The following is a 57,234-nucleotide window of genomic DNA, read 5'->3' on the forward strand; positions in this document are numbered from 1 at the left end:
GGACCTACATCAGCCTCACCCGAACAACCTGATCAACAACACCTGACACATCTATCGGGACTTCCCCTTGACACATGTCTCGGGACAGCACAGTCAGCGGGGAACGGAAAGTGTCCAAGATCTACCGTGCGAACCTCTCCCACGCCACTACCGGGGGCCACAGCGCGAGGAACGGCGGCGCCGCCCGCAACACGCGGCGCGGCCCGCAACACGCGGCGCCGCCCGCAACACGCGGCGCCGCCCGCAACACGCGGCGCCGCCCGCAACACGCGGCGCGGACCGCAACACGCGGCCCGCAACACGCGGCGCGGGTGGGTGTGGTGTGCCGGGCCGGCTTTGGAGCTGATGCCGTAAACGATTCAACCACCGAGCCGGGTGCCGGGGGCCGGATGCCGGGGCCGGGGGCCGGATGCCGGGGCCGGGGGCCGGATGCCGGGGGCCGGATGCCGGATGCCGGGGGCCGGATGCCGGATGCCGGGGGCCGGATGCCGGATGCCGGGGCCGGATGCCGGGGCCGGGGGCCGGATGCCGGGGCCGGGGGCCGGATGCCGGGGCCGGATGCCGGAGGCCGGATGCCCGGGCCGGGGGCGGGCGCAGGATGCCAGGCACCTGGGCGCCGGGCGCCGGGCCAATCCGATGGCGAGGTGTGATTCGTCAACGGGTCTGATTCGTTGGCGAAGTCTGCTTCGTGGCCACAACCGATTCGTTTGTGACATCAGCTCCAAAGGCGTTCTGTGACAGATGCCGAGGCCGCACGGGCGCCACGTGACGGATCGCTAAATGCCACACGACGGATCGGCCGGACGCCACGCGACGGGTCGGCCGGATGCCCGCGGATCGGCCCGACGTCGACAGGCCGGCCGGGCGGGGACATCGCCGGCACTAGCCTGGGTGGCGACGGGTTCATCGACCACGAAGGACCAAGGGGACGAATGGCGTACGTGCTGCTGGGGATCGCCATCCTCGCCGAGGTGGTGGCGACCAGCCTGATCAAGAGCACCGCTGGGTTCAGTCGGCTCTGGCCGACCGTGGCGTGCCTCGGCGGCTACGCGCTGGCGTTCCTCCTGCTGGCCCAGGCCGTCAAGGAGATCCCCGTGGGGGTGGCGTACGCCCTCTGGTCGGGTCTGGGCACCGCGGCCATCGTGGCGATCGGGGCGGTCTTCCTGGGTGAGTCGGTGGGGCTCGCCAAGCTCACCGGCATCGCACTGATCATTGCCGGGGTGGTCATCGTGAACCTGGCCGGCGAGCACTGACCAGGGCGGTTTCCGGTGGCCGGGTCCGGCGCGGACCCGGCCACCGGTCCGACGGTCAGCTCGCCGTGCAGCTCACCACCGGCAGGCTGTTGGCGCCGGTCCAACTGCCGAGGAAGCCGAAGCTGGCACTGGCCCCGGCCGCCAGCCGTCCGTTGTAGTCCGTGTTGCGGGCGGTCACCGTGGCTCCGCTGCTGGTGAGGGCCACATTCCAGGACTGGGTGACGCGCTGGCCGTTGGCGAAGGTCCACCCGGCGGCCCAGCCGGTGATCGCCCTCGTGCCGGCGGTCACCCGTACCTCACCCTGGAAGCCGCCCTGCCACTGGTTGGTCACCGTGTACGTCGCCGTGCAGCCACCGTTCGGCGGGGGCGTCGTCGGGGGTGGCGTCGTGGGGGGTGGCGTGGTCGGCGGGGGCGTCGTCGGTGGAGGGGTGCCGCCGAAGACGCTGGCCTCGCGGGCGGTCTGCCGGATGCCGTTGACGCCGTTGAAGAGGCGCTGACCCCAGTCGGTCAGGCTCGCCGGATTGAAGTTGGTGGCCAGGTCGAGATACTCGACGCCGCCGCCGTTGCCGCTCCACGACCAGCCCAGCCAGCCGATCCCGTTGGCCTGGCTGTACGCGAGGATGGCGTCCTCGTCCGGGTTCCCGTCGGAGTGGTTGAAGCCGAACTCACCGACCACGATGGGCAGCCCGGCGGTGCGGAACCGACCCAGGTAGTCGCTGATCTCCGCAGCGGTGTCGAACACCCCGTACATGTGGATGGAGAACACGGTGTTGCGAGCCGGGTCGGCGGCGAAGACCGACGCGGCGTTGTCGCGCATCGTGAACGACCAGTCCTGCCCCCAGTTCGGCGCGTCCACCATGATCGTGTGGGTCAACCCGCCGGCCCGCAGGCGCTTGATCGCATTGGCGTTGTCGGTGGCCCACGAGGCGTAGTTCTGGTTGCCGTACGGCTCGTTGCCGATGTTGACGATGACGTACCTCTCCTGGCCGGCGAGGACGTCGGCGAGGCTGAGCCAGTAGTCGACGGCGCGGTCGAGGGTGATCGCCCCGCTCTGCTCGCCGTACCCGGTGGTGTCGTGCACCTCCAGCACGCAGATCAGTCGGTTGGCCTTGCAGAGCGAGATGACGTTGGCGACGTCGGCGTTGGTGTTGCGGGTCCACCGGTCGCCGCTGGAGAGCACCACCCGCACGGTGTTCGCGCCGAGCGCCTTGACGTTCGCGAACGAACTGGTCTGCTGCGGGTACCAGGTGTGCGCGTGGTTGACGCCGCGCATGATGAATTCGGCGCCGTTGGCGTCGTACAACTTGCCGCCAGCGACGGAGAAGCCAGCCGCGGCGTGTGCCGGCTGGCCGAACGCCAGCACGGTGACGAGCAACGCGAGCAGGGTCGCGCCGGCGGCGGAGAGTCGAGTCTTCATGGCCTTCCTCAGGGAGGACCCCCGGTGCCCGACAGGGGTGGGGACGTGACAGGGGAAGGCGGCTGCAGCCCGGCAGCCGCGCCCGGCTTCCGGCGCAGGCATCAGCGTAGGACGATGGATTGGTCCTCGCAACCGGTTCAGTTGAGGGGCCCGCAGCCCGGACAGCCGCAACGGCCCACGCGGACGCGGGCCGTCACGGGGCGGTCATCCCCACCACAGGATGTGCGCCACACCCGGCTCTTAACCGGTTAAGACCGACGGTAGGCAGGCGGCCGGGATCCGTCAAGCACTGCGGCAGCCGAACCGGACGGGAGGGTTGACCGCCGTGCACCGGGGTATCCCGGGAACGATCCGTCAGCGAGAGGGGACACCAGGATGGTCAGCGTCGGCTACACCCTGATGAGCGAGCAGACCGGGCCCAAGCAACTGGTGGACCATGCGGTACGGGCCGAGGCGGCTGGTTTCGACCAACTGGTGGTGTCCGACCACTACTACCCCTGGCTGGACTCCCAGGGCCACTCCCCGTACGCCTGGTCGGTGCTCGGCGCGGTCGCCCACGCCACCTCCCGCGCGGAGCTGATGTCCTTCGTGACCTGCCCGATCCGCCGCTACCACCCGGCCGTGGTCGCACAGAAGGCAAGCACCATCGGGGCGCTCTCCGATGGTCGTTTCACCCTCGGCCTGGGCGCCGGGGAAAACCTGAACGAGCACGTGGTCGGCGGCTGGCCGCACGTCCAGCAGCGGCACGAGATGTTCGAGGAGGCCTTGCAGATCATCCGGCCGTTGCTCAACGGGGAGACGCTGACCTTCTCCGGCAACCACTTCGACGTGCCCGACGCCTACGTCTGGGACCGCCCGGACCAGCCGGTGCCGATGGCCATCGCCGCGTCCGGTCGACAGTCCGCGACGCTGGCCGCCGAGTACGGCAACGGCCTCGTCTCCACCGAACCCGACCGGCACATCATCGAGATGTACGACGACGCCGGGGGCGCCGGCCAACCCCGCTACGGCCAGGTGGCCATCTGCTACGGCCCCGACGAGGCGGAGTGCCGCAAGATCGTGCACGACCAGTTCCGCTGGTTCGGAATGGGGTGGAAGGTCAACGCCGACCTGCCCGGCCCGGAGTCCTTCGCCGCCGCCACCCAGTTCGTCCGCGAGGAGGACGTCGCCGAGGGCATCTCCTGCGGTCCGGACGTGGACGCGCACGTCGAGGCGTTCCGCAAGTTCGTCGACGCCGGCTTCACCCACGTGGCGATCATCCAGGTGGGCGGGGAGACCCAGCCGATGTTCCTGGACTGGGCGCAGGAGCAACTGCTGCCCCGGTTGCGCGAGCTGTGAGCCAAGGCGCGGCACCCCGGCCGCCCGGGTCGACCCACCGCAGCGCCGTCGGCCGGTTCGGGCCGGCCGAGCTGCGGCTCGCCATGGCCGCGCCCCGGCCAGCCGGCGGGCTGACCAGCGAGTGGCGGGTCGTCAACGGGCTGCGCACCCACACCCGCCGCAGCGCCGACCCGGAGACCGGGGAGCCACCCGTGGTGCTCGTGCACGGCCTGGCGGTCTCGCACCGGTATCTCACCCCGCTGGCCGTCGCGCTCTCCGCAACCCATCAGGTGTACGTGCCGGACCTGCCCGGCTTCGGGCTCACCGAACACCCAAGGGGGACGTACGACGTCCGCCGGCACGCCGACCACCTGGCTGCCTGGCTGGCCGCGTACCAACTGCCGCCGGTCTGCCTGCTGGGGCACTCGTTCGGCGCGGAGGTGGCCGCCGCGGTCGCCGCGACCCACCCCGACGCGGTACGCGCACTGGTGCTGGCCGGACCGACGAGTGACCCGGCGGCCCGGTCCCGACGGGGCCAGTTCGGTCGTTGGCTGGTGGACAGCCTGCGCGAGGCGCCGCGGCAGGCCCCGATCCTGGTGCGGGACGTCTGGAACGCCCGGCCCTGGCGGGTCCTCGCGACGCTGTCGCACTCGGTGCACAACGCCATCGAGGCGAACCTCGTCCGCGTCAGTACGCCGACTGTCGTCGTGGCCGGCGATCGCGACACGGTCGTACCGCAACGGTGGCGGGACGAGGCGACACGGCTGGTGCCGGAGGCGACCCTGGTGGTCGTTCCCGGTGCCGCGCACAACGTGGTCACGACCGCCCCGACTGCCGTCGCGGACACGATCCGGCACCTGCTCGCCCCTCAACCCGCACTCTCGGACAGGTGAACATCATGCGCTTCGGCAACACGGAGATCCGCCCGCTCGGCGGCGGCCTCGGCTGCCTCCTGATGATCCTCTTCTCGATCGTGGCGTCGGTGGTGCTGACCGTCCTGTTGAATCTGGTGCTCTGAGCCCCGTACGTCTCAACGGCGCAGGCCCAGGGCGTTGAGCACCTCCCGGACGGCCAGCCGGACCGGGTCGAGCACCGAACGACGGGCCCAGCGGGCCGCGGGCGCGACGGTGGCCCGCCACACCGCCCTGAGGCCCCGCGCCACCGGCACGACCGTCACCGACCAGACCCACCGGACTCCGGACAGCAGGGGGCGCAGCAGCAGTCGGTGGAGCAGTCGCAGCACCCGGCCGGCCGTCCGCCACGCACCGACCACCGCGGCGACGACCAGCCGACCGACGGGCGTGAGCACCGTGCCCAACCATCGCAGCGGCCACAGGACCAGGTACCTGGCGAGCCAGACCAGCACGCGCCCCAGGACCACGAGGGCCGGACGCAGCCCATGACGGGTCAACCAGACCAGCGCGGGCCAGATCACCGTGCGGGTGACCCACACCAACGGGAGCCACAGCAGGTGCCGGGCGCACCAGACCAGCGGAAGCCACAGCAGGTGCCGGGCGCACCACACCAGCGGAAGCCAGACCAGCCGGTGCAGCAGCCAGGCCAGTGGGGCCAGCAGCCAGCGGGACAGGAACCGGCCGACCGGGCGGAGCAGGTACCGGTGCAGCAGTCGGCCGGCAGCCACGATCAGCTCCCAGAGCAGGCGTACCGGCAGCACCACGACCAGCGCCACACCACGCGCGACGGCCGCGACGAGCGGAGGCGCGACGGCGGCCGGCTGCGCTCTGCCCGAGACCGGCGGGTCGGCGGCCAGACGAGCCCCCGGTGGCGCGGCCCGGTGATCGTTCGGCGGACCGGGCAGCGGCGAGCGGAGGGTGCGGCGGTCGGTCACGGTGGCACGGTAATCGGCCCGCGCCACGCCCGGGGTGGCACCGGCCGCGCGAGCCGACGGCGGCGTCAGCCGGGAGACAGCTCCAGCGTGGTGAGCAGCGGATAGTGGTCGGAGGCGGTGGCCGCCGCGCCACCGCGGATCACCCGACAGTCGTGCGCGCGCTGCGCCACCGCCGGGCTGCCGAGCAGGTAGTCCAACCGCATTCCGGCGAACTCGGCCCCGCCGAGCCGGGTGGGCACGGTGTGGCCCTCGGTCTCCGGCGCGTCGATGTTGCCGGACGTCCAGAGGTCCACCAGGCCGGCCGCGAGCAGCCGGGCGATCGCGCGGGTGTCCACGGCGCCGCCGGAGCGACGCAGGTGCCGCCGCCGGTAGAGGGTGGGCATGCCGGCCAGCCGGGCCGTGTGGTCGACGGTCGGGTCGAGCGAGTTGAGGTCACCAGTGACCAGCGTCAGCGGCCCCTCGCTGCGGCGCATCGCGGCGACCAACCAGTCGACCTCCATCCGCCGCCGACCCCCGGAGTACGGGTAGAGGTGGGTGCCCAGCACGGTGAACGGGCCGGCGGACGTGGCCACCACGACGCGGGCGGCGGCGTGGTGGAACGGACGACGCACCGACCCGGCGTCGACGACCCGGTACGGCGGCCGGACCAGCACGGCCACCGGCTGCCCGCAGCAGGACCGGGCCAGGTGGGGCGTCATCCCCACCCGGCCCGCCATGGCGGCCATCAGCCCGTCCCGGTCGAAGCCGCGCAACTCCTGCAGGGCCAGCACGTCCGGTGCCTGCTCGTCGACGACCTGGACCACCTGATCCAGCCGGTCGAGGCCGCCACGATCCCGACCGCCGGTGCGGATGTTCCACGTCATCAACCGCAGCACGACGGCGGCGCCTAGTCGGCTCGGCCGGCCCGCGCCAGCTCGTCGTCGAGGGTGTCCACGTCCTCCGACTCGATGGCCGGTTGGTTGCCTTCCTTCAGGTCCTCGTTCGGTCGGATCACCAGATAGAGCAAGCCGATCCAGAGCGCGGACAGCAGGATCGCGCCCATGAAGTCGGTGGGGTGGTGCATCCCCCGGTACATCCGGGAGGTGGCCACCCCGACCGGCATGATCACGGCCAGCGCCACGAAGATCCAACGCCACCACCGGTCGGTACGCGGGAACACGATGACGGTGATTGCCAGCCAGACGCAGATCGTGGCCGCGATGTGCCCGGACGGGAACGACGAGGTGGGCATCTGCCCGTCCAGGTTCTCCACCGGCGGACGCGGCCGGTCGACCGCGCGGGCCGACGAGAGGAAGAGGGTCAACTCCCCCACCATCGCCAGCGCCACGAAGAGCACCGGGCGCCAGCGCCGCCACACCGCCAGCACCAGCGGGCAGAACACCAGCGAGATCAGCAGGATGGCATGGGTGTCGCCGAACTTGCTCCACCACCAGCTGACGTCGGTCAGCACCTCGGTGTGCCGCTCGGCGAACCACTGCGGCACCTTGGTGTCGAGGGTGTCGAAGAAGGTGCCCTTGGCGTGGTAGCTGACGTACGTGCCGAAGCCGTACAGCGCCCCGAACACGATCACCCAGCCGACCAGCAGCTCGGCCACCGCCGAGCGGGGGTGGGCCAGCACATGTTCCTCGGCCGGGGCGGGGGCGATGTCGTGCCCCGCCTCGGGCTCCAGGCCCTCGGTCAGCGGAGGCACCGGCCGCCCCCGCTCCCGCCGCCACAGTCGGAAGGCGTACGCGGTGACGCCCAGCCAGGCGGCCCCGAGCAACCAGGCGGCCAGCACGTCGGAGACGAAGTGCACACCCAGCGCAATCCGGGTCAGTCCGACCAGTGCCACCAGCACACCGACGCCGACGATGGCCGGCTTGCGCCAGCGGGGCGCCATCGCCGGCAGGAACACCAGCAGCAGCGCTCCGTACGCGACGAACGAGCCGAGCGCGTGCCCGCTCGGGAAGCTGTTGCCGGGCGCGCTGGCGATCGGCACGTCCACGACCGGGCGGAGCCGGCCGACAAGCGTCTTCAGTGACGGGTCGAGGATCAGGCCACCGACCCCCGTGATGATCAGATAGACGGCGAGTCGGGGTTGCCGCCGGATCAGCAGCCCGACCACGGCGATGGTGACCAGCCAGATGAGGATCGGCCGGCCGCCCAGGTCCGTCACCGCCTGGAGCACGGTGACCAGTGCGTGGTGCGGGGCGACGAGCCCGTTGAACCACTCGGCGAGCCCGCGGTCGACATCCTCCAACGGGCTCCACTGCACCCGGACGAGCAACAACAGCAGCCCGAAGGCCACCCCGGCGCCGGTGACGGCCACCAGGCCGGCGATGCTCCGTTCGGCAAAATGCCCGATCGGGCGCCGTGCCACCTCTTTGACCGCGGTCACCCCGCACCTCCCTTGTCTGTCTGGCGAGGCGCTTTTACCCGATCCGCGTCACACGTACACGCCGGTGCCGCTAGAGCGCCGACATGTCCCCGGTGTCGTACAGCTCGGCGCGGTCCGGGTCGGGCTCCCACAGGTCCGGTTGGGCGGGCTCCTGCACACCGATGCGCAGCGCCTCCAGTTGCGCGGCGAAGGACAGCCCGCCGAAGAGCGCCATCCCGGTCAGGTTGGCCCAGAGCAGCAGCGCCATCATGCCGGTCAGGGCGCCGTAGGTCTGCCCGAAATCGTCACTGAACCGCACGTACGCGGCGAGCAGCAGGCTGGCCAGCCACCACAGCGCCGTGGCGATGCCGGCGCCGAACAGCAGCCAGGACAGGCCTGGCTGGTTGCGGCGCGGCGCGTGTCGGAACAGCACGGCGACGGCGACGACGGTCAGCGCGAGGCTCAGCGGAAAGCGGATCACGTCCCAGATGCCGTTGGCGAGTTCGCCCCACTCGTAGTGTTCGCGGACCGAGTCACCTACCGCACCGCCGCCGACCAGGATCAGGAAGCCGGCGAGAGCCGGCACGCCGGCGGTGACAGCCAGCACGGCGGCCCGAAGGTATTTCTGCAGCGCCGGACGGTCCCGCTCGACGCCGTAGATGCGGTTGGCACCCCGCTCGATCTGGGCCATCGTGGTGGTGAGCGCGAACAGGCCGGTGAGCAGACCGAGGGTGAGCGCCAGCTCTCCCGCGTCCTCGACGCGTTCGCCCTCACCGAGCAGTTCGGAGACCATCTGCTCGCTCTGGCCGGGAGTGAGCGCCAGGACGGTGTCGGCGACCACCTGGCCGCCCTCCCGGACGCCCAGCTCGCTGATCAGGCCGGTGAGGGCGATCAGGAACGGCACCACGGCGAGGCAGAGTTGCAGCGCGAAGGCGCGGGAGTGGCTGAACCCGTCGCCGTAACGGAACCGGATGAAGGCGTCCCGCAGCAGGTGCCAGCCACCCTGCCCGCGCAGTGTGTGCCAGGCGTCGTCGGCGGACAGCTCCTCGTCGGCCATCAGCCGGGTCTCCGGCACGATCCGCGTGCTACTCACGGTGTGCTTCCTCGATCAGCTGCTCGCCCCGCTCCCCGGCACCTTGCGCGTCGACGGCCAGGTCGGGGGCGTCCTCGGGCTGGGGGACGCAGAGCCAGAGCGCCTGCGGCCGGATCTCCGCCCGCAGCTGCCGGCCCGGGGGAATCAGGTCGCCGTCCAACTCCCGAGGCTGCGCCCGGTTGCTGGTGACCACCACCCGCCGGCCCCGGAAAACCTCCAGCTGTGGCACCTGGCCGCTGCGGCGGATCACCGCCCAGCCGAGCGCGAGCCAGTGCCGCAGGTTGCGCGGGGTGAGAACGGCGACGTCGAGCCAGCCGTCGTCCGGCTCGGCCTCGGTCAGCAGGGTCACGCCGCCCTGCAGGCGGCCGACATTGGCAATCAGGACCGAACGGGCCCGGCGGCGCACCGGCGGCCGGTCGTCGATGCGGATCTGCACCCGCATCGGCCGGTCCCGTAGGTGGCGGGCGGCACCCATCACGTACGCCGGCCAGCCGATGCGGGCCTTGGTGGTCTCGTTGGTGGCTTCGAGCATCTGGGCGTCGAAGCCCATGCCGGCCATCACGGTGAAGTACTTGTCCTCGACAGCGCCGACGTCGAGCAGCCGTCGGCCGCGTTCGACGGCGACCTGCAACCCGGCGGCCAGGTCGGTGGAGAGCCCCAGGTTGGCGGCGAGCAGGTTGCCGGTGCCCTGCGGCAGCACTGCGAGGGCGACATCGGTGCCGACCAACCCGCTGACGCAGGACATCACGGTGCCGTCGCCCCCGCAGGCGAAGACCAGGTCGACGCCGGCCTTGACGGCCTGCTCGGTCTGGCCGCGACCCGGGTCGTCGGCGGTCGTCTCGTACCACTGCGGCGCGGGCCAGCCGGCCGCGGTCAGGGCGTCGTCGACGGTACGACGCAACTCGTCGAGATCGTCGACCTTGACCGGGTTGACCACCACCGCGGAGCGCAACCCGCCGTCGCCGCCCGAGGGCCGCCTGTCCTCTCCAGCATCCACGGCGTCAGTGTGCAGCACCCGGACGGCTTCAGCGACCCGGCGACCGGCGCGCGTCGGAAGTGCCACAGACAGGTTTCAACCCGGCCCCACCCGTCAGGCCGCCGCCCGCAGTGCGATCTCCACCCGCCGGCGCAGATCGTCGAGGTCCACCCCGGACTCGGTGAGCACCAACGCCCCCAGCCCGTTGCCCTCCCGGAGCACCCCGAGCAGGATGTGCTCGGTGCCGATGTGGCGGTGGCGCAGGCGCAGGGCCTCCCGCAGGGACAGCTCCAGCACCTTCTTCGAGCGGGGCGAGAACGGGCCGCCGAGGTACCGCTTACGCCCCCAGCGGCGGCGCGGCGCCGGCACCGCCTCCCGTAGCGCGTCCGGGCCGAAGGACTGCTCGATGCGGGCGACGATCGCGGCCAGGTCGATGCCGATCTCCCGCAGCGCCGCCGCGTCCGCGTCACCGAGGCCCGCGCCGCCGCTGGCGGTGTGCCGGTGGATGCGTTCGCGCAGGTCGTCGGCGCGTACCCCGGCGTCGGCGAGCACCCGGCTGGCCAGCCCGGCCTCGTCGGCGAGCAGGGCGAGCAGCAGGTGCTCGGTGCCGACCGGGCGCTGGCCCTCGACCCGCGCCTCCTCCAGCGCCCGTCGCACCACGTCGCGTGCCCGGTCGGTGAACCGTTCGAACATCACGCCTCCCAGGATGAGTTGACCGCCGGTCGCCCGGCGTGCTTCTTGTGCACTGCCTGCCGGCTGACCTCGAGCGTGTCGGCGATCTCCTGCCAGGACCAGCCCTGTCGACGGGCGTTGTCCACCTGGACCACCTCGAGCCGCTCGAGCAGCCGGCGTAGCGCGCGGACGGCGCGCAGCCCGACCCGGGGGTCGGTGCTGCCGGCTGCCGCCGCGAGTTCTGTCGCCTGACTCATGCCGTCAACATACGTTGACAACAACGCACATGTCAACCCTGGTTGACGCGATCGGTTCGCGGCGACAGCAACCGGCGTGCTCCGGCGCCCTCACGACCGAGCACATCCCGTGGATTGGTCAGATGGCAGACCCGCAACGACAGACAGCCGCAGCCGATGCACTCGCTGAGGTCGTCGCGGAGCGCCTGCAACTGCGCGATGCGCGCGTCGAGTTCGGTACGCCAGGCCGCCGACAGCCGGGCCCAGTCGTCGGGGGTCGGGGTGCGTTCGCTGGGCAGTTGGTCCAGTGCGTCGCGGATCGCCGTCAGCGAGATGCCGACGTGCTGGGAGGCCCGGATGAACGCGACCCGCCGCAAGGTGTCGCGGCTGTACCGGCGCTGGTTGCCCGCCGTCCGCGTGCTGCGGATGAGGCCCTTGCGCTCGTAGAAGTGCAGCGCGGAGATGGCGACACCGCTGCGGTCGGCGACCTGCCCGACGGTGAGTTCGTGAAACGTGGTGCGGGGCCTTGGCATTGATCGACGGTACCGCTTGACCTCAACCATGGTTGAGGCCAGAGGATCAGCGGCGTCCCCGAACCGCGAACAAGGAGCCCTCCCGTGACCACCGTTCTCGTCATCGGCGCCACCGGGCGGCAGGGCGGTGCCGTCGCCGACCTGCTGCTCCAGCACGGCCACGACGTCGTCGCCTACGTGCGCTCACCCGAGTCGCCGCCCGCCCGGGCACTGTCCGCCGCCGGAGCACGGCTCGCCGTCGGTGACCTGGGCGACCCGGTAGCGCTCGCCGACGCCGCCCACGGTGTCGACGCGGTCTTCGGGCTGTCCGTACCGTTCGGAACCGGCGGGAAGGACGAGGAGGTCGCCCAGGGCCGCCTCCTGGTCGACGCGGCGGCCGAGGCGCACCTCGTCTACTCCTCGGTCCGGGGCGCCGACCGGATGGTCGAGACCGACATCGACCACGCCGACAGCAAACAGCACGTCGAGGCGTACCTGCGCAGGCAGCAGGTACGCGCGACCGTCCTCGGACCGGTGTACTTCATGGAGAACGTCCTGAACACCGGGTTCAGCCGCCTCAACGACGGCATCCTGGCCAACCCGCTCTCCCCCGGCAAGCCGCTGGACCAGGTCACCGTCCGGGACATCGCCAGCCTCGCCGTGCACGCCATCGAGCACCCCGAGCGGTTCGTCGGCGAGCGCATTGATGTCGTCTCCGACCGGGTGACCGGCGAGGAGGCGGCCCGCATCCTCAGCGACGTGCTCGGCCGCGAGATCCCGTACCAGCAACTGCCGCTGCACCAGGTCCGGCAGTGGGCCGGCGATGAGATCGCCGACATGTTCCAGCGCTTCGAGGACAACACCGACTTCGTCGACGTCGACGCCCTGCACGCCGCGCACCCCGAGGTCGCCTGGCACCGCTACGCCGACTGGGCCCGCGCCGTCGACTGGGATCGGGTCCTCTCCAGCCGGGCGAGCGGGCGATAACGCAACGACGCCGCGCCGCCGTGCTCATCCGACTACCCTCGGGTCAGGACAGCTTGGTCGTGCCGGGCGCGACGCCCGGGAGGTGATATCGGATGGCCGCACCCGCCGACGCAGCGGTGCTGGTCGGCCTCGGGTCGGAACTCGACCTTCCGGTCGTCGAACAGGCCGCGCAGGAGGCCGCCGACCACGGCCGGCCACTGCACCTGCTGCACACCTTCGACTGGAGCGCGGCCTTCGCCGCGGACACCGTCGCCGCACCCCGCGACCAGGCCGAAAAACTGATCACCCGCGCCGCCCAGCTCGCCCACCAGACCGAGCCGGGGCTGACCGTACGCGGGGAGATCGTCGAGAGCTCCGTGCTGCCCACCCTCATCCGCCGCTCGGAGGGCACCTTCCTGCTGGCCGTCGGCGACAGCGGCATGGCGGGCAGCGGCCAGTGCGTTCCGGCCGAGACGACCGCCGTGCAGTTGGCCGCACGCGCCGGCTGCCCCCTGCTGGTGGTCCGGCGTGAGCCAGCGCCACAGGGCCCGGTGCTGGTGGGGGTGGACGGCTCGCCCAGCTCACACCTCGCCCTGCGGTGGGCCCTGGAGTGCGCGAACCGCCGCAACGCCCGACTGCTGGCCCTGCGGGTGGTGGAGTACGACGAGGACACCGACGCGGTCACCGAGCAACTCACCGAGGCACTGGCCCGGCACACCGGCCGCGAGAACACCGTGCCGACCGAGTGTCGCGTGGTACGCGGTGACCCCGCCGAGGTGCTGATCGACACCTCCCGCAACGCGCAGGTGGCGCTGGTCGCCGCCCGCGGCGACGAACCGGGCCGGGCCATGCTGGGCGCGGTCGCCCAGTCCCTGCTCTACCACTCCCCAGCCCCGGTGGTCGTCGTCCGCGGCCTGGCCGAGGCGCCGCTGACCGGGCCCGACACTCGTCCGGCACCGAACCAACGGCCCTGACCCGGGTGCCATCAGCCGCGACGGCGAACGTCCGGTTTCAACGAGGGCCGACAGGGGGCGAACCATTCGTAGTCGCGTGGCTGTGGCGCGGTCACCCGACCGCGCCACAGCACAACGGTCAGGACCGGACGGGCCTCGTGCAGGTGGTCTTGGCGCTCTCCAATGCACCGTTGACGGCGGTGACGCAGAATTCGTAGTTCATGGCGCCGGCGACCAGGAACCCGACGCCCCAGGTGGTATCCATGATGGTCCGGGGACTCACATCCTCCTCGTCGCCATTGCCGAGGTTGCGAGCCCAGACGCGATAGCCAGCCGCATCGGTGGATTTGTTCCAGTCGAGCTTGACGCTTGAGGCGTCGATGACAACGGCCTTCAGGCCGCTCGGCGCTGCGGGAGTTCCTCCGCCGACCAGGACGGGGCCGCCGGTATTCGGCACCCCTCCGCCGCCGCTGGTGTCCCAACTCGATACCCAGACGAGATAGCGGTGGCCGACTTTCAGACCGTCGATATGGGCCGCCTGACCCCCTGATTCCGACGGAGCTGAGGATTGCGCCCGGGTCGTCCTGGTCCCAGTAGATGACCCCGAAACGTTCGACCACCCCGACGGTTTCGCCCCAGGTGATGTCGAAGCCGGTGCTGCTGGCCCGCGTGACGATCGGGAACGGGCCCGGAAGGGCCGTCGGGCTCGCCACCATGGGCGCCGTCGGGGACGTCCAAGCGGATTTCTGGTCATCGGTGTCGCCGTTGTCGGTGCGGACCTGGTATTCCCACTTCACGCCATGGACAGAGAGCGTGTCGTGACGGTTGGCCGCCGCCCTGGACTCACCCCAGTTCGCGGAGCCGACAAAACGGGACCGGACGGTGTATCCGTGGGCACCGAAGACCGCATCCCACGTCGCCTTGAGGCCCTGGGGGCCGGGCTCGACGACGACGTTCCTCGGCACGGGAGTGGGCCGCGCTGGAATGGTGCTGGGGATGGCGGGCACGCTGGTCCCGATGCGGAAGTTGTTGACGAGGGTGCGTTGGAACGCCTGGGCGATCTTGAACTCGCCCCGGGCGTTGGGGTGTAGCCCGTCGTAGCCGTCCGGACAGCTGCCGGGCTCGCAGGCGTAGTTCGCGCGCCAGTTGACCAACGCCACAGGGGACTGGCTGGTGCTCCACGTCGGGATCGAGGTGGCCAGCAGTGTGTTGTAGCGATCGGTGGTGGCTGGCAGGTTCGGGTTGATACCGAGCCGGGTGCGTTGAGGGACGTTGGCCAGGGCCAACTTGATGTTGGGGTTGGCGGCACGAGCCTCGCTCACCAGCGTCCTCATGCTGGCGATGGTCCCCTCGGGGTTGTCGACGACCCAGCCCAGGTCGTTGAAACCCAGCCCCACCAGGAGCAGGTCGGGCTTGCGCTCCGCTACCTGCGCATAAATTTCATTCTTGACCTGGGCCGCTTGACGGCCCCAGACCGCGAAGTGGTGAGGGTCGAAGGCCGACGCACCCGCAGCGTACCCACCCCAGGTGCGGGGCATGCCCTCCACGGGGGCAGGAGCCCCTTGCAAACGCGGCGGGACCGGGCCGGTTGCTTCTTTAGCCTCGGTCTTTCATCAGTGATTGATCTTGGTTGTTCTGGTCGTTGCTGACGAGGTTCTTGCCGTTGGGCATGGTTGTGGCCCGGCGCGTGGCCGGGTTCCTCGATCCTGTTGCAGGGGCGGGGTTTTGGTTCAGGTCAGCGGTCGGGGTAGCGCTGCGAGCCGGTCAGGCCGGAAACACCTTTAGATCCACAGACCCGGCTGGGCCCCGGAGCCGTGGTGACGGTTCCGGGGCCCAGCTTTTGGTTGTGGTCAAGGTGTGACGGTCAACTGCCGGCTGGTCGTGTGGGGGTCACGCAGGTGGTTCGGGCTGATTCGAGGGTGCCGTTGATGGAGGTGACGCAGTATTCGTAGTTCCAGAAGCCTGAGGTTAGGTAGGCGATGCCGTGGGTGGGTTCGGTGAATGTTTGGTCGCTTGGGGTCAGGGGGCTGCCGTTGGTGAGGTCGCGGGTCCAGACGCGGTAGCCGGCGGCTGTGTCGTTTTTGGTCCAGGTGAGTTGGACGGTGTTGGCGTCGAGGGAGTTGATCTGTAGGCCGGTGGGTGCGGTGGGGGTTGTGGTGCCGACCCTGATGGGGCGTGCGGGGTTGGGGACGCCGGAGCCGGTGGTGTTCCAGCTGGCTACCGCGATGATGTAGCGGTGGTTGGGCTTGAGGCCGTCGATGCGGGCGGAGAAGCCTTTGATGCCGGTGCTGGAGAGGATGGCGTTGGGGGTGTCCTGGTCCCAGTAGAGGACTTCGTAGCGTTCGATGGCGCCCGCGTTGGTGGGTACGCCCCAGGTGATGGTAAAGCCGGTGGCGGTGGGCTGCGTGATGATTCCGGTGGGTCCGGCAGGTGCCGTCGGGTTGGCTGTCGCGGTTCTGATGGGTGACCAGGCGGATTTTTGGTCGTCGGTGTCGCCGTTGTCGGTGCGGACCTGGTATTCCCAGGTCAGGCCTTTGACGGAGAGGGTTTCGTGGCGGTTGGCCTGTACGCGGGATTCGTTCCAGGTGGTGGCGCCGACCAGTCGGGAGCGGACGGTGTATCCGTGGGCGCCGAAGACCCTGTTCCAGTTGACGGTGACGCCTTGAGGGCCTTCGCCGGCGGTGACTCCGGCGGGTGTGGGGGTGGGTCGGTTGGGGATGGTGGTGGGGATGTCGAGGGGTTTGGTGCCGTATCCGAAGTCGTTGTGCAGGGTTTCGGTGAATGCTCGGGCGATTTGGTATTCGCCTGTGGCGTTGGGGTGCAGTCCGTCGTAGCCGGCGGGGCAGCTGGTGGGTCCGCAGTCATAGTTTTCGCGCCATTTGACTAGCTTCACTGGTGACTGGTTGGTGTGCCAGGTCGGGATCGCCTGGGCCAGCCGGGAGTTGTAGTCATTGGTCTTGTCGGGTAGCTGTCTGTTGACGTTCAGCAGGGTGCGTTGTGGGACGTTGGCTATCGCGAGCTTGATGTTGGGATTGGCTTTGCGGGCTTCGTCGACCAACGTTTTCGTGCTGTCCAGGGTCCCCTGGGCGTCGGTGACGGACCAGCCCAGATCGTTGAAGCCCAGGCCGAGCAGGATCAGGTCAGGCTTCTGCTGCTGCACCTGGTACTGGATCAGGTTCTTGACAATCGCTGCCTGCTGGCCCCACATCGCGAAGTGTTCGTCATCGTCGAAGCTCATACGCTGGTCGTACTTGCCGTCGAAACGTGTCGACTTGTCCTCAGGCTCGGGTAATTGCCCTTGCAGAGTTGGCGGTTTACGTCCGGGTGCCCGGGCAGGCACGGTGCCCTTATAGGGGCCAACGAACTCGGCGTCCACGCCCTGTTCCCTGAACCACTCCGACAGCCGGTAACGCCAGGTCCAGTCGCCCTCCTCACCCTGACTCATCGAATCACCCACCACCATCACCCTGACGCTGCCAGTCGGATCAGGACCGGGGACGGGAGGGCCCGGCGGCGTACCGTGGGTGAAGTAGACGGTGGAGTCACCGTCGCGTTCGTAGTTGCCGTTGAATCCCCAGTTGATCCAGCCGCCGTCGCCGTTGTTCTTCACCACGCCGACGTCGAGCGCGAAGACGGTCATGCCATTCACGTTCGCGAGGTGTTTCAAGTTCGAGAGATAACCAAAGGAGAACTGGTCGATCGACTTGACGACGAGGATGTTCGTGTCAGGGAAGCACTTCTGGTACTCGGTGGTCAGCGACCGGACGAGCTCCCCGCGGTCGCCGGGCACCGACCCGGTGTAGCCGCATCCCGGGTACGGTCCGTTCGCGGTCGACGTGTACTGCGGAGTATCGGAATCGAAGTTGGAATCGGCGAATCCGGCCATGGGGTCGAAGGTGAGGTCGGCCGTCGCCGGATCGGTGAACGCCACCGTCATGCCGTCCGAGCTGCGGGTGAAGTTTCCGTAGAACGCCCAGTTGTTCCAGCCGCCGTCGCCCATGTTGTGGAACGTGCCTGTCTTGAACACATGAACGTCGTAGCGGCCTCGGCTCGCTACCCCGGATGGCCGTCCAACCTCGGTCGAGTCGTTCGCGTCGTAGTCCTGCATGCTGAACGCACTCGCGTACACCTGCGACGTCGGCGGGGACAACCATTCGTGCGATTGCTCGTCGTGCATCACCATGACGTTGTAGTTCGGGAAGCAGGTGCGCACATCGTTGAGCAGTGCCCGTACGTGTCTGCTCTGTGCGTCCTTGCTCAACCCGTCGTAGAGACTGTAGTAGATGGTGCGATCCACCCGGTCGCGGGTCGTCACCTCACACTGCGGACCAGAAGACCATCCCGAGCGCCGCTCGGGAAGCGGCGGCGTCGTGAAGGTCACGGTCCGTCCATCGTCGCTCTTGGTGAAGTATCCGTTGTAGCCCCAGTTCTTGTAGCCGAGGTCACCGGCCTGATAGAAGGTGCCGGATTTGAAGACGTACACCCGATACTTCGTGTCACTCAATTCGATCGTGGTGACGAAGTACGCCTCCGTCATGTGTTGCGTGCTGCCGTTGTGGGGCTGGGCGATCACAACGTTGTAGCCGGGGAAGCAGTACGCCACCCGCCGAACGGCCTCCTTGACCTTGTCCGCCTTCTCGTTCTCCGCGGTGATCGCGTAGGAAACCACCGACGCGAGACCCAGGAACATGTTGCCCATCACGAATTTCGGATTCGCCCACACGATCCTCGGGGCGTTCGCCTTCGGGTCAGCATCAAGGCAGGCCGACGGCAGCGCTCCGGGCGTCACCGCCGCTGCGCTCGCCTCGGGCATGGACGTGTTGAGCGAAGCGGTCAACCCTGCGGTGAGGATGACGGCAGTCACCAGGGACATGCCCCGGCGTGCCCGGCTCACCCGTCTTCGACCACCCTCCGATGACCTCCGAATACCAGACGTTCGAAATGCGAAACCCAACATGGCGGTGCTCCGTTTCGTCTGCGTGCTAGTACTCCAGCCGGGGATGTTGACCTCGGCTGAGCTGCGGTTCGGCGGTCTGACGCTCGCCTCGACGTACGCCGTCGATGGTCTGTCGTCAGTTGTCGGTCATCAGTTCTTTACATCGATGATCTTTGTGTAGAACATATAGATCCACAAGTCTCGAATCGATTACAGCCGCTGGTCTCCCCCGGCCCAGCCACGCCACGCAGCGCAAGCCGAGGTGGTCCTACCGGCGGGTACGCCCGGAGCGGAACACGTTCCCCGACGGCCTTCACGCACCGCCGATCCGACCCCGTCGACGCACCGACGCGACTACCCTCAGTGAGGGAAGAGGTGGCGGCGCGGGAAGGTGGGCCGGATGGACGTACCCCACGGGGGCGCTGGTCGTCGGCACCACCAGTGGGGACCAATGGCTCTGCCCCATCCTTCCGGCGGCGACGAAGCTGGACGTGGCCGGGAAAACCCGGGACACCGGATGCGACGTCCCCGATTTCGCGAGAGGCTCACGCAGCATGGATTCCGCTGTTGACCTGCACAGCCCTCTGACCGAAGACGAACTGCGTCGGCTGGACGCCTACTGGCGCGCCGCGAACTACCTCACCGTCGGGCAGATCTACCTGCTGGACAACCCGCTGCTGCGCGAGCCGCTGACCCCCGACGACATCAAACCCCGGCTGCTCGGGCACTGGGGCACCAGCCCCGGCCTCAACCTGATCTACGCCCACCTCAACCGGGTGATCGTGGCGCGCGACCTCAACGCCATGCTGGTCACCGGCCCCGGTCACGGCGGGCCGGCCATCGTGGCCAACACCTGGCTGGAGGGCACCTGGTCGGAGCGCTACCACGACGTGGCCCGCGACGAGGCCGGCATGTCCCGGCTCTTCCGCCAGTTCTCCTTCCCGGGCGGCATCCCCAGCCATGTCGCGGCGGACGTGCCGGGCTCGATCCACGAGGGTGGCGAGCTCGGGTACGCGTTGAGCCACGCCTACGGCGCCGCGTTCGACCACCCGGACCTGCTGGTGGCCTGCGTGATCGGCGACGGCGAGGCGGAGACCGGGCCGCTGGCCGGCAGTTGGCTCTCCGACGTGTTCCTCAACCCGGCGCGCGACGGCGCGGTGCTGCCCATCCTGCACCTCAACGGCTACAAGATCGCCAACCCGACCGTGCTGTCCCGGATCCCCGAGGCCGACCTGCTCGACCTCATGCGCGGATCCGGCTACCAGCCGTACGTGGTGGCCGGTGACGAGCCCGCCCGGGTGCACCGGACCCTGGCCGCGACGCTGGACCGTGTGCTGAACGAGATCGCCGAGATCCAGCGGCGGGCCCGCTCCGGAGGCGTCGTCGAACGCCCCCGATGGCCGATGATCATTCTGCGGACGCCGAAGGGCTGGACCGGCCCGAGTGAGGTCGACGGCATTCAGGTGGAGGGCACCTACCGCGCCCACCAGGTGCCACTGTCGGGCGTACGCGACAACCCGGCGCACCGGGCCGAGCTGGAGCACTGGCTGCGCAGCTACCGGCCGGAGGAGCTGTTCGACGCTACCGGGGCGCCGGTGGAGGAACTGCTGACGCTGCCGCCGCGCGGTGACCAGCGGATGAGCGCCAACCCGGTCACCAACGGCGGCATGGTGCTGCGCGACCTGACCCTGCCGGACTTCCGCGACTACGGCGTGGAGGTTCCCGAACCGGGTACGCCGATCGCCGGCGCGACCGGGGTGCTCGGCCCGTGGATCCGCGACGTCATCAGCGCCAACCCGGAGACGTTCCGGCTGTTCGGCCCGGACGAGGTCGCGTCCAACCGGCTGGGTGCCGCGTTCGAGGTGACCGACCGGGCCTGGGTGGCCGCGACCGTGCCCGGCGACGACCACCTCTCCCCCGACGGGCGGGTCATGGAGGTGCTCTCCGAGCACCTGTGCCAGGGCTGGCTGGAGGGCTACCTGCTGACCGGCCGGCACGGCGTGTTCACCAGCTACGAGGCGTTCATCCACATCGTCGACTCGATGCTCAACCAGCACGCCAAGTGGCTGAAGGTGACCCGGGCCATCCCCTGGCGGCAGCCGATCGCCTCGCTGAACTACCTGCTCTCCAGCCACGTCTGGCGGCAGGACCACAACGGCTTCTCCCACCAGGACCCGGGGTTCATCGACCACGTCGTCAACAAGAAGGCCGAGGTGGTGCGGGTCTATCTGCCGCCGGACGCCAACACGCTGCTCGCCACGATGGACCACTGCCTGCGCAGCCGGCACTACATCAACGTGGTGGTGGCCGGTAAGCAGGCCGCCCCGAACTGGTTGACGATGACCGAGGCGATCCAGCACACCCGGCGTGGCCTGGGCATCTGGGAGTGGGCCAGCAACGACGGCGGCACCGAGCCGGACGTGGTGCTCGCCTGCTGCGGAGACGTGCCCACCCTGGAGACGTTGGCCGCCGTCGAGCTGCTGCGTCAGAACCTGCCGACGTTGAAGGTACGCCTGGTCAACGTGGTCGACCTGATGCGACTCCAGCCGGACACCGAGCACCCACACGGCCTGACCGACAACGAGTTCGACACCATCTTCACCGAGGACCGGCCGATCATCTTCGCCTACCACGGATATCCGTGGCTGATCCACCGACTCACCTACCGCCGCACCAACCACGAGAACCTGCACGTGCGCGGTTACAAGGAGGAGGGCACCACCACCACTCCGTTCGACATGGTGATGCTCAACGACCTGGACCGCTTCCACCTGGTCATCGACGTGATCGACCGAGTGCCCGGGCTGGCCGCCAGCGCCGCGCACCTGCGCCAACGGATGGTCGACGCCCGGCAGGCGGCCCGCGACTACACCCGCCAGTACGGCGAGGACGACCCCCAGGTCGCCGAATGGCGCTGGGTCCGCGAAACCGATCCGACCACCCCCTGAAGGAGGACGACGTGCGCGACGCGGAGATCCTGGTCGGCTACGACGGCTCCACCGACGCCTCGGTGGCCCTGGACTGGGCACTGGAGGAGGCCCGGCACAGTGGCCAGCCGGTGCGGCTGGCGTACGTCTTCGAATGGCTGACCGTGGCCAGCTGGGTCGGCCCGGGTGTGGCCCCCGGTGTGTGGCCCGACGACACCGCCCGCCGGCAGGTCGAGGACCTGGTCCGCAGGGCCGCGGCGGACGCCACCGCCGCGCACCCCGGCCTGACGATCACCGGCCAGGTGTACGACGGGCCGCCCGCGCTGGTGTTGCAGGAGAGCTCGGCCGAGGCCGGGTTGTTGGTGCTCGGCAGCCGGGGCCACGGCGGATTCGGTGGCCTGCTGGCCGGGTCGACGGCGGTGTCGGTCGCCGCGCACGCACACTGCCCGGTCGTGGTGGTCCGTGACGGGGCCGGCCGCGCCCCGGCCGACGCGTCGGCCGGCCCGGTGGCGGTCGGCGTGGACGGCTCGGAACCGTCGCTGGTGGCGCTCGGCTTCGCGGCCGAACGGGCGGCGCAGCGGCAGGTGCCGCTGCGCGTCCTGCACGCCTGGACACCGGGCCCCAACGCCGAGGCCGGGGTGCCCGATGAACGGGCTGCGGTGGAGCAGGCGCTGGAACCGTGGCGGCGGACGTTCGCCGAGCTGGCCATCACCGTCGACCTGGTCCCGACCAGCCCGGCGGCGATGCTGATCGAAGCGAGCCGCGACGCGCGGCTGGTGGTGGTCGGCAGCCGGGGTCGGGGCGGGCTGGCCGGGATGCTGCTCGGCTCGGTCAGCCAGCAGCTGATCCAGCACGCCCACTGCCCGGTCGCAGTGGTCCGGGAACGCTGACGTCCGCTGGCCCGGGTCGCCGTACCCGCGGGTACGGCGACCCGGGCCAGGGGTCACCGCCGCGCGGGTGCCGAGTCGGACGGGTCGAGGGAGAGGAACTCCTCCTCTTCCTGAGCCAGGTGCAGGCGGAGCACGGCGTCCAACCCGTAGAGGGTGGCCAGCAGGTCGGGGATCTGGTCCGTGCGTAGCCGACCATCCTCGGTCTGCGCGAGCTGGGCACCGAGCAGGTCGACCTGGCGGCGGATCTCCACGTGCGCCCGACTCATCGTCGAGGTCGCTTCATCGCTGCCCAGCGGGGAGGCCAGCGCGGGGTAGAGCTCCCGCTCCTCGGCGGCCTCGTGCGGCAACACCTGGTCGGTCAACCGGCGGTGCGTCTCCCGTACCGCCGGCAGGCACCTCGGCGAGGCCGGATCGGTGGCGACCAGGTCGGCGGTGTCGCGCAGCCCGGCCAGAACGTCGCGTACCGCCTGGTGCTCCCCGGCGAAGCGGGCGAGCAGCTCCCGGGTGCGCGGTGGGACGTCACGGCGGCGCAACCCACCGCCGAGTGCCCGCAACGCGTTGAGGATGACCAGCACGTCGATGCCCTCCTGGAGGAACGCGCCAGCGACCGGGGGCAGCCGGCCGGCCGCCGCCGCGAACATCGCCAGCACCGCCAGCCCCATCCCGACGGTGGCGCTCTGCACGGCGATGCGCCGGGCGTACCGGGCGATCTCCACCGCGTCGGCGAGCCGGTCCAGCCGGTCCACGGTGAGCACCGCGTCGGCCACATCGGCCGACGCGCTCGCGCCGGTCGCGCCCATCGCCACGCCCACGTGCGCCTGAGCCAGTGCCGGTGCGTCGTTCACCCCGTCGCCGACCATCACGGTGACCGCCCGGTCGGCTTCGGCCCGTACCCGGTTCACCTTCTCCTCCGGCGTGCAGTGGGCGAGTACGTCGTCCACGCCGACCGCCTCGGCGACCTGAGCGGCGGTGGCCGGCCGGTCACCGGTGACCATCACGATGCGCCGCAGCCCTGCCGCGCGCAGCCGGCGTACGGTTCGGCGGGCGTCGGGGCGTACCGGGTCCTCCAGCAGGATCGCGCCGAGCGGGCCGTCGTCGTCGCTGACCCACACCGCCGACCAACCGGCCAGCTCGGTGCGGGCCCGCGCCCGGTCCGCCCACTCCGGCAACTCGCCCGTGAACTGACCGACATCGACCAACCGGCCGTCGATCCGGCCGCTGACCCCTCTGCCCGGCTCCTCGGTCACATCGGTCGGCTCGGTCAGCGCCAGCCCGCTCTCCCGGGCCTGCCGGACCAGCGCGGCGGCCAGCACGTGTGGGGAAAGCTGTTCGACCGAGGCGGCCAGCCGCAGCACCTCGTTCCGGTCGCCGCCGGGGGCGACGATCGTTTCGGCGGCACGCGGGCGGCCGGCGGTGAGCGTGCCGGTCTTGTCCACCAGCAGGGTACGGGCCCGGCCGAGCAGTTCCAGCGAGCCGCCGTCGCGGATCAGCACACCGCGCCTTGCCACCCGGGACAGCCCGGACACGATCGCGATCGGGGTGGCCAACAGCAGCGGGCAGGGGGTGGCCACCACCAGCACCGACACCGCCCGGACCACGTCGCCGGAGAGCAGCCACGCCAACCCGGCCAGAACCAGCGTGAACGGCACGAACGCGGCGGCGTACCGGTCCGCCAACCGGACCATCGGGGCCTTGTGGGCGGTGGCCTCCTCGGCCAGCCGGACGATTCCGGCGTAGGTGCTCTGCGCCGCGCTCTTCGTCGCCCGCATGCCGAACCCGGCTCCGGCGTTGACCACGCCGCTGGCCACCGCCTCACCGGCCGTCCGCTGGACCAGCCGCGACTCCCCGGTCACCACCGACTCGTCCAGGGTGGCCGCGTCGTCGATGGTCCCGTCGACCGGCACCACGTCCCCCGGGCCGACCAGCAACCGGTCCTCTACCGCCACCTGGTCCAGCGGCACCACCTCGATCGCGCCGCCAGGCCCACGCCGACGTGCGGTACGCGGAGCGCGCTCCAGCAGGGCCCGCAGGTCGCGGGTGGCCCGGCGCTGCGCGTACGCCTCCAATGACCGTCCGGTCGCCACCATCACCGCGATCACCGCCCCGGCCAGGTACTCCCCGACCCCGAGCGCGCCGGCCAGGGCAAGCACGGCGATCACGTCCACGCCGAAGTGCCGGTGCCAGAACGCCCGCAACATCGACCAGACGGCGGGCAGCAGAGCAACCACCGTGACGGCCGCCCAGATCAGGTCGGCTGCGCCGGCCCGGCCGGCGATCCGCAGGACCGCACCCGCCAGCACTGCGGCGGTGAGCCCGACCAGCGGCGCCCACGCCCACCAGCGGCGGGTACGGCGTCGGGCCGGCTGCTCCGGCACACACTCGGTCGCCTCCGTCCTCACCTGCGCATCGTCGCAGCACTGGGCCGCCACCGGCCGGACACGAGGGTTTTCGCCAGCCAAGCGGCAATCATCTGCGGCTGACCGCACGATGCCCGGACGGGCGGCGGGTCGGGGCGATGGGCGTAACGACCCGGCGGGGTCGGGACCTGCGGCCCCTGCGCGACGGCACCGGATGCCACAGGATGAGGCGGCAACCCGGTACAGCACCGCGTCGTGAGGCACGATGAGCAGAGACGGAAAGGTCGTGACCATGAGTCAGGAAAGTCAGCTGACCACCGCGCTGGCGGAGGCCGCCGCCACAGCCGGCCACGCCCCCTCGGTGCACAACACCCAGCCGTGGCGTTGGCGGGTGCTGCCCGACGCGCTGGAGCTGCGCTCGGTCGCCGACCGGCAGCTCGCCGCCAGCGATCCCGAGGGTCGACTGCTCGCGATCAGTTGCGGCACCGCCCTGCACCACGCCCGACTGGCGCTGGCCGCCGAAGGGTGGCGCGCCGTGGTGGAACGGCTGCCCGACCCGGCCGACAGCGAGCTACTGGCCCGGCTGACCGACCTCAGCCACACCACGGCCGACCCGGACGCCATGCGCATGGTGCAGTGCATGCAGGTCCGGCACACCGACCGGCGGCCGGTCAGCGACGAGCCGGTGCCGCCCACCGCGATCGAGGAGATCAGCCGGGCGGTCACCGCCGAGGGTTGTCGGTTGCAGATCCTCGACCGCGACGAGATGTTGGAGCTGGCCGCCACCGCCGGGCACGCCGACACGGTCGAGGCCGAGGATCCGGAGCTGCGCGCCGAGCTGGCGTACTGGACCAGCCGGGCCGGCGAGGGCACCGGCCTGCCCGCCGAGGTGCTGCCCGAGCAGCCTGCGCAGACCACCGTGCCGGGCCGCGACTTCGGCCGCCCCGGCAGCCTCCCGGTGGGTCCCGGCCACGACCGGATGGCGGTGTACGCGATGCTGCACGGCGACGAGGACGAGCGGGACAGCTGGCTGCGCGCGGGCGAGGCGCTCTCCGCCGGTTGGCTGACCGCCACTCGGCTTGGCGTGTCCGTGGTGCCGCTCAGCGCGGTGGTGGAGGTGCCGGGCACCCGGCAGACCTTGCGTCAGATGCTCTCCGGGATCGGCTTCCCGTACATCGCGTTGCGGTTGGGCATCGCGGACCCGACGCAGGCGGGTCCGCCGCACACGCCGCGGCTGGCCACCGCGCAGGTGGTCGACACCTCCGCGGTCCGGGGCGAGCACGGTTGACGGGTCTCGGCCAGGAAAGTCACCGGCGCTACCATCGCCCGGTGACCAGCAGCGCGCCGCAACCCCCTCGGGAATCGCCAGCGACCCCGTCACTCGGGCTGAGCCCTCTGTCGCGGGTCCGCCTCGACGAGCTGCTGCAGGAGATGCTGGTCCGGGTCGGCGAGGTGATGACCAGCCGGGAGCGCCTGCGGGCCCTGCTCGACGCGGTGGTCGGCATCGGCACCAACCTGGATCTGCGCACCACCCTGCAACGCATCGTGCAGGCGGCCTGCGAGTTGGTCGGCGCCCGGTACGGCGCGCTCGGCGTGGTCGGTCCGGACCGGCTGCTGCACGACTTCATCGTCCACGGCATCACGCCGGAGCAGCACGAGCGGATCGGCGACCTGCCGCACGGGCGGGGCGTGCTCGGCCTGCTCATCGACGATCCCCGGCCGCTGCGGATGCCCGACATCACCCAGCACCCCCGCTCCTACGGGTTCCCGGCCAACCACCCGCCCATGCACAGCTTCCTGGGCGTGCCGGTCCTCATCCGCGACCAGATCTTCGGCAACCTCTACCTGGCGGAGAAGCAGGGCGGCGCGGAGTTCACCGAGGACGACGAGGAGATCGTCGTCGCGCTCGCCGCCGCCGCCGGCGTGGCCATCGAGAACGCCCGCCTGTACGCCCTGGCGCACCGGCGGGAACGCTGGCTCGCCGCCACCGCCGAGATCACCACTGTGCTGCTGGGCGAGGTACGCCGTACCGACGCGTTGGCGTTGGTCGCCCGCCGAGCCCGCGAGGTCGCCGAGGCCGAACTGGCGCTGGTGCTGCTCTACGACACCGACACCGAGCAGTTCTCCGTGGAGGTGGTCGACGGCCCCGACGAGCAGACCCACGCGCTCGTCGGCGCGGTCCTGCCCGCCGCCGACACCAGCTTCGGCGCGGCGGTCGCCGAGGGCCGGCACGACCAGGTGGACGACCTGGCGCACGCCGCGCCGTGGCCGGCGCTGCTGCACACCGGCCCGGCGATGATCTCGCCACTCACCACCGCCGAGACCCTGCACGGCGTGCTGATCGTGGCGCACCGCCCGGAGCGCGGCGGTGGCGCCAGCGAGGAGGACCTGACGCTGCTGGGCAGCTTCGCCGGGCAGGCCGCGCTAGCCATGGAACGGGCGCGCGGCCAGGAGGAACGGGAACTGCTGGTGGTCCTGGAGGACCGCGAGCGGATCGCCCGCGACCTGCACGACGTGGTGATCCAACGACTCTTCGCCACCGGCCTGCAACTGCAGAGTGCCGCCCCGATGGCCCGCCCGGAGCTGGCCAAGCGGATCAACGCGGCGGTCGATGATCTGGACGCCACCATCCGCGACATCCGCCGGACGATCTTCGAGTTGCGTACGCCGATGACCTCGGAGCTGCGTACCGAGATCCGGGCGGCGGTCGAGGCCGCCGCCGAAGCGCTGGGCTTCAAGCCGCACCTGGAGCTTTCCGGGCCGGTGGACAGCGCCGTGCCGGACGCCATCCGCCCGGACCTCACCGCCGTGCTGCGCGAGGCGCTGTCGAACGTGGTCCGCCACGCGCAGTGCACCCGCGTCGACGTCGCCGTACGCGTCGACTCCGGCCAGGTCACCGTGACGGTCACCGACAACGGGGTGGGCTGCGACCCGGCCGACGCCCGGGGTGGCCTGGTCAACCTGCGCGAACGCGCCAGCCGCCTCGACGGCACCTTCACGGTCACCGCGGCCGAGTCGCACGGCACCAAGGTGTGCTGGGCCGTGCCGCTGCGCGACTGACTCCCGCGACCCGGGTCAGGGCGCCTTGCCGAGCAGACGCGTGGCCAGAACGGCGGCCTGCGTGCGGCGCTCCAGGCCCAGCTTGGCCAGCACGCTGGAGACGTAGTTCTTCACCGTCTTCTCCGCCAGGAACATCCGACCGGCGATCTCCCGGTTGGTCAGCCCCTCGGCCACGTACTCCAGGATCCGCCGCTCCTGCTCGGTGAGCGACTTCAGCTCGCGCGGCTGCTCGACGCCGTTGCGGATGCGCTCCAGCACCCGGGTGGTGATCGCCGGGTCGAGCAGCGACTGCCCGGCCGCGACGCGACGCACCGCGTCGACCAGATCGGTGCCACGGATCTGCTTGAGCACGTACCCGGCGGCACCCGCCATGATCGCCGCGAACAGCGCCTCGTCGTCCTCGTACGAGGTGAGGATCAGCCCCTTGATGGACGAGTCGACGGCGCGGACGTCGCGGCACACGTCGATGCCGTTGCCGTCCGGCAGCCGCGCGTCGAGGATCGCCACGTCGGGCCGCAGCGCCGGGATGCGGCGGGCCGCCTCCTGCGCCGAGCCGGACTCGCCGACCACCTCGATGTCGCCGCTGCTCTGCAACAGGTCGGCGAGGCCACGGCGGACGACCTCATGGTCGTCGAGGAGGAACACACGGATCATCCCTCCTTTCTACAGGCTGCCCGTGGCCCACCGCACGGGCCGAAGGTCCCGATCGGCCCGGAGCGAGCGGGCGCTCGGACCCGACTGGTCGGGACGTCCGGCCCTGCTCGGCGAGCACCGAACGATGGAGCGTGAAGGTGCGCCGGCCACCGCGGCACCACCCGCCACCGGCCCAGCGGAGAGGAGCACCGACATGGACATCGGCTACACCGCAGCCCAGTTGCGGACCGCCGCCGTGGACGCGGTCCGGGCACCGTCGTTGCACAACACCCAACCGTGGCGGCTACGGCTGCGCAACGGCGGCATCGAGGTGCTGGCCGACCCGGCCCGCCGGCTGCCGGCGACCGACCCGAGCGGGTGGGGTGTCCGGATCGCCTGCGGCGCGGCGTTGTTCAACCTACGGATCGCCCTGGCCGTCGCCGGCATCCCGGCCCGGGTGCGGCTGCGCCCCGACCCGGCCGAGCCGGACCTGCTGGCCCGGCTGGTACCGGACCTTCCGCGTCGACCCACCCCCGCCGAGCAGACCCTGTACGGGGCCATCCCGCGCCGATTCAGCAACCGCCTGCCGTTCTGGCCGGACCCGGTGCCGGCCGACGCCCGGTGGCGCCTCGGCGAGGCGGCCCGTGCCGAGCAGTGCTGGTTGGAGCTGCTGATCGGGGTGAGCGCGGTCTCCGCGTTCGGGGAGATCGCGCGCAGCGCGCACCGGGTGCTGGAGCGCGACCCCGCGTACCGGGCCGAACGGGAAGGGTGGCTGCGCCGGGAGTCGACCCCGGACGGTGTGCCCGGCTCGGCCGGAGGTCCGCGGGGCGAGCCGCAGGACGTCCTCCCGACGCGCGGCTACGGTGGGCGCGACCGCGCCCCCGGACGGGACTTCGAACCGGAACCCCTGGTGGGAGTGCTGGGCTCGATGGGCAACACCGCCGTGGACCAGGTGATCGCCGGGCAGGCCCTGCAACGCCTGCTGCTCACCGCCACGGACGCCGGACTCAGCGTCTCGATGCTCTCCCAGCCCATCGAGGTGCCCACGGCGCGGGAACAACTGCGGCTGTCCCTGGGCCGGTTCGGCACACCGCAGATGGCTTTGCGGATCGGGTACGGCCAGCCGGGCCGGCCGACCCCTCGACGTGGCGTCGACGAGGTGCTGGACCTGCCGGTGGTGTCCGCCTGACCCGCCGGGGCACGGTCAGGCGGCGAGCACGGCGGCCTCCACGGTCGGGTCCAGCCCGATCGAGCTGCGCTGCGGTCGCCCGGCGCGCGGCGGAACGGCACCGACCTCGCGCAGCCACCGCCAGGTTTCCCCGACGGTCTCGGCCACCGGCCGGCAGGTCAACCCGGCGGCTTGCGCCCGGGTCACGTCCTGCTCCAGCAACCCCCGGTACGGATGCCCGCGCGGCAGCCAGATCGGCAGGTCGCTCCACGGCTGCACCCCGGCGGCGAGGATCGACGCCGGATCGGTCCACCGCAGCCGAGCGTCCGCGCCGGTGGCGGCCACGCACGCGTCGAGCAGCTCGCCCATCGTGGTCTGCGCCGGACGACCCACCGCGTTGAACGTGCCGCCCACCTTCCGGGTGCCCGCGTCGAGCATCCACCCCGCGAGGTCGCGGACGTCGACGTACTGCACCGGCAGGTCGGCCGGCGCGGGGGCGAGCACGTCCCCGCCCCGCTCGACGCGCCGTAGCCACCAGGGCAACCGACCGATGTCCTCGCCCGGGCCGAGGATCAGGCCGGCCCGGGCGACCAGTGCGCGCTGACCGAACACCTCCCGCACAGCGCGCTCGGCACCGGCCTTGAGCTGCGGGTAGTCGCCGTCGACGGAGCCCGGGTCGGCGTCCACCACCGGTGACTCCTCATGCAACCCCGCCGCGGCATGGTCGGTGTAGACCGAGCCGCTGGACACGTACACGTAGTGGCCGACCGCGTCGACCAGGGCGCGGGCGGCGTCGCCGGCGGCCCGCGGCGCACCGTCCCAGGTGTCCACCGCGACGTCCCACTCGCCGCCGGCCAGCGCGGCCAGGCCGTCCGGCGCGGTGCGGTCACCCCGCAACCGGTGTACGCCGGACGGCACCGTGCCGTGCATCCCCCGGTTGAACACCGTCACCGACCAGCCGCGGCGCACGGCCTCGGTGACAGTGGCCCCGCCCACGAAGCCCGTACCGCCCAGCACCAGCAGTCTCATGCGCTCCACCCTGCCGGCGGCCGCCGAAGGACGACACCCCCGTTCGCCGGCAGCGGATCTGCTCGTGGCAGAACCGGAAGGTGGCAGGAGGGTGCGGGCGTTCATTCACTCGCCCTTCGCCGTTTCGGCCAGCACGCGCCTGCGGCGCAGCAGTGCCGCTCGCGCCCGCCGGGCCGCCCGCAGGTTCAGGGCCGCCACCGCGCCGAGCAGGAGCACAACGCCGAGCAGCGCTGGCTCCAGGTCGTGTCGCAGCAGGCTGATGATCAGCGCGCCAACGCTGAATGCCAGCCAGGCCCCGACACCGAGCCAACCGGCGACCACCCGATCCCGGGCGAACAGCGGAGTCCGTCGGGTCACGGCCCAGCCGCCGAACGCCGCCCAGCACAGGCCGATCACCACCAGGACGGCGAAGGCCACGTTCGTGCGCATCGGTAGACCCGGCTCGGTGGCCCAGAGCAGACCGATCAGGGCGCTCGCGGTGAGACCGGTGAAGGTCAAGGCCAGGTAGCCGACCCGCCTGCGCAGCGACAACGGCGCGTCCAGTCGCGCCAGCACCTCTTCCGGAGTCATGCCTCGTACCCCTTCCGCACCATCTCGTGGCGCAACAACGTGCGGGCCCGGTTGAGCCGCGACTTGACGGTGCCGACGGGTACGCCGCAGATCTGCGCGCAGGCGTCCAGCGGCAGATCCTCCAGGTAGAACAGCAGAAGCACCTCCCGTTCCCGGGCGGGGAGCGCCGCCAGCGCGTCGGCCAGCGTCTCCCGGTTGACAACCTCCTCGGCCTCGTCGTCGCCCGGCAGGTCGTCGATCGGTTCGGGCTCCGGGCGGGCGTACGCGTCCCGCAGCCGGTTCAGCACCGCCCGACGGGCGATGGTGAACAGCCACGGGGTGAACCGGTCCGGTTGCCGCAACCTCGGCAGCCCCTTGAGGACCGCCAGCCAGATCTCCTGCACCACATCGTCGTCTGACCCGCCGAGCATCCGCCCGACGTACCGCTCCACCGCCGGATGCCAGCCCTGCACCAGCTCGGCGAACGCCTCCCGTTCACCCAACTGGCAGCGGACCACCAGCAACTCATCGCTCATCAGCCCCTCCTTCGCCTATTCAGTCGGCGTGGAAGCCCGGCAGGTTCACGGTCGCGGCGGTAGACCCCCGCCCAGAATGCAGGAAAGCCGCCCAGGGCATGGTCAACTGAGCCGCCGGTTGCGAAACTGCTTCAATCTGCGTCAGCACGGGCAATCGAGGCTGGCTCGACGTCGGCACAACCCGGACGGAGAAGGGCATGTCCAGCACACCGCTGTCCCTGCCGCAGCCATCCGCGCGGGCACCCGAGTTCGGCCGGGACGCGCTCATCGTCTGCGAGAACCTGGTGCGGATCTACCAGACCGGTTCGATCGAGGTGCAGGCACTACAGGGGCTGGACCTGGCCGTGGAGAGCGGTGAGCTGGTCGCCGTCGTCGGTGCCTCCGGATCGGGCAAGTCGACACTGCTCTCCATCCTGGCCGGCATCGACGCCCCCACCGCCGGGCGGGTCCGGGTCGACCGGTGGAATCTGCTGGCGATGTCCCGCGCGGACCGGGTGGACTACCGGCGGCACACCGTCGGATTCGTACGGCAGCAGACGGCGAGCAACCTGATCCCCTACCTGACCGCACGGGAGATGGTGGACCTGCCGATGACGGCTGCCCGTACCGGGAAGCAGGAGCGCCGGGAGCGCGCGGCCGAGCTTCTGGACAGCCTCGGTGTCGCCGACTGCGCCGATCGCCGCCCCGGGCAACTCTCCGGAGGGCAGCAGATGCGGGTCGCGATCGCGGTGGCGCTGGCCAACCAGCCGCGGGTCCTGCTCGCCGACGAGCCGACCGGCGAGTTGGACGCCGCCACGTCCGCGGAGGTCTTCGGCGTGCTGCGGGACGTCAACCGGCGCTACGGCGTCACCGTGGTCGTGGTGACCCACGATCCGGAGGTCAGCGGCCAGGTCGAACGGACCGTCGCGATCCGGGATGGGCGCACCAGCAGCGAGGTGCTGCGCCGCACCACCACCGACGCGGAGGGCGACACGCACATGATCGCCGAGGAGTACGCCGTGATGGACCGGGCCGGGCGGGTCCAGGTGCCCCGCGATTTCCGCCAGGCGCTGGCGCTGACCCGACGGGTCCGGCTGGCCCTGGAACCCGACCACATCACGATCCGCCCCGACTCGGGAAGCGGCGAATGAGCAGCGAGCCGCTGCTGAGTGTGCGCGGCGTACACCGGCGCTTCCGCACCGGGCCGACCGTCGTACACGCCCTGAACGGCGTGTCCTTCGACGTGACCGCCGGTTCGATGGTGGCGCTCGTCGGCCGGTCCGGCTCGGGCAAGACCACCCTGCTCAACGTCATCGGCGGCCTGGACCGCCCGGACGCCGGCACCGTGCACGTCGACGGCACCGACGTCACCGCGCTCGACGAGGACGGCCTGTCCCGGCTGCGGCGCGAGAAGGTGTCGTACGTCTTCCAGAGCTTCGGGTTGATCCCGGTGCTGTCGGCCGCGGAGAACGTCGCGGCCCCGCTGCGGATGGCCCGCGTCGCCCCGACCGAGCGCGAGCGGCGGGTCGAGTTGCTGCTGGAGCTGATCGGCCTGGCCGACCACGCCCGGCAACGGCCGGCCGAGCTGTCCGGCGGCCAGCAGCAGCGGGTGGCTATCGCCCGCGCGCTGGCCGCCTCGCCCCAGCTTCTGCTCGCCGACGAGCCCACCGGGCAACTGGACGCCGAGACAGGCCTGTCGGTGATGGCCCTGCTGCGGGGAATAGTGGAATCCGAAGGCGTCACCGTACTGGTGTCGACGCACGACGCGGTGATGATGGCCCTGGCCGACCGGGTGATCCGCATCCACGACGGACACCTCGACGAACAGGCGGCCGGGCCGCCGTACGCTCCCGTGCCGGACGCCGGGTGACGCGACGATGAAGCTGGTCAGCCGGCGCGCCCGCGCGCAGTGGCCGTTGCTGGCAGCCCTCCTCGGGGTCGTCACGATCGGCGCGACCCTGTTGGGTACCTGCACCCTGCTCGTCACCCGCACCGCCGAGCGGGCGTTGGAGGTCGCCATGGCCCGCGCCGCCCCCGCCGCCGTCGACGTGACCGTCTACACCGGCACCGTCGAGGGCCGCGACACGCGGTCCGTCGCCGCCGACACCCGTACCGCGGTGGCCTCCACGCTCGCACCGATCCCGGTGACGACAACCGCGCGGGCGTCGACGGTGCTGCGGGCGCTGCCGCCCACACTCGCCACGGGCACCACCGTTCCGCCGCAGGCCTACCTGTCGGGGCTGGACGACCTGCCGACCCGAGCCGAGCTGGTCACCGGGCGGTGGCCACAGCACCCGGGCGACGCGGTGCTGCTGGAGTCCACCGCACAACTGCTCGGCCTCACCCCCGGTCGCCAGGTACGCCTCGGCGCCGAACTGGCCCACGCGCCCGTCCCCGCCATCGACGTGACAGTCGTCGGTGTGGTGCGCCCCCTCGCGGGACGCGGCTGGGACCGTGACCCGCTGGCCGCGGCCGGCTCCGCCATCGGCTACCGGGACGGCCGCTTCATGCAGCCGGTCAACGCCTACGGCCCGTTCCTCGTCGACCTCGCCGACCTGGTCACCACCGGCGCCACAGTCGACCGGATGGAGGTCACCGCCCATCCGGACCTGTCCCACAACAACCGCAGCGACCTGGAGACCGTGGCCGGGGCCGTCGACAATGCCGACCGCCGGCTGGCCGGCGCCCTCGGCGAGCGCGTCCAACTCGCACGGGTCGCCTCCGACCTGCCGCTGACCCTGCGGGCCGCCGACGACCAACGGCACGTCACCGCCGCCGTCGTGCTCGCCGTCGCCGTCCTCGGTGGTGTCCTGGCCGCGACAGCACTCGTCCTCGCGGGCCGACTGACCGCTGGCATCCGCGCCGACGAGACCGCCCTGCGGGCCGCCCTGGGCGCCAGCCGTCGCCAACTCGCCGCCACCGCGACACTCGAGGCCGGGCTCGTCGCCGTCGTCGCCGTCGCGCTCGCGATACCGGCCTCGTCGGCCCTGCACGCCGGTCTGACCCACGTGCCACCGCTGGACGGCGCAGGCCTGACCGTCCGGCCAGCCGTCGCTGGCGTCCAGGTCCTCGCGGTCGTCGGTGGCGCGCTGGTGCTCGCCGCCGTACTCACCGTCCTGGCGATCCGACCCGTCCCGGCGGCCGGCGAGCGGCGTACCCGCCGCGAACTACTGGCCCGATCCGGCGCCGACCTGCTGCTCGCGGTATTCGCCGCCGTCGGGTGGTGGCAGCTGTACGCGCAGCCCACCACCGCCAGCCCACGCGCCGACGCGGTCCGGGTGCTCGCGCCGGCACTGCTGCTCACCGCAGGTGCCGCCCTGGCTCTCCGAGTGGTACTCCCCGCCCTGCGCGGTGCCGACCGGCTGGCGTATCGCGCCCGCGGGCTGGCGCTTCCGCTGGCGGTCTCCGAGGCCGCCCGCCGGCCACAAGCGGTCGCCGCCGGTCTGCTCGTCGGGCTGGCCTGCGCGGCCGGAACCTTCGGCCTCGCCTTCGACAGCACGTGGCAACAGTCGCAACGCGACCAGGCCGCGCTCGTCGTCGGCACCGACCTGGCACTCACCCTCAGCACGGCGCCGGTGGCCGGAGACGGCGCTGTCGTCAGCGCGGCCACCACGGGGGCAGTGAGTCCGGCCCTCGACCGTGGCACCACGGTCGGTCAGTGGCTCGGCACCGCCGGCGACGCGCCGCGTCTGGTCGCCGTCGACACCACCCGCGCCGACGCGCTGCTGCGCGGGCGGCTCGACAGCGAGCGCGGATGGGCGGACGTCGGCACCGCGCTGGCACCACGCACCCGGGTCACCGGCCTCGCCGTCCCGGCCGGCGCCCCGCTCGTCCTGAGCGGAACCGCGTCCGGCGGCACCCCGCTCACCGTGACGCCCCAACTGCTGCTGCAGGACGCCACCGGCCTGCGCACGTCCTGCACCGGTCCCGCCGTACCGCTCGACGGTCAGGAGGTTCGGCTGCCCGACTGCGCGTCCGCCGACGGGCTGCGCCTCGTCGCGGTCGCCCTGCCGATCGCCGCCGACCCCGTCGGCGGACGCGTCGCCGTGGCCGTCACGCTCACCGTGCCGCCCGCCGGCACGCAGGAGAGGTCCACCGACGGGTCGGACTGGACCGCCACGTCCGCGCCGCCGGTCCCGGGCAGGTTGGTCGACCCGACGGTCATGATGTCCGCCACGCCGACGGGAACCGCCCTGCGGATGGCAACGACAGTTGACCTCGCCGGCGCCGACGACGCCGCCCGGACCCTCGTCGCCACCGCCTTCCCGGACCCCGGCCCGGTGCCCGTCGCCGTCTCCGACCACTTCGCCAGCGAGGTCGGCGCCGATCGCGGCAGCAAACTCAGCGTCACGGTCGGCATCACGCCCGTCCCGGTCGTCGTCACCGAGGTCATCCCGACCGTACCGTCCGCCCCCGGCGCCGCCGCCGTGCTGGCCGACCTGGACACGCTGTCCCGCGCACGCGTCGTCACCGGCGACCTGACGTTCCCGGTCGACGCCTGGTGGGTCGGCCGCCCGACCGAGCCCGGTGCCGCCGAGCGGGCCACCGCCCTGCACCTGGGCACCGTCGCGACCCGCGAGGCGGAGACCGCCCGTCTCACCGACGGCCCGCTGAGCGCCGGGCTGCCGGCAGCTCTCCGGCTCATCGTCCCGGCCGCCGCACTGCTGCTGCTCGCCGGCGTCGTCCTGCACGTCACCTGCGATCTGCAGGTCCGCGCCGTCGAGGTGGCGCGGCTGCGCGGGCTGGGGATGTCCCGGCGCGGTATCCGGGCCGTGCTGCTCGGCCAGCACGCCGGCGTTCTGCTGCCCCTGCTCGCGGCGGGCGCGGCCGTCGGCGCGCTCGCCACCCGCGTCGTCGCTCCCCTGCTGGTGCGCTCCGACACCGGCGCCGCGCCCGTCCCGGTCGCCCAACCACACTGGCCGTGGCCGGCCGAGACCGCACTGCTCGCCGTCCTGCTGGCCGGATGCGTGCTGGCGGTCGCCGTCGTGGTCACCGTCCAGGTCCGCCGGGCCGATGCAGCGCATTTGCGGGTGGCACCGTGAACCGGTGGCTGACCCGTCGGTGGCCGACGCCGCACTGGCCCAGCGTCCGCGGCCGTGGCCGCACCGACGTCGGGCCGCTGCTGCTCACCGCCGCCGTCATCGCGACCGTCACGCTGCTCGCCGGGGCCGTACCACCGCTGCTCCGCGCCGCCGCCGACAAGGCCGTCCAGGACACGGTCCGCGACGCCGGCACCGACTCGAACGTCCTGGCACACGCCGACTGGGAACGCGACGACGGACCGACCGGTGGTCGGGTCCGGATGCCCAACCTCGCCGAGGAGGTCGACGCCTTCCTCGCCCGAACGACGTCCGCGCTCGGACCCGACCTCGACGCCGCGCTGCTCCCGCCCGTCACCGTCGTCAACGGCCCGATCCTCAAGATCACCAACGGCAACGCGCCGCGTACCTTCCAGTTCACCTTCCTGGCCGGTGACCTCGGCGGCCCGGACGTCACCTGGATCGCCGGCAGCCCGCCCGGTCCCGCCGTCTCCGACCAGTACGTCGAGGTTCCCTACGACGGACCCCCCTGGCCGGTGCAGATCGGCCTCTCCGAGGCGGACGCCGCCGCACTCGACCTCCGCCCCGGCGACCGGATCCCGGTCAAGGACGGTCAGGGTCCCGACAAGGACGTCCGGGTCAGCGGGATCTACCGACCGGCGGACAGCGCCGACCCGGCCTGGCGGCTCGCCCCGGCGCTGCTGCGCCCCGTGCCCGGGGCCGACGGCGTGGGGACCACCCGGGTCGCCGGCCTGCTGTCGCGTGAGTCGTTACCGGACGCCCGGCTCGCCGTCGACGAGGACCAGCTGCGGCGCACCGTCCACTTCGCACCCGTTCCCGACGCGCTCACCTGGGACGGCACCGCGGCGCTCGCCAGCCAGGTGGTCAAGCTCAAGGCGACCTCCGGCTCATCGAGCGACCGCGAGCAAACCCTGAAGTGGGAATCGCAGCTCGACACCGCCCTGCGCGACGCCCGTACGCGCAACAGCGCCGCTTTCACACAGGCCGCCGTCCTGCTCGCCGGGGTACTGACCGCCACGGTGCTGGTCCTGCTGCTCGCCGCCGACCTGCTGGTCCGCCGCCGTACCCCGGTGCTGACCGCCGCCCGGCAGCGTGGGGCGGCGTTACCCGACCTCGGCGCGGAACTGATCATCGAGTCCACCGTGGTGTCAGTGTCGGCCGCCGCCGTCGGGCTCGCGCTCGCGCGCGCGGCCGCTCCGGGCGTCTCCTGGACCTGGGCCGTTCCCGTGGTCCTGGCCGGTGCCGTCGCCGGGCCGGCGTTCGGCACCCTCGCCGCCGCCCGCGCCAGCCGGGACCGGCGCCAACCCGCCAACCCGGCCGCTCGGCGCTGGATCCGGGCCACCGGTCAGTTGCGCCGCACCGCTGTGGAGGCCGCTGTCCTGATCGCCGCGGTCGCCGCCTTCGTCACACTGCACCAGCGCGGGCTCCTGCCCCTCGCCTCCGACGGCGACACCGGTGAGGTGACCGGCGACCTCATCCTGCCGATGAGCGCCCTCGCTCTGGGCGCGCTCGTCGGCGCGCTCGTCCTGCTCCGGCTACTGCCCCTCGGGGCGCGGTTCGCGCTCCGACAGGCCCTACGCTCGCGCCGCCCGCTGGCCGTGTTCAGTGCCGCCCAGGCGGCCACAACGGCCGGGCGCGCGCTGCCGCTGCTGGTTCTGGTCAGCACCACCGCGCTCGCGTCGTTCGCGCTCATCCTCGGCGCCACCGTCACCAGGGGCCTGACCGACGGCGCGTGGAGCACCGTCGGCGCCGACGCCCGCCTCGACGTCGGCGCCGATGCCGAGGCCGCCACGCCCGCACTCGCCGAGCGCATCGCCGCCGCACCCGGCGTGGAGCAGGTCGTCGTCGCGCAGGTGACCGACTCGGCACGCGTCTTCACCGATTCGACACTGCTCACCCCCCGCCTGGTCATCGTGGACACCGCCGCGTTCCGGCGCCTGCTGGCCACCACCCCGCTGCCCGACGCGCCGGCGCTGGCCCGGCTCACGGCACCCGGTCCTGGTCCCGGGGAGGTCCCAGCGCTGGTCCGCTCGAGTGACGGCGATCTGCGGACCGGCACGCGGCTACAACTACCCCGGGACGGCGCCCCGGCGATCCGTCTCGCCGCCGTCGGTACCGCTCCCTCCGTCGGCGGCGCCAACGACGTCGTCATCGTGGACGCCGCAGCCCTCACCGACGCCGGGCTGCCCGCCGTTCCGAACACCGTCTGGGTGACCGGCCCCGGTGCGGGGCGGGCCGTGTCGAACACCGGAGTCGCCGCCGACGTCGTGCTGCGTGCGGACGTCCTGCGGACGCAACGGGTGGCTCCGCTGACAGCAGGGCTGGTACGGCTGGCGTGGACGGCCGCCGCGGCGCTGCTGGCGCTGGGACTGCTCGGCCTCACGCTCGCCGCGGCCGCCGGTGCGTCGGGGCGGTGGCAGACCCTGACCCGGCTGCGGACCCTCGGCCTGCGGCCACGCGACGCCCGCTGGGTCGCCGCCGGAGAACTGCTGCCGCCGGTCGTGGTCACCGCTGTGTGCGGCCCGCTACTCGGGGCCCTGCTCGCACGCCTGACGCTCGGCCCGCTCGACCTGCGGCTGCTCACCGGTCAGGCCGCCGACCCGGCGGCGGTCCTGCCGTGGTGGTTGCTGGGCCTGGTGAGCGTGGCGCTGCTGGCGACGGCCGCCACGGTCGTACCTGTCGAGTCGGCGCTGCGGCGACGCGACCGGCTGAGCGAGGTACTCCGCGCGGGCGAGTGACCGACGGTCTCCCCATGCTGGAAGCAGAAACGACGAGACCCGTCACCGGATGTCCGGTGACGGGTCATCTGATCCGCTTGTATAGATGGTGGGCGATACTGGGTTTGAACCAGTGACCTCTTCCGTGTCAAGGAAGCGCGCTCCCACTGCGCCAATCGCCCGTGGCGGCCCCGTGGGGCGCATCGCGAGCGGACGACGGGATTCGAACCCGCGACCCTCACCTTGGCAAGGTGATGCGCTACCAGCTGCGCTACGTCCGCACGTCCCCGGCAAGCGCCGGCGACAGGTGAACTCTACCCGATGCCAAGATCGCTTGGCACGGCACCCTGGCCGGTCGCGGTTGCGCTGCTCCCGGCCGGGGTATTGAAGGGCTCGACAGCGCACCACACCCCCTTAAGGAGGCTGTCGTGGGTATCGGCACCAGCATCTTCCTGATCGCGCTCGGCGCGATCCTCACCTTCGCACTGGACGCGAGCGTCGGCGGCATCAACCTCGACGTGGTCGGCTGGATCCTGATGGGCGCCGGCGTGCTCGGCCTGATCATGACCACGCTGATCTGGGGTCGCCGCCGCCAGGTCGTCACCACCACCGAGCAGCCGGTGGAGTACCGCCAGGTCGAGGAGCGGCGGGACATCGCGCCGCCGCTGTGACCCGGTCAGCTCCACCGCTGGCGGAGCCGCCAGATCACCGTGATTCCGGCCGGCCGCCTCGTAGAAGGCGGCCGGCCCGTCCGCGAACGCGATCGGTGGCAGCGCAGGAGGGACACGCGCGGCGTGTCAGCGTTCAACACGCGGGACACGCTAGTCCAGGCAGGTGAGCGCAACCTCGGCGTAACGCGTCAGCGCCGCCCGGTCCGGGTTGATGGCACCCATCACCCGCAGGCCCTGGAGGCTGGTCACCAGGAAGCCGGCCATGTCGGTGGCACTGCGGTCGGTGGTGATCTGACCCCGCAACTGCGCCTCGGCGAGCAGATCGTAGAGCGCCAACTCCAGAGACTGGGTGGTCGAGCGAAGCCGCTCGGCGACCCGCACATCGTGGTGCGCCCGTTCCATCGACGCACCGACGATGAGGCAGGAGAGGTGGCGGCCGTCGCCGGTGATGTCGTCCACCGTGCCGATGAACACCTCACGGATGACCGCCCGCGCGTCGTTGCCGGAGCGCAGCAGATCGACCATCGGTGTGGCGTAGCGCTGCCGGTACAGGTCGAGCACTGCCAGGTAGAGGCCGTCCTTGCTGCCGAACGCCGCGTAGATCGAGCCGCTGCCCAGACCGGTCGCCTCGGAGAGGTCCCGCATGGAGGTGCCCTCGTAGCCCTTGCTCCGGAACACGTCCATGGCAGCGTCGACCGCAGCGTCGAGGTCGAACTCACGGGTGCGGGCCATGGCTGAACGCTACCCCTATCTGGAACGATCGACAAAGTACCGCCGGTCACAGCCGCCGGTCCGAGCCGTTCCGCCGCCCGCCGCCCGCCGCCCGCCGCCCGCCGCCCGCCGCCAAGATCGTGCTAAATCCAGGATGTAGTGGCCTCATCGACGGTGCGATACCACTACATCCAGGTTCGGGCGCGATCTTGGGACGGTGCGGGGTGCAAGGCGATGGTTGCCGGCGAAACCATTGACTACGGCGGTCAGACAGCGTTGTCTTTCCTGTGGCACCTGGGGAAGGGGAGCGATGGTCGACGATTTGTCCCTCGTATTCTGTGTAAGCGCTGACGTGTCGGTACGCGAGCGAATGGTGCGGCGACTCGACGGGCTCGGCACTCTGGTCATCTGCACCGACCTCGCCGAGTTGCAGGCGATGATCGGCCCGCCCATGGTCAACGGGCCGGCCTCGCTCCTCAACCCCGCCGCACCCGGCGCCGTTGGCGCGTCAGCCGCCGCGCCCGAAGCCGCCGCCGCGCCCGAAGCCGCCACCGCGCCCGCCCCCGCACCGAAGGCCGCCGCCGCGCCGAGGGCTGCCGCCGCGCCCGCCCCTGCTGTGACCTCGGGACGGATTAGCGTGCGTGACCTTGAGATCTATCCGCTCGACCACTTGGTGACGTGGCGCGGAGAACCGCTGGCCCTGACCCGACTCGAGCGCAACCTGCTCACCCAGCTCGCCACCGCACCGGTCGGAGTCTGGACGTACCAGAGGCTCTTCGAATCGGTCTGGGGCTGCGCGTTCCTCGGCGACACGTCGAGCCTGCACTCGGCCGTGAAGCGGTTACGTCGCAAACTGCACGCCGTCGACGACGCCCTGCGCGTGCACACCGTGCGGGGAATCGGCTACCGGCTCAGCGTCGACTTATGATGTGGCGCCACAAGAGAACGGCTCGTCACCGGGTCTTCCGGTAACGAGCCGTTCTCCTCTGGTGGGCGATACTGGGTTTGAACCAGTGACCTCTTCCGTGTCAAGGAAGCGCGCTCCCACTGCGCCAATCGCCCGTGCTTGTTGCCGAGGTGGGGACGGGATTTGAACCCGCGTACACGGCTTTGCAGGCCGTTGCCTCGCCTCTCGGCCACCCCACCGAGGTTGCCCCCGTCATACGTGGCGGCAGCTCCGAGCGGACGACGGGATTCGAACCCGCGACCCTCACCTTGGCAAGGTGATGCGCTACCAGCTGCGCTACGTCCGCACGCCCCCGGACGTTCCCGGGTGACGGATGAGAACTTTAGCCGAGTGGGTGTTTGACTGCCAACTCGGGGTCGCCTCGGCGCGTCCGAGGTGGCCGGGGCTGGAGCGGAGTCACCCTCGGCGGGCTTCCTAGGGGGCTGGCCTGGTTCCTGGATCTAGCACGGACCGTCACACTCCGACATTCCTCGGCAATGATCGTCATCATGGCGTCGCATGCCCGACCATCGACGTCTGCGCGCCTCGACACTGGGCAGCGGACCTCGATGAACACTCTCCGCGGAACGACCGACGACACCCTAAAGAAGTGTCCGGCTTCCGACTGTCACCGCGTGGATCGGCGCGCGGTGGTAACTGTTCGTGTTCGGTTGGATGGGCTACGGTAACGGTCGTGACGAGACGTGCGGCCGAGATCCGCCTGGATGCCCTGCTGCGCACCGCCTGCGACGTGATCGTGGAGCGCGGTCTGGCCAACACCCGGACGGCGGACGTGGCGAATGCCGCGGGCGTGAGTCAGGCGTTGGTTTTCTACCACTTTGCCACCAAGGAACGGCTGCTCGCGCAGGCCTTCGCGTACGCGGTCGAGCAGGATCTGGCCCGGCTCGACGCGGTGACCCGCTCCTCGGCCGCACCGCTGACCAAGCTCCGCCGGATCCTCAAGCTCTACACCCCGGCCGGACGGGCGACCTCCTGGTCGATGTGGATCGACGGCTGGTCCGAGTCGCTGCGTACCCCCGAGTTGGAGAAGGTGTCCCGGCGGCTCGACCTGCGCTGGCGGCAGGACCTGGCCGCGGTGATCACCGCCGGGGTGGCCGACGGCACCTTCCAGTGCGCCGACCCCGACGGGGCCGCCTGGCGGATCAGCGCGGTGATGGACGGCCTCGCCGTCCAACTCGCCGTGCACGACCGGGTCATCTCCCGCCGCCAATTCGGCGAGTGGGTCCGGCTGGTCACCTCCCGGGAGCTCGGCCTGGACCCGGCCGACCTGGACTGATCTGGGCAGCCGGCACCGATCCCCCACACCGGGCCGGGCAAAACGGGCTCAGTCCGCCCCGTCGACCGGAACAATCGGCAGCATGGATCTCCTGGAGGCGTACCGCCGGAGCCTGGCCGAATTCATCGACCGGGTGGATCAGATCGAGCCCGGCCAGTGGGCCGACCCGACACCCTGCTCGGACTGGGACGTCCGCACGCTCGTCAACCACGTGGTGACCGAGGGCCGGTGGAGCGTTCCGCTGCTCGCCGGCCGGACCATCGACGAGGTCGGCGACCGGCTCGACGGTGACCAACTCGGCGCCGACCCGATCGCGACGGCTCGGGAGGTCGCCGCGCAGGCCGAGGTCGCCGCCACCCACCCCGGCACCATCGATCGCACCGTGCACCTCTCCAGCGGCGACACCCCGGCCACGGAGTACCTCCAGCAACTCATCGCCGAGCACCTCGTGCACGGCTGGGACGTGGCGGTGGCGATCGGCGCGCAGCCACGGCTCGACCCGGACGCGGTGCACGCCGCCGCCCAGTGGTTCGCCGGCCAGATCGACGCCTACCGGCGCAACAACCTGGTCCACACGGGAGTACAGGTGCCCGACGACGCCGACGAGCAGGACCACCTGCTGGCCGCGTTCGGCCGCGACCCCGACTGGGCGCCGAGCGCCTGACCAAATCAAGATCTGTTCGTGCGATAGCGGCTCGGGACCTTGCCGCGACCTCGGGAGACTGATATCCACAGATGCGCATGCGTCACCGCGCATCTGTGGTCGGCGGCTCGCCGGCCATCCCGCTCCCACGAGGAGGTCCCGTGCCACAACCGGAGTGGTCACCCCCGATGAGCCGGCGTCGACGCCGGCTCATCGCCATCCTGGCGACGACGGCGACGGTAGCCGCGCTGCTCCCCACCGGCGTGAGCACCGCGGCCCCCACCGGCGGAGCAGCGTCCGCCGAGCGCCGGTCCGGGCCGTTCGCCGAGGGACACGCGCCCGCCGACGCCGACAACCGCACCGGTACGGCGGCACCCGACGCCCGGCAACGCGGCCTGGCCCGCGCCGTCGACCCCGACGTCCGGTGGAACCGGCTCGGCACCCCGCAGGCGCTCGGCCCCGGCCGCACCCCGCTGGCCAGCGGGCTGCCCGCCGACCCGGAAGCCGCCGCCCGCGCCTACCTGGCCGCCAACCACGACCTGTTCGGCATGGACGCCGCCACGGTGGCCAGCATGGAACGGGTGCTGGTCCGACCGATCGGCAACGGCACCGTGGTCACTCTCCGGCAACGCTTCGGTGACCTGCCCGCAGGGCCCGACGGCCTCGTCACCCTCGCGGTCGCCGACGGCGCGGTGCTTTCGGTCAGTTCCTCGCTGGCCCGCAACACCGGCACGCCGGCGCCGGCCACCCGCACCGCCGAGCAGGCGTACGCCGCCGCGCTCGCCGACGCCAAGCTGACCGCCGACGCGGTGGCCAGCCACACCATCCGGTCGGTGGCCGTGCCCACCCCGCTGGACGGGCCACGGGCCGCCTACGAGGTGACCATGATCGGCGCGGACACCGAGCACCCGGCCGCGTTCACCAGCTACGTGGACGGCAGCACCGGGCAGGTGCTGGTCCGCGAGGACCTCGTCGACTTCGACTCCGACAACCCGAGCTGGGCGGTCTTCCCGGCCACCCCGCCCCGCGACCTCAGCGCCGGGCAGGACCCCCGCGTGCGCTGGTGTGGCGACCCGGCCCCCGGCTGCCAGGCCGCCTTCCGCGACCCGGCCACCGGCCAACCGTGGGACGTCGACGCGGCCACCGGCACGCCGACCTTCACCTCGCGCGGCAACTCGGCCAACACGGTGTTGTCCTGGGGTGCGAACACCCCGGTCGTGCCGGCCCCCACCAGCCCGGAACGCCGCTACGAGTACCCCTTCACCGATCAGTGGCACCAGGCCCGGTGCAACCCGGAGGTGTTCACCTCCGCACAGCGCAACGACGCCGACGCGTCGATCGCCAACCTCTTCGCCATGCACAACCGGATGCACGACTGGTCGTACCAGCTGGGCTTCACCGAGTCGGCGTGGAACCTCCAGGCGGTCAACCTCACCCCGTCCGGCCTGGGCGGTGACGCCGAGCAGGGCCGCGCCCAGCAGGGCGCGCTGACCGGCAACCGCAACAACGCCAACCAGGGCACCCCGCGCGACGGGCTGCCGCCGACCACCAACATGTACCTCTGGCAGCCACAGGCCGGCGGGCCGTACCCGCCGTGCGTGGACGGCGACTACGACATGACGGTGATCGGTCACGAGTACACCCACGCGATCACCAACCGGATGATCGCCGGGCCGGACAGCGGGATCAGCGGCCACCAGGGCGGGTCGATGGGTGAGTCCTGGGGTGACCTGCTCGCCGCCGAGTACCTCTTCCAGCACGGGCTGCGCGCGCCCGGCGAGACGCCCTTCATCACCGGCGGCTACGTCACGGGCAACCTGGTCAGCGGCATCCGCAACTACGACCTGAGCCGCAGCCCGCTCAACTACTCCGACATCGGCTACAACACCGCCGGCCCGGCGGTGCACGCCGACGGGGAGATCTGGGGCGCCACCAACTTCCGGGTCCGCTCTGCCCTGGTGAAGCGGTACGGCCTCGGCACCCCGCAACGGCAGCTCGACTGCGCGCTGGGCAAGGTCGCGGCAGATCAGTGCCCGGGCAACCGGCGCTGGTCGCAGCTGGTCTTCGACTCGTTCCTCCTCCAGGCCGCCAGCCAGGTCAGCATGCTCGACATGCGCGACAACATGCTCACCGCCGACCTGCTCCGCTTCGGCGGCGCGAACCAGGACCTGATCTGGGCCGAGTTCGCGCGGTCCGGGATGGGCCGGGACGCCGCCACCAACGGTGCCGGCGACACCGACCCGACACCGAGTTTCGCCTCGCCGCGCGGTGGCAACGCGACGCTCACCCTGCGCCCGCGCGGGGACAGCGCCGAAGCGCCCATCCGGGTGTACGTGGGGGCGTACGAGGCGCGGGCCGTGCCGGTGGCCGACACCGACCCGGCGACGCCGATCCCGGACACCGTGGAGATGGTGGCCGGCACGTACGACCTGCTCGCCGTGGCCCCCGGGTTCGGGCACCAGCGGCTCAGCGTGGTCGCCAAGGCCGGTCAGGACGGGTACGTCGATCTGCGGATGAGCCGCAACCTCGCCTCCACGGCGTCCGGCGCCACCGTCACCGGCGACGGGGTCAACCTGGACCGGGTCGTCGACGACACCGAGGCGACGAACTGGGCCTCCCTGGACGGGGTCGCCGGCCGGCAGCTCACCGTGGCGCTGCCGGGCGACGCCCCGCAGACGGTCAAGCGGGTGAACGTCAGCGCGATGCTGCGCCCGGCGATCACCGGCGACGCCGACACCGGTGCCCAGAACGCGCTCACCGCCCTGCGTTCGTTCGCGGTGTCCGCCTGCAACGCGACGACCACCGACTGCGCGGATCCGACGCGTTGGCAACGCATCTACACCAGCGCAGGGGACGCGTTCCCCGGCGGGGCGTACCGGGCGTACAGCCGCGACATCAACCTTCGGACGTTCGCGGTACCCACCACCCTCGCCACCCACCTGCGCCTCGAGGTGCTGGCGAGCCAGTGCACCGGTGGCCCGAACTACGCGGGCGAGCAGGACGACGACCCGGCCACGACGACGGACTGCGCGACCGCCAGCCCGGCCCGGAGCCAGGTCAGGATCGCCGAGTTCCAGGCGTTCTCGAAGTGACACCGTGGGGCCGGCGGATGTCCGCCGGCCCCACGACCCTCGATCAACGCTGCGCTCGGCCCCAGGGATCAGCTACCGCCAGCGCGGACCCTCGATCAGCGGTGCGCTCGGCCCCACGGGTCGGCAACGGCCGGGCGCTCCCAGCGCCGGTCCACCGGGGGATCGTCGCCCCCGTCGGCGTCCCCGGCCGCAGCCCGGGTCAGGTGCCGCAGCCGCAGCAGCAGCCCCACCCCGAGGAAGAGCAGCAGCCCGCCGAGGAGGAACGCGACCTGCACCACGCCGAAGGCGCCGGACTGCGAGACCGGGCGGTTGGCCGCCGGTGGCGCGGCGTCGGCCGGGTACTCCTCGACCGTCTCCTCCGTCGCCGTGCTCTCGTCCTCGGTCGGCGCGCTGGCGGATTCGGTGGGCTTCGGCGGGGTCTTCGTCGGCTTCGGGGTGCTGGTCGGTGCGCCGCCCACCCCCACCACCGAGCGGGTGGCGGTCTGCCGGGCCAGCAGGCGCAGGTTGGCGTCGTACGCCTCGGCGGCGAGGGTGACCCGCCCCTGGGTGACGTCCTCGGCGAAGGCCACCCGGTAGCGGGCCGTGACAGTGCGGCCCGGGCAGAGCGTGCCCGGGTCGAGTTGCCGGTCGGTCAGTCGGGCGGTGTCACCCTCGGTGCGGATCTCCAGCGGAAAGTCGCCGGTCTCCTCCACCCGGTCCATCTTCACCTGGTCGAGCCGGAGACCGCCCTGCACGCTGAGCACCATCGACCAGCGCACCTTCGCGCACCTGGCGCGCCGATCCGTCTGGGAGACCACCGCGGAGATCGTCCGCACCTGCTCACCGGCGGTGAACCGTCCCGGCAGGCCGCTCATCTCGGTGGTGAAGGCCGCCTGTGCCGGGGCGGCCACCGCCAGCTCCACCCCGCTCAGACAGGCCAGCACCACCCCTGCCCTCAGCGCATACCGCCACACCGTCACCACCGCCGTCTCCGTTCGGTTGCCTCCACCCCGCAACGCTAGAAGCGGGGCACCGCGCCGACCAGACGGGTGTGTTCGCACCGGACGGCAAGGAGGGGGCGGGTTTTCACCGACCGTGGTGAACCGGTCACCACTCCCCCGCGACACGCCGGGAGCCGGCCGCTGGGAGAATCACGCCGTGTCCGAGCTCTCCAGCACGTTCGTCCGGCTGCACGCCCGGCTGGCCCCGGTCCCCTTCGTTCCCGAGGTGCGGCTGCACCAGGCAGACGAGCCGATCGGCCTGTGGGAGCTGACCGAGGGCGAGTTCTCCAGCGACCGGCCGCCGCCGTTCTGGGCGTTCGCCTGGGCCGGCGGGCAGGCCCTCGCCCGCCACGTCACCGACCACCCGGAGCTGGTCGCCGGCCGGCGGGTGCTCGACCTCGCCTCCGGCTCCGGTCTGGTGGCCATCGCGGCCGCCCGCGCCGGCGCGGCGTCCGTGCGGGCCGTCGAGGTGGACGAGCTGGCGGTGGCGGCGGTCGCCCTCAACGCCGAGGCCAACGGGGTACGCGTCGACGCCGAGTTCGGCGACATCCTCGACGGCGACGCGGGGGACGCCGAGGTGGTGCTCGCCGGGGACGTCTTCTACAGCGAGGCGATGGCCCGCCGGGTGCTGCGGTTCCTGCTGCGCGCCGCCCGGGCCGGCGCGCCGGCGCTGGTCGGTGACCCCGGCCGGGCGTTCCTGCCCCGGGACCGCTTCGACGAGGTGGCCGGGTACGACGTGCCGGTGCCGGAGGCGCTGGAGAGTGTGCGGGTGAAGCGCACCACCGTCTGGCGGCTGCGGGCCGGGCTGCCGGGAGCCTCCGGCTAGCGTGTCCGGGTGCTGTTCCGCAGCTGGGCGCAGGTGGCCGACCCCGCATGGCCGGACGTGGCCCGGGTGCCGGACCACGTCGGCGGCACCCACCTGGTCGTGACCCGGCACGCGCTGGTCCGCCAGGTCCTCGCCGACCCGGTCACCTACCGGCCGGACAACGCGCTGGACGCGGTGACGCCGATGCCGGTGACCGCGCTGCGGGTGCTCGCCGGGCACCGGTTCCGGCTGCCGCCGACCCTGGCGAACAACTCGGGCGTCAGCCATCCGCAGATCCGGGCGATCGTCGCGGAGGCGTTGCACCCCGCCCGGGTGGCCGCGCAGCGGCCCTGGCTCACCGCGCTGGTCCGGGAGCGGGTCGCCCGGTTGGGTGCCGCGCTCGACGCCGGCGGGCCGGTCGACCTGTACGCGGACCTCGCCGCCGACCTGCCGCTGCTGGTGCTGGCCCGGCTGGTCGAGTTGCCGGACGCGCCGGTCGGCGCGGTCAAGGACTTCGCCCGCGCCGCACTGGAGTTGTTCTGGGCACCACTGGACGCCGACCGGCAGGTGGCGCTCGCCGCCGAGGTGGGCCGGTTCCACCGGGTACTGCGGGACTTCGCGGCCGTCGGTGGCGGTCTGGCCGCCGAGCTGCGCGCGGCCGGGCACCCGCCGGACGTGGTGGTCGGCGCGCTCTTCTTCCTGCTGGTCGCCGGGCAGGAGACCACCTCGCAGTTCCTCACCCTGCTCCTGCACCGGCTGGCCAACGAGCCCGTGGTCCGGGCCGGCCTGCGCACCGGCGAGGTCGCGGTGGCAGACGTGGTGGAGGAGGGATTGCGGCTGGAACCACCGATCGTCACCTGGCGGCGGGTGGCGACGACGGAGAGCACGCTGGGCGGCACGCAGGTGCCGGCGGGCAGCAGCCTCGTGCTGTGGCTGGGCCGTGCCGGTCGGGACCCGGCGGTCGTGGAGTCGCCCGACGAGTTCCGTCCGGGCCAGCGTGGATCACGCCGACACCTGGCGTTCGGGGCGGGCGCGCACCGCTGCGTCGGGGACGTGCTGGCCAGGATGGAGGCGGCCGTGGTGGTGGCCGAGGCCGCGCCGCTGCTGGACGGGGTGACAGTGCTCCGTCCGCCCTGGTGCCCTGACAATCTCACCTTCCGGATGCCGGACGCGTTCGTGGTCCGCCGCTCCCCCGGGCTGACCGGATCCTGACATCCGCTCGGTATGTTTCCGGGCGTGTCAGCCATCCCCACCCGTCGGATCCCTGTCGTCGTAACGCTTCTGGCCCTGCTGGCGTTGACTGCCTGCACAGTCGGTCCCAGCCACCCGGCGCACGCTCGGCAGATCACCGCGGCCCAGCCGACTCCGTCCGCACAGGCGCCGACCCCCTCGGCTTCGCCGTCCCCGACCGCGAAGCCCGCGTTCAAGAGCCTGGCCTGGTACGTGTCACAGGTGCCGACGTTTCCCGAGGCACCGCAGCCGCAACCGGTGGCGCTGCCCACGACCGGTTCGGCGGCGTTCTGGCACCGCCTGCCGACCGACCAGAAGGTCGCCTTCATCACCATCGACGACGGTGGGCTGGCCCGCCCGCCGGAAGTGATCGACTTCATCTGGGAGGCGCGTATCCCGGTGACGATGTTCCTCAACTCGCCGGCAGCGGAGGAGCACACCGACTACTTCCGGCAGATCGAGGCGGTGGGCGGGGTCGTGGAGAACCACACCATCCACCACAACTCGCTGGCCGGGCGGTCGTACGACTACCAGAAGCAGGAGATCTGCGGTGCCGCCGACACCCTGGAGGGGCTGTTCGGCAAGCGGCCCACCCTGTTTCGGCCACCGTTCGGCGAGCATGACAGCACCACGCTGAAGGCCGCGCACGACTGCGGCGCGAAGGCGGTCTTCCACTGGACCGAGACCGTCCACGAGGGGAAGGTGCGCTACCAGACCCCGGAGAAGGTGGTCCAACCCGGCGACGTGCTGCTGATGCACTTCCGACCGGCGCTGATGGACGACCTGCTCGCGGCGTTGAAGGCGATCCACCGGGCGGGGCTCACCCCGGCGCTGCTGGAGCAGTACGTACGGTGATCAGCCCGCCACCGGCCTGACGAAAGTCAGTGGTGGGTGGTGCCGTTCGGGCGCGGCGGGGCGGCAGGCCGCTCGCCTAGCGTCAGCGCATGATCACATTACGTGGGTTGACGAAACGGTTCGGGTCGACCGTCGCGGTCGACGCGCTGACCGTCGACATCGCGCCCGGCCGGGTCACCGGCTTCCTCGGCCCCAACGGCGCCGGCAAGTCCACCACCATGCGGATGATCCTCGGGCTGGACCGTCCCACCGCCGGGCAGGCCCTGGTGGGCGGGCGCGCGTACCGGGAGTTGCGCCGGCCGCTGCACGAGGTGGGCGCGCTGCTCGACGCGCGGGCCATCCACCCGGCCCGGTCCGGCCGGGCGCACCTGCGGGCCATGGCGCACAGCAACGGCATCCCGATCCGCCGGGTCGACGAGGTGTTGGACGCCGTCGGGCTCGACGGACGGGCCGCGGGTAAGCCGGGGCGGACGCTCTCGCTCGGTATGGGCCAACGGCTCGGCATCGCCGGCGCGCTGCTCGGCGACCCGCCGGTGCTGATGTTCGACGAGCCGGTGAACGGACTCGACCCGGACGGGGTGCGCTGGGTGCGGCAGCTGATGCGCTCGCTGGCCGACGAGGGGCGGACGATCTTCGTCTCCAGCCACCTGATGAGCGAGATGCAGCTCACCGCCGACCAGCTCGTGGTGATCGGCCGGGGGCGACTGCTCGCCGACGAGCCGATCGGCAAGGTGATCGCTCGCAGCACTGTCGCGGTAAGGGTCCGCAGCCCGCATCCGGACGGGTTGGCCGCGCTCGCCGCGCGCCTCACGGCCGCCGGGGCGAGCGTCGAGGCGGCCGACCGGAACGAGCTGACCGTCACCGGCGCCACCGCCGACCAGGTCGGCGACCTGGCCCACGAACTGGGGGTACGACTGCACGAGCTGAGCGCGCACGCCGCGTCGCTGGAGCAGGCATTCATGGAGCTGACCGCCGACAGCGTCGAGTACGCCGGTGGCCCGACCGGAGGTGGGGCGCGATGAGCACCAGCACCAGCACCCGTCACGGCGCCGTGGCCGCCGAGTGGACCAAGCTCTCCTCGGTGCGGAGCACCTGGTGGACGGCGCTGGCCGGGCTGCTGGTGATGGCCGCCAGCGCCGGCCAACTCGCCATCTACGCGGCGAACGACAACACCAACGACGACCCGACCGACGACCGGGGGATCGTCACCGTCGGCAGCGTGCTGATCGACTCGGTCGAGTTGACCCAGTACGTGGTGCTGGCGCTGGGCCTGCTCGCTGTCACCGCCGAGTTCACCAGTGGCACCATCCGCACGACGTTGCAGTGCACCCCGTCCCGTGGTCGCGTACTGCTGGCCAAGGCCGCGGTCGCCGGGGCGGTCACCTTCGCGCTCGGGCTGCTGCTGGGCGGCGTGGGCGCCCTGGTCGCCCGGCCGGTGCTCGGCGAGTGGGGCAGCGCCCCGGCCGCCGACACGATCGGCGACATCGTGGCGGTGGCGACCTACCTGGCGCTGATCGGTGTGCTCGCCCTGGGCCTCGGCGCCGCGTTGCGCAGTGCGGTGCTCACGCTCACCGTCCTCCTCGCCACCCTGATGATCGTGCCGCTTTCGCTCCAGGAGCCGGACATCGACGTGCTGAACCGGATCGCCGACGTGTTCCCCGGCGTGGCCGGCGGGCACTTCCTCGCCGGCGACACCGAGCCGTACCCGCCAGTGGTCGGGCTGCTCCTGCTCGCCGGGTGGGCCGGCGCCGCGCTGCTGCTGGGCCGGGCGGCGTTGCGCCGACGCGACGCTTAAGGCAGGCCGCGCTGAGCGGGGGCCGATCGGCCCCCGCTCAGCCGTCGACCAACCCCGCCTCGTACGCCAGGATCGCCGCCTGCACCCGGTTGCGTACGTCCAGCCGGGTGAAGATGCTGGTCAGGTAGCTCTTCACGGTGCCCTCCACGAGGTGCAGCCGGCGGGCGATCTCGGCGTTGGAGAGCCCCGCCCCGACCAGGGCCAGCACCTCCCGTTCCCGCTCGGTCAGCCCGGCCGCACGCTCCCGGGCGGCGGGTCGACGGGCCAGCCGATCGGCCCCCAGCTCGATCACCCGGCGGGCCACCCTCGGCGACAGGTACGCCCCACCGTCGGCGACGGCGTGCACACCGGCGATCAGCTCACGGGGGTCGCCGGCCTTGAGCAGGAACCCGCTGGCACCGTGCCCGAGCGCCCGGGCCACGTGGTCGTCCTCGCCGAACGTGGTCAGCATGATGGTCGCGGTGTCCGGCACGACCCGGCGGATCTCGGCGGCGGCGGCCAACCCGTCCAGCCGCGGCATCCGGATGTCGAGCAGCGCGACCCGGGGTCGGTGGGCCCGGACCAGTTCCACCGCCGCGTGCCCGTCGCCGGCCTCGGCGACCACCTCGATGCCGGGATCGCTGGCGAGGATGGCCCGGACACCGGCCCGGATCATCGCCTCGTCGTCGGCCAGTACCACCCGGATCGGCGGTGCCCCTGTCGTGTCGGTGTCCACTACGCGATCCACTCCTTGCTGACCAGCCGGCCGTCGGTGAAGCAGAGCCGCCAGGTCGGCGCGGCGAGGGGGAAGTTGCCGTCGGTGTAGTACTCGCAGCCGGCCCGGTCGACCGGTGTGGGGCGTTCCAACTGCCGCCGGGGCAGCCCGACCAGCTCGGACCGGGCCGCGCCGACGCGCATCTGGTCGAAGGTGGCCCGGTCCAGCACCGTCCCGGCGGTCGCCACCGGGTAGTAGACGAACGAGAGCACCAGGGCGAAACCGACCGGGGCGACGAGCGCCACCAGCAGGCTGCGTCGAACCCGCCGCCGGGCGTCGTGCAGCCGCCGCTCGGCGTCCACCGGCCGCTCCGCCGGACCGGGTCGCTCGTCGGACCAGGACGTCGGCCCGGTCTCGGCCGCCGACCCGATCGGCTCGGGCGGCGCCGCGGTGGCCGGCAACACCGCCCGGACCGCGAACCCGCCGTCGGCCCGGTGGCCGGCGTCGAGCGTCCCGCCGGCGAGGCGGACCCGCTCGGCGAGGGCGAGCAGCCCACTGCCCTGCGACGGCGGGGCGGGCAGCGGCCCGGCCGGCGGTGCGTCGTTGACGACGGTCACCTCGACCCGGTCACCGTCGCGGGTGAGGCGCACGTCGACCGGGGCGCCCGGCGCGTACCGGGCCGCGTTGGTCAGCGCCTCCCGGACGATCCGGTGCGCCGCGTGACCGGTCATCGCCGGTAGGTTCGCGACCACCGGGGCGGTGTCCAGCCGTACCGCCATGCCGGCCTCCCGGGCACCGTCGACAAGGTCGGCGACGGTCTCCCCGCTCGGACGCAGTGATGCGCCCGCCTCCTCGCGGAGCACCCCGATGATCTCGTGCAGTCGCTCGGTGGCGGCGGAGACGCTGGCCCGCAGCTCCCCCGCCGCGGCCCGGTGCCGGTCGTCCAGGTCGGCGGCGACCTCCAGTGCGGCGGCGCGCAACGCGATCAGGCTGAGGTCGTGGCCGAGCGAGTCGTGCATCTCCCCGGCGATCCGGGCCCGCTCGCGCAGCCGGATCCGCTCGGCGGCACCCCGCTGCTCGCGGGTCAGCGCGTCGACGTGCCGGCGACCGGCGTCGGTCAACTCCTGCTGCTGACGGCGGTACCGGCCGACCAACCAGGGGAACACGGCGGCGAAGAGCAGCACCGAGGCGAGCAGGAACCAGGTGGCCGCGCCGGTGCCGAGCACCCCCAGGTTGAGCGCCGTGCCACCGGCCGTGATCAGCACGAAGACCATGATCGCTGGACCCACGGTGGCGCTGCGCCGCCCGGCGAGATAACTGAAGACCGGAATGGCGAACACGAAGTTGCCATCGACCAACGACCCGAGCACCGCCAGCACCGGGGCGACCAACGGCTGACGTCGACTCGTCGCCACCGCCACACCGAGCACCAGCAGCTTGCCGACCAACAGCGGCAACGTGTACCGCGTATAGGGCGGGCTGGCCTCGGCGTAGCCGACCGGGGCGACCACCACCGCCCAGAGCAGCACGTCCAGCAGCAGGCGACGCCGCCGGTGCAGCCAACCCGGCGGCGGGAAGTCGAGGATCCGCACGGCGGTCAGGCTACCCACGCCCGACCTGCGCGGACACCGACGAAAGTCAGGTGTTCAGCCGCTCTCCTCGGCCCAGACCCGCCAGTCGTCGAGCACGCCGTGCAGGGCCGGGGTGAGCCAACCCGGCGCGGACCGCCGGAACACGCCCGGGTCCATCGCGCCGGCGCCGTCGGGCAGCGCGCCGAGCAGGTTCGGCACCAGGTCGGTGAGGTTCGTCCAGTGCACCAGCTCCGGCCGGGCCGGCCAGGCGCCGATCACCACACCGGCCGGCACGGCCCTACGGTCCAGCGCCTCCAGGGTCAACGCGGTGTGGTTGAGCGTGCCCAACCCGGCGCGGGCGACCACCACCGCGGGCGCGCCGAGCGACACCGCCAGGTCGGCCATCGTCCACGGCTCCCCCGACGGCCGCAGCCCCATCGGAACCAGCAACCCACCCGCACCCTCGATCAGCACGAGGTCGTGCTTGTCGGCCTCCGCACGGACGGCGTCCACCGCCGCGTACAACTCCAGCGGCGGCAGGTCCGCGACCCGCGCGGCGGCCAACGGGGCGAGCGGATCCGGGTAGCTGGCCAGGGTCCGACCGGTCAGCGGCGCAGCCAGCCGGTTCACCGCGTCCACGTCGCCGGGCTCACCGCCGGCCGTGCCGGTCTGACCCGGTTTGACCACCGCCACCCGTAGCCCGGCGGCCTGCGCGGCGGCAGCGATCGCCGCGGTCACCACCGTCTTGCCGACCTCGGTGTCGGTCCCGGTGACCAGCACCGACCCCGCCCACCCGGTCACGGGGCAGTCTCCGTTCGCGGCTGCGGGGCTCGCAAACCCGGCTCACTCCTCGCGCTCACGGCGCACAGTCCACGATGACGTCCAGCGCCCGCTCGAACGCCGCCCGGGGCACCCCCGCGCTCACCGTGAGGCGCAGGCGGGAGCGGCTGTCCGGGGTGGATGGTGGCCGGAAACAGCCCACCGCGACGCCCCGGTCCCGGCAGTCCGCGGCCCAGGCGGTCGCCGCCTCCGGCCCCGGGGCGGTCACCGAGATCACCGCCGCGTCCGGGGCGGAGACGGTCAACCCGGCCGCCCGCAGTCGACCGACCGCCAGCCTCACCCGGTCGGAGAGGTCGGCGCGCAGGTCGTCGCCGGCCTCGGCGAGCCGCAGCGCGGCGTGCACACCGGCGGCGACCGCCGGCGGCAGTGCCGTGTCGAAGATGAACGTGCGCCCGGTCTCGACCAGATGCCGGACGAACTCGGCCGGGCCGGCGACAACGCCACCCGCGCCACCGAGCGCCTTGGACAGGGTGGCGGTCACCACCACGTCCGGCTCGCCGGCCAGCCCGGTGGCCGCCACCGCGCCCGCGCCGGCCGGGCCGGTCAGGCCCAGCGCGTGCGCGTCGTCGACCAGCAGCAGCGCGCCGTGACGGCGGGCCACCGCGTGCAGCCGAGCCAGCGGGGCGAGATCACCGTCGACCGAGAAGACCGACTCGGTCACCACCACCGCCGGGCGGCCGGGAGCGGCCGCGAGCGCGGCGGCTACCGCGTCGACGTCGGCGTGCGGGGTGACCACCGTCTCCGCACCGGAGATGCGGCAGCCGTCGATCAGCGACGCGTGGTTGTGCGCGTCGGAGACGAGCAGCGTCCGAGGTTGGACGAGCGCCCGCAGCGCGCCGAGGTTGGCCAGATAGCCGGAGGAGAAGACCAGGGCGCCGTCGGTGCCCAGCCAGCGGGCCAGGTCCTCCTCCAACGCCCGGTGCGCGTCGGTGGAGCCCCGGACCAGGCGCGACCCGGTCGCCCCCAGCCCGTACGCCGAGAGGGCCGCCGTGGCCGCGGCGACGACGTCCCGGTGGGTGGCCAGGCCGAGGTAGTCGTTGCCGGCCAGATCGGTCATCTGATCGTCGGCCGGACGCGGATGCAGTCGCCTGGTGAGCCCGGCCTTCGCCCGCAGCTCCGCGCGGCGGTCGAGCGCCGCCAGCCAGTCCGCCACCGTCACCCTCCCCCGCTGTGCGTGCCGGTCAGCCCGACACCCGCCGGGCGAAATTACCACCCGCCGCCACCGGCCCGACGATTCCACTCGGTGCGAGGCACCGACCGGGCTGCCAGGTCATTCCGGCTGATCGGAGCGCCCGAGGCCTGTGCGAGAGCCCCTGGCCGGCCTGTGACGGGCCCAGACAACGACCGGCCGCGTTGGATGTTCGTCTGGATACAACACCGGTGTCCGGACGAACATCCGCCTTGCCGGACCGCCGCCTGGACTCCGTCTCGGCTCGACCGAGGGCTCTCGCACAGGCCTAGTAGGGTACGAGCCATGCCAGAGATCCTCGACCAGGCCCGGACCCAGGTCCTGGGTGACGGTGTCGGCCTCGATCAGGCCGGCGTCCTCGCCGTGCTGAACCTGCCCGACGAGCACCTGCCCGCCGCCCTCCAGCTCGCTCACGACGTGCGGATGCGCTGGTGCGGCCCGGAGGTCGAGGTCGAGGGAATCGTCTCGCTCAAG

48 protein-coding genes, 5 tRNA genes and 1 pseudogene (1 of these 54 only partly in view) are annotated in these 57,234 nt (G+C 72.1%); 26 read left to right on the plus strand and 28 right to left on the minus strand.

The window, feature by feature from the left end:
* The first annotated feature begins 932 nt into the window (after nt 1-932).
* Nucleotides 933-1,253 (plus strand): DMT family transporter, encoded by a 321-nt coding sequence (locus ACFYP0_RS32665; RefSeq protein WP_112585076.1) that lies wholly within the window; start codon nt 933-935, stop codon nt 1,251-1,253.
* Nucleotides 1,254-1,308: 55 nt separating this feature from the next.
* Here ACFYP0_RS32665 and ACFYP0_RS32670 read toward each other — a convergent pair whose 3' ends face one another.
* Complete coding sequence (locus tag ACFYP0_RS32670) at nt 1,309-2,670, minus strand: cellulase family glycosylhydrolase (protein WP_356980743.1); 1,362 nt, start codon at nt 2,668-2,670, stop codon at nt 1,309-1,311.
* A 375-nt stretch (nt 2,671-3,045) separates the two neighbouring features.
* Between ACFYP0_RS32670 and ACFYP0_RS32675 the strand changes: the two genes are divergently transcribed.
* From ACFYP0_RS32675 to ACFYP0_RS32685, 3 genes are read left to right on the plus strand one after another with little or no spacing between them, the layout of a single operon-like run.
* Nucleotides 3,046-4,008, plus strand: a complete 963-nt coding sequence (locus ACFYP0_RS32675; protein WP_356980741.1) for a TIGR03557 family F420-dependent LLM class oxidoreductase — start codon at nt 3,046-3,048, stop codon at nt 4,006-4,008.
* Entirely contained in the window at nt 4,005-4,880 is an 876-nt protein-coding gene (locus ACFYP0_RS32680) for an alpha/beta fold hydrolase (protein WP_356980739.1), read from the plus strand. The genes ACFYP0_RS32675 and ACFYP0_RS32680 overlap by 4 nt, the downstream gene beginning before the upstream one ends.
* Nucleotides 4,877-5,005, plus strand: a complete 129-nt coding sequence (locus ACFYP0_RS32685) for a hypothetical protein (protein ID WP_279635911.1) — start codon at nt 4,877-4,879, stop codon at nt 5,003-5,005. The genes ACFYP0_RS32680 and ACFYP0_RS32685 overlap by 4 nt, the downstream gene beginning before the upstream one ends.
* Nucleotides 5,006-5,017: 12 nt before the next feature.
* Here ACFYP0_RS32685 and ACFYP0_RS32690 read toward each other — a convergent pair whose 3' ends face one another.
* From ACFYP0_RS32690 to soxR, 8 genes are all read right to left on the minus strand, one after another.
* Nucleotides 5,018-5,836, minus strand: a complete 819-nt coding sequence (locus ACFYP0_RS32690; protein ID WP_356980737.1) for a hypothetical protein — start codon at nt 5,834-5,836, stop codon at nt 5,018-5,020.
* Between the two features lie 65 nt (nt 5,837-5,901).
* Complete coding sequence (locus tag ACFYP0_RS32695; RefSeq protein ID WP_356980735.1) at nt 5,902-6,711, minus strand: endonuclease/exonuclease/phosphatase family protein; 810 nt, start codon at nt 6,709-6,711, stop codon at nt 5,902-5,904.
* An 11-nt stretch (nt 6,712-6,722) separates the two neighbouring features.
* Nucleotides 6,723-8,213, minus strand: a complete 1,491-nt coding sequence (locus ACFYP0_RS32700) for a phosphatase PAP2 family protein (RefSeq protein ID WP_124860073.1) — start codon at nt 8,211-8,213, stop codon at nt 6,723-6,725.
* Nucleotides 8,214-8,283: 70 nt separating this feature from the next.
* A complete protein-coding gene (locus ACFYP0_RS32705; protein ID WP_386998484.1) occupies nt 8,284-9,285 on the minus strand; it encodes a YihY/virulence factor BrkB family protein in 1,002 nt (333 codons plus the stop codon).
* Nucleotides 9,278-10,282 carry a diacylglycerol/lipid kinase family protein gene (locus ACFYP0_RS32710; RefSeq protein ID WP_124860077.1) on the minus strand — a complete coding sequence of 335 codons (1,005 nt, stop codon included), beginning with the start codon at nt 10,280-10,282 and terminating at the stop codon, nt 9,278-9,280. Before ACFYP0_RS32710 ends, ACFYP0_RS32705 begins: the two co-directional genes overlap by 8 nt.
* 93 nt (nt 10,283-10,375) lie before the next feature.
* Nucleotides 10,376-10,954, minus strand: coding sequence for a Clp protease N-terminal domain-containing protein (locus ACFYP0_RS32715; protein WP_386998485.1), 579 nt, complete (start codon nt 10,952-10,954; stop codon nt 10,376-10,378).
* On the minus strand, nt 10,954-11,190 hold the full coding sequence (locus ACFYP0_RS32720; protein ID WP_030336062.1) for an HTH domain-containing protein: 237 nt from the start codon (nt 11,188-11,190) through the stop codon (nt 10,954-10,956). Before ACFYP0_RS32720 ends, ACFYP0_RS32715 begins: the two co-directional genes overlap by 1 nt.
* A gap of 32 nt (nt 11,191-11,222) precedes the next feature.
* On the minus strand, nt 11,223-11,702 hold the full coding sequence (gene soxR, locus ACFYP0_RS32725) for a redox-sensitive transcriptional activator SoxR (protein WP_386998486.1): 480 nt from the start codon (nt 11,700-11,702) through the stop codon (nt 11,223-11,225).
* A gap of 84 nt (nt 11,703-11,786) precedes the next feature.
* On the opposite strand from soxR, the gene ACFYP0_RS32730 reads away from it, so the two are divergent.
* The gene (locus ACFYP0_RS32730; protein WP_386998487.1) at nt 11,787-12,668 is read left to right on the plus strand and encodes an NmrA/HSCARG family protein; all 882 of its coding nucleotides are present in this window, start codon (nt 11,787-11,789) and stop codon (nt 12,666-12,668) included.
* A 92-nt stretch (nt 12,669-12,760) separates the two neighbouring features.
* Nucleotides 12,761-13,621 carry a universal stress protein gene (locus ACFYP0_RS32735; protein ID WP_386998488.1) on the plus strand — a complete coding sequence of 287 codons (861 nt, stop codon included), beginning with the start codon at nt 12,761-12,763 and terminating at the stop codon, nt 13,619-13,621.
* Between the two features lie 118 nt (nt 13,622-13,739).
* Here ACFYP0_RS32735 and ACFYP0_RS32740 read toward each other — a convergent pair whose 3' ends face one another.
* The 3 genes and pseudogenes from ACFYP0_RS32740 to ACFYP0_RS32750 all read right to left on the minus strand — a co-directional run bounded on the left by ACFYP0_RS32740 (nt 13,740) and on the right by ACFYP0_RS32750 (nt 18,464).
* The gene (locus ACFYP0_RS32740) at nt 13,740-14,354 is read right to left on the minus strand and encodes a fibronectin type III domain-containing protein (protein WP_386998495.1); all 615 of its coding nucleotides are present in this window, start codon (nt 14,352-14,354) and stop codon (nt 13,740-13,742) included.
* A 307-nt stretch (nt 14,355-14,661) separates the two neighbouring features.
* Nucleotides 14,662-15,138 (minus strand): annotated as a pseudogene (locus ACFYP0_RS32745) (GDSL-type esterase/lipase family protein); the annotation flags it as partial.
* A 326-nt stretch (nt 15,139-15,464) separates the two neighbouring features.
* Nucleotides 15,465-18,464 (minus strand): SGNH/GDSL hydrolase family protein, encoded by a 3,000-nt coding sequence (locus ACFYP0_RS32750; protein ID WP_386998489.1) that lies wholly within the window; start codon nt 18,462-18,464, stop codon nt 15,465-15,467.
* 626 nt (nt 18,465-19,090) lie between these two features.
* On the opposite strand from ACFYP0_RS32750, the gene ACFYP0_RS32755 reads away from it, so the two are divergent.
* Complete coding sequence (locus ACFYP0_RS32755; protein WP_124860090.1) at nt 19,091-21,484, plus strand: phosphoketolase family protein; 2,394 nt, start codon at nt 19,091-19,093, stop codon at nt 21,482-21,484.
* Nucleotides 21,445-22,353, plus strand: a complete 909-nt coding sequence (locus ACFYP0_RS32760; protein WP_386998490.1) for a universal stress protein — start codon at nt 21,445-21,447, stop codon at nt 22,351-22,353. The genes ACFYP0_RS32755 and ACFYP0_RS32760 overlap by 40 nt, the downstream gene beginning before the upstream one ends.
* Nucleotides 22,354-22,406: 53 nt before the next feature.
* On the opposite strand, the gene ACFYP0_RS32765 is transcribed toward ACFYP0_RS32760, so the two are convergent.
* Entirely contained in the window at nt 22,407-24,752 is a 2,346-nt protein-coding gene (locus ACFYP0_RS32765; protein WP_386998491.1) for a heavy metal translocating P-type ATPase, read from the minus strand.
* A 250-nt stretch (nt 24,753-25,002) separates the two neighbouring features.
* Between ACFYP0_RS32765 and ACFYP0_RS32770 the strand changes: the two genes are divergently transcribed.
* Complete coding sequence (locus ACFYP0_RS32770; protein WP_124860096.1) at nt 25,003-25,998, plus strand: Acg family FMN-binding oxidoreductase; 996 nt, start codon at nt 25,003-25,005, stop codon at nt 25,996-25,998.
* A gap of 98 nt (nt 25,999-26,096) precedes the next feature.
* The gene (locus ACFYP0_RS32775) at nt 26,097-27,770 is read left to right on the plus strand and encodes a sensor histidine kinase (protein WP_355495310.1); all 1,674 of its coding nucleotides are present in this window, start codon (nt 26,097-26,099) and stop codon (nt 27,768-27,770) included.
* Nucleotides 27,771-27,785: 15 nt separating this feature from the next.
* Here ACFYP0_RS32775 and ACFYP0_RS32780 read toward each other — a convergent pair whose 3' ends face one another.
* Nucleotides 27,786-28,424 (minus strand): response regulator, encoded by a 639-nt coding sequence (locus tag ACFYP0_RS32780; protein WP_124860098.1) that lies wholly within the window; start codon nt 28,422-28,424, stop codon nt 27,786-27,788.
* 193 nt (nt 28,425-28,617) lie between these two features.
* On the opposite strand from ACFYP0_RS32780, the gene ACFYP0_RS32785 reads away from it, so the two are divergent.
* Nucleotides 28,618-29,592: an Acg family FMN-binding oxidoreductase gene (locus tag ACFYP0_RS32785; RefSeq protein WP_355495313.1), complete on the plus strand. Its 975-nt coding sequence runs from the start codon at nt 28,618-28,620 to the stop codon at nt 29,590-29,592.
* A 15-nt stretch (nt 29,593-29,607) separates the two neighbouring features.
* Here the strand turns inward: ACFYP0_RS32785 and ACFYP0_RS32790 are convergent, their stop codons facing one another.
* The 3 genes from ACFYP0_RS32790 to ACFYP0_RS32800 all read right to left on the minus strand — a co-directional run bounded on the left by ACFYP0_RS32790 (nt 29,608) and on the right by ACFYP0_RS32800 (nt 31,685).
* Nucleotides 29,608-30,600, minus strand: a complete 993-nt coding sequence (locus tag ACFYP0_RS32790; RefSeq protein WP_355495228.1) for an NAD-dependent epimerase/dehydratase family protein — start codon at nt 30,598-30,600, stop codon at nt 29,608-29,610.
* A gap of 105 nt (nt 30,601-30,705) precedes the next feature.
* Entirely contained in the window at nt 30,706-31,170 is a 465-nt protein-coding gene (locus ACFYP0_RS32795; RefSeq protein WP_355495231.1) for a hypothetical protein, read from the minus strand.
* Nucleotides 31,167-31,685, minus strand: coding sequence for an RNA polymerase sigma factor (locus ACFYP0_RS32800; RefSeq protein WP_355495234.1), 519 nt, complete (start codon nt 31,683-31,685; stop codon nt 31,167-31,169). The genes ACFYP0_RS32795 and ACFYP0_RS32800 overlap by 4 nt, the downstream gene beginning before the upstream one ends.
* Nucleotides 31,686-31,882: 197 nt before the next feature.
* On the opposite strand from ACFYP0_RS32800, the gene ACFYP0_RS32805 reads away from it, so the two are divergent.
* Genes ACFYP0_RS32805 through ACFYP0_RS32820 form a run of 4 tightly spaced genes read left to right on the plus strand, consistent with a single transcriptional unit; the run spans nt 31,883 to nt 39,462 of the window.
* Entirely contained in the window at nt 31,883-32,815 is a 933-nt protein-coding gene (locus ACFYP0_RS32805) for an ABC transporter ATP-binding protein (RefSeq protein ID WP_124860104.1), read from the plus strand.
* Nucleotides 32,812-33,534, plus strand: a complete 723-nt coding sequence (locus tag ACFYP0_RS32810) for an ABC transporter ATP-binding protein (RefSeq protein WP_355495237.1) — start codon at nt 32,812-32,814, stop codon at nt 33,532-33,534. The genes ACFYP0_RS32805 and ACFYP0_RS32810 overlap by 4 nt, the downstream gene beginning before the upstream one ends.
* A gap of 7 nt (nt 33,535-33,541) precedes the next feature.
* The gene (locus tag ACFYP0_RS32815) at nt 33,542-36,706 is read left to right on the plus strand and encodes an FtsX-like permease family protein (protein WP_355495240.1); all 3,165 of its coding nucleotides are present in this window, start codon (nt 33,542-33,544) and stop codon (nt 36,704-36,706) included.
* On the plus strand, nt 36,703-39,462 hold the full coding sequence (locus ACFYP0_RS32820; RefSeq protein ID WP_386998492.1) for an FtsX-like permease family protein: 2,760 nt from the start codon (nt 36,703-36,705) through the stop codon (nt 39,460-39,462). The genes ACFYP0_RS32815 and ACFYP0_RS32820 overlap by 4 nt, the downstream gene beginning before the upstream one ends.
* A gap of 86 nt (nt 39,463-39,548) precedes the next feature.
* On the opposite strand, the gene ACFYP0_RS32825 is transcribed toward ACFYP0_RS32820, so the two are convergent.
* Nucleotides 39,549-39,623 (minus strand) — tRNA-Val (locus ACFYP0_RS32825).
* A 26-nt stretch (nt 39,624-39,649) separates the two neighbouring features.
* Nucleotides 39,650-39,722 (minus strand) — tRNA-Gly (locus ACFYP0_RS32830).
* Between the two features lie 147 nt (nt 39,723-39,869).
* Here ACFYP0_RS32830 and ACFYP0_RS32835 point away from each other — a divergent pair.
* Nucleotides 39,870-40,112, plus strand: a complete 243-nt coding sequence (locus ACFYP0_RS32835; RefSeq protein WP_091400768.1) for a DUF6458 family protein — start codon at nt 39,870-39,872, stop codon at nt 40,110-40,112.
* Between the two features lie 150 nt (nt 40,113-40,262).
* Here the strand turns inward: ACFYP0_RS32835 and ACFYP0_RS32840 are convergent, their stop codons facing one another.
* Entirely contained in the window at nt 40,263-40,844 is a 582-nt protein-coding gene (locus ACFYP0_RS32840; RefSeq protein WP_386998493.1) for a TetR/AcrR family transcriptional regulator, read from the minus strand.
* Between the two features lie 289 nt (nt 40,845-41,133).
* Here ACFYP0_RS32840 and ACFYP0_RS33155 point away from each other — a divergent pair, with 289 nt between their 5' ends.
* Nucleotides 41,134-41,751, plus strand: coding sequence for a winged helix-turn-helix domain-containing protein (locus ACFYP0_RS33155; protein ID WP_356980701.1), 618 nt, complete (start codon nt 41,134-41,136; stop codon nt 41,749-41,751).
* A gap of 59 nt (nt 41,752-41,810) precedes the next feature.
* On the opposite strand, the gene ACFYP0_RS32850 is transcribed toward ACFYP0_RS33155, so the two are convergent.
* From ACFYP0_RS32850 to ACFYP0_RS32860, 3 genes are all read right to left on the minus strand, one after another.
* A tRNA-Val gene (locus ACFYP0_RS32850) sits at nt 41,811-41,885 on the minus strand.
* A 13-nt stretch (nt 41,886-41,898) separates the two neighbouring features.
* Nucleotides 41,899-41,969, minus strand: a tRNA-Cys gene (locus ACFYP0_RS32855).
* A 34-nt stretch (nt 41,970-42,003) separates the two neighbouring features.
* Nucleotides 42,004-42,076, minus strand: a tRNA-Gly gene (locus tag ACFYP0_RS32860).
* A 387-nt stretch (nt 42,077-42,463) separates the two neighbouring features.
* Between ACFYP0_RS32860 and ACFYP0_RS32865 the strand changes: the two genes are divergently transcribed.
* The 3 genes from ACFYP0_RS32865 (at nt 42,464) to ACFYP0_RS32875 (ending at nt 46,801) form a co-directional block, all read left to right on the plus strand.
* Complete coding sequence (locus tag ACFYP0_RS32865) at nt 42,464-43,066, plus strand: TetR/AcrR family transcriptional regulator (protein ID WP_091400759.1); 603 nt, start codon at nt 42,464-42,466, stop codon at nt 43,064-43,066.
* Nucleotides 43,067-43,148: 82 nt separating this feature from the next.
* Nucleotides 43,149-43,730 carry a TIGR03086 family metal-binding protein gene (locus tag ACFYP0_RS32870; protein ID WP_356980698.1) on the plus strand — a complete coding sequence of 194 codons (582 nt, stop codon included), beginning with the start codon at nt 43,149-43,151 and terminating at the stop codon, nt 43,728-43,730.
* 140 nt (nt 43,731-43,870) lie between these two features.
* The gene (locus ACFYP0_RS32875; protein WP_386998494.1) at nt 43,871-46,801 is read left to right on the plus strand and encodes a M36 family metallopeptidase; all 2,931 of its coding nucleotides are present in this window, start codon (nt 43,871-43,873) and stop codon (nt 46,799-46,801) included.
* 95 nt (nt 46,802-46,896) lie between these two features.
* Here the strand turns inward: ACFYP0_RS32875 and ACFYP0_RS32880 are convergent, their stop codons facing one another.
* Entirely contained in the window at nt 46,897-47,763 is an 867-nt protein-coding gene (locus tag ACFYP0_RS32880; RefSeq protein WP_356980694.1) for a hypothetical protein, read from the minus strand.
* Between the two features lie 175 nt (nt 47,764-47,938).
* Here ACFYP0_RS32880 and ACFYP0_RS32885 point away from each other — a divergent pair, with 175 nt between their 5' ends.
* The 5 genes from ACFYP0_RS32885 (at nt 47,939) to ACFYP0_RS32905 (ending at nt 52,466) form a co-directional block, all read left to right on the plus strand.
* Entirely contained in the window at nt 47,939-48,607 is a 669-nt protein-coding gene (locus ACFYP0_RS32885) for a class I SAM-dependent methyltransferase (protein ID WP_091400752.1), read from the plus strand.
* Between the two features lie 9 nt (nt 48,608-48,616).
* Nucleotides 48,617-49,798, plus strand: a complete 1,182-nt coding sequence (locus ACFYP0_RS32890; protein WP_356980692.1) for a cytochrome P450 — start codon at nt 48,617-48,619, stop codon at nt 49,796-49,798.
* 24 nt (nt 49,799-49,822) lie between these two features.
* On the plus strand, nt 49,823-50,671 hold the full coding sequence (locus ACFYP0_RS32895) for a polysaccharide deacetylase family protein (protein ID WP_355495261.1): 849 nt from the start codon (nt 49,823-49,825) through the stop codon (nt 50,669-50,671).
* Between the two features lie 89 nt (nt 50,672-50,760).
* A complete protein-coding gene (locus tag ACFYP0_RS32900) occupies nt 50,761-51,693 on the plus strand; it encodes an ABC transporter ATP-binding protein (protein WP_355495263.1) in 933 nt (310 codons plus the stop codon).
* Nucleotides 51,690-52,466 (plus strand): ABC transporter permease subunit, encoded by a 777-nt coding sequence (locus ACFYP0_RS32905; protein ID WP_124855432.1) that lies wholly within the window; start codon nt 51,690-51,692, stop codon nt 52,464-52,466. The genes ACFYP0_RS32900 and ACFYP0_RS32905 overlap by 4 nt, the downstream gene beginning before the upstream one ends.
* A gap of 37 nt (nt 52,467-52,503) precedes the next feature.
* Here the strand turns inward: ACFYP0_RS32905 and ACFYP0_RS32910 are convergent, their stop codons facing one another.
* The 4 genes from ACFYP0_RS32910 to ACFYP0_RS32925 form a co-directional block, all read right to left on the minus strand.
* Nucleotides 52,504-53,121 carry a response regulator gene (locus ACFYP0_RS32910; RefSeq protein ID WP_238683390.1) on the minus strand — a complete coding sequence of 206 codons (618 nt, stop codon included), beginning with the start codon at nt 53,119-53,121 and terminating at the stop codon, nt 52,504-52,506.
* A gap of 59 nt (nt 53,122-53,180) precedes the next feature.
* Nucleotides 53,181-54,752: a sensor histidine kinase gene (locus ACFYP0_RS32915; protein WP_356980689.1), complete on the minus strand. Its 1,572-nt coding sequence runs from the start codon at nt 54,750-54,752 to the stop codon at nt 53,181-53,183.
* Between the two features lie 54 nt (nt 54,753-54,806).
* Nucleotides 54,807-55,511: a dethiobiotin synthase gene (gene bioD / locus ACFYP0_RS32920; protein ID WP_238678930.1), complete on the minus strand. Its 705-nt coding sequence runs from the start codon at nt 55,509-55,511 to the stop codon at nt 54,807-54,809.
* A 76-nt stretch (nt 55,512-55,587) separates the two neighbouring features.
* The gene (locus ACFYP0_RS32925) at nt 55,588-56,724 is read right to left on the minus strand and encodes an 8-amino-7-oxononanoate synthase (RefSeq protein WP_355495269.1); all 1,137 of its coding nucleotides are present in this window, start codon (nt 56,722-56,724) and stop codon (nt 55,588-55,590) included.
* A 321-nt stretch (nt 56,725-57,045) separates the two neighbouring features.
* On the opposite strand from ACFYP0_RS32925, the gene bioB reads away from it, so the two are divergent.
* Nucleotides 57,046-57,234 carry the start of a biotin synthase BioB gene (bioB, locus tag ACFYP0_RS32930; protein ID WP_124855438.1) on the plus strand. Its footprint extends 807 nt past the window's final position, so 189 of the gene's 996 nt are visible here — the first part of the coding sequence; it begins with the start codon at nt 57,046-57,048; its stop codon lies beyond the right edge, outside the window.

Origin of the sequence: Micromonospora arida, assembly GCF_042873195.1 — a bacterium.
In the GTDB taxonomy this organism is placed as follows: Bacteria; Actinomycetota; Actinomycetes; order Mycobacteriales; family Micromonosporaceae; genus Micromonospora; species Micromonospora arida.

What these genes read in the sequence shown, in the direction of transcription:
- ACFYP0_RS32665 (WP_112585076.1), top strand. Translation starts at nt 933, where the DNA reads ATGGCGTACGTGCTGCTGGGGATCGCCATCCTCGCCGAGGTGGTGGCG.
- ACFYP0_RS32670 (WP_356980743.1), bottom strand. Translation starts at nt 2,670, where the DNA reads ATGAAGACTCGACTCTCCGCCGCCGGCGCGACCCTGCTCGCGTTGCTC.
- ACFYP0_RS32675 (WP_356980741.1), top strand. Translation starts at nt 3,046, where the DNA reads ATGGTCAGCGTCGGCTACACCCTGATGAGCGAGCAGACCGGGCCCAAG.
- ACFYP0_RS32715 (WP_386998485.1), bottom strand. Translation starts at nt 10,954, where the DNA reads ATGTTCGAACGGTTCACCGACCGGGCACGCGACGTGGTGCGACGGGCG.
- ACFYP0_RS32720 (WP_030336062.1), bottom strand. Translation starts at nt 11,190, where the DNA reads ATGAGTCAGGCGACAGAACTCGCGGCGGCAGCCGGCAGCACCGACCCC.
- soxR (WP_386998486.1), bottom strand. Translation starts at nt 11,702, where the DNA reads ATGCCAAGGCCCCGCACCACGTTTCACGAACTCACCGTCGGGCAGGTC.
- ACFYP0_RS32735 (WP_386998488.1), top strand. Translation starts at nt 12,761, where the DNA reads ATGGCCGCACCCGCCGACGCAGCGGTGCTGGTCGGCCTCGGGTCGGAA.
- ACFYP0_RS32740 (WP_386998495.1), bottom strand. Translation starts at nt 14,354, where the DNA reads ATGACCAGAAATCCGCTTGGACGTCCCCGACGGCGCCCATGGTGGCGA.
- ACFYP0_RS32755 (WP_124860090.1), top strand. Translation starts at nt 19,091, where the DNA reads ATGGATTCCGCTGTTGACCTGCACAGCCCTCTGACCGAAGACGAACTG.
- ACFYP0_RS32760 (WP_386998490.1), top strand. Translation starts at nt 21,445, where the DNA reads ATGGCGCTGGGTCCGCGAAACCGATCCGACCACCCCCTGAAGGAGGAC.
- ACFYP0_RS32770 (WP_124860096.1), top strand. Translation starts at nt 25,003, where the DNA reads ATGAGTCAGGAAAGTCAGCTGACCACCGCGCTGGCGGAGGCCGCCGCC.
- ACFYP0_RS32780 (WP_124860098.1), bottom strand. Translation starts at nt 28,424, where the DNA reads ATGATCCGTGTGTTCCTCCTCGACGACCATGAGGTCGTCCGCCGTGGC.
- ACFYP0_RS32785 (WP_355495313.1), top strand. Translation starts at nt 28,618, where the DNA reads ATGGACATCGGCTACACCGCAGCCCAGTTGCGGACCGCCGCCGTGGAC.
- ACFYP0_RS32790 (WP_355495228.1), bottom strand. Translation starts at nt 30,600, where the DNA reads ATGAGACTGCTGGTGCTGGGCGGTACGGGCTTCGTGGGCGGGGCCACT.
- ACFYP0_RS32795 (WP_355495231.1), bottom strand. Translation starts at nt 31,170, where the DNA reads ATGACTCCGGAAGAGGTGCTGGCGCGACTGGACGCGCCGTTGTCGCTG.
- ACFYP0_RS32800 (WP_355495234.1), bottom strand. Translation starts at nt 31,685, where the DNA reads ATGAGCGATGAGTTGCTGGTGGTCCGCTGCCAGTTGGGTGAACGGGAG.
- ACFYP0_RS32805 (WP_124860104.1), top strand. Translation starts at nt 31,883, where the DNA reads ATGTCCAGCACACCGCTGTCCCTGCCGCAGCCATCCGCGCGGGCACCC.
- ACFYP0_RS32810 (WP_355495237.1), top strand. Translation starts at nt 32,812, where the DNA reads ATGAGCAGCGAGCCGCTGCTGAGTGTGCGCGGCGTACACCGGCGCTTC.
- ACFYP0_RS32815 (WP_355495240.1), top strand. Translation starts at nt 33,542, where the DNA reads ATGAAGCTGGTCAGCCGGCGCGCCCGCGCGCAGTGGCCGTTGCTGGCA.
- ACFYP0_RS32840 (WP_386998493.1), bottom strand. Translation starts at nt 40,844, where the DNA reads ATGGCCCGCACCCGTGAGTTCGACCTCGACGCTGCGGTCGACGCTGCC.
- ACFYP0_RS33155 (WP_356980701.1), top strand. Translation starts at nt 41,134, where the DNA reads ATGGTCGACGATTTGTCCCTCGTATTCTGTGTAAGCGCTGACGTGTCG.
- ACFYP0_RS32870 (WP_356980698.1), top strand. Translation starts at nt 43,149, where the DNA reads ATGGATCTCCTGGAGGCGTACCGCCGGAGCCTGGCCGAATTCATCGAC.
- ACFYP0_RS32900 (WP_355495263.1), top strand. Translation starts at nt 50,761, where the DNA reads ATGATCACATTACGTGGGTTGACGAAACGGTTCGGGTCGACCGTCGCG.
- ACFYP0_RS32905 (WP_124855432.1), top strand. Translation starts at nt 51,690, where the DNA reads ATGAGCACCAGCACCAGCACCCGTCACGGCGCCGTGGCCGCCGAGTGG.
- ACFYP0_RS32910 (WP_238683390.1), bottom strand. Translation starts at nt 53,121, where the DNA reads ATGATCCGGGCCGGTGTCCGGGCCATCCTCGCCAGCGATCCCGGCATC.